49 protein-coding genes and 2 pseudogenes (1 of these 51 cut by a window edge) are annotated in these 57010 nt (G+C 70.8%); 33 read left to right on the top strand and 18 right to left on the bottom strand.

From position 1 onward, the window contains the following. On the top strand, positions 1-415 hold the 3' portion of the coding sequence (locus tag ABT114_RS25040; protein ID WP_351145084.1) for a sacsin N-terminal ATP-binding-like domain-containing protein. 2711 nt of this gene lie to the left of the window's left edge; 415 of the gene's 3126 nt are visible here — the last part of the coding sequence; its start codon lies beyond the left edge, outside the window; the stop codon is at positions 413-415. Between the two features lie 199 nt (positions 416-614). Further along, a complete protein-coding gene (locus tag ABT114_RS25035; RefSeq protein WP_351145083.1) occupies positions 615-1490 on the top strand; it encodes a DUF5707 domain-containing protein in 876 nt (291 codons plus the stop codon). 26 nt (positions 1491-1516) lie between these two features. Here the strand turns inward: ABT114_RS25035 and ABT114_RS25030 are convergent, their stop codons facing one another. After that, entirely contained in the window at positions 1517-3913 is a 2397-nt protein-coding gene (locus ABT114_RS25030; RefSeq protein WP_351145082.1) for an HAD-IC family P-type ATPase, read from the bottom strand. A gap of 119 nt (positions 3914-4032) precedes the next feature. After that, entirely contained in the window at positions 4033-4299 is a 267-nt protein-coding gene (locus tag ABT114_RS25025) for a DUF2530 domain-containing protein (protein WP_351145081.1), read from the bottom strand. Between the two features lie 240 nt (positions 4300-4539). Between ABT114_RS25025 and ABT114_RS25020 the strand changes: the two genes are divergently transcribed. Continuing rightward, complete coding sequence (locus tag ABT114_RS25020; RefSeq protein WP_351145080.1) at positions 4540-5991, top strand: NCS2 family permease; 1452 nt, start codon at positions 4540-4542, stop codon at positions 5989-5991. Between the two features lie 32 nt (positions 5992-6023). Here the strand turns inward: ABT114_RS25020 and ABT114_RS25015 are convergent, their stop codons facing one another. Then, the gene (locus ABT114_RS25015; RefSeq protein WP_351145079.1) at positions 6024-6212 is read right to left on the bottom strand and encodes a ribbon-helix-helix protein, CopG family; all 189 of its coding nucleotides are present in this window, start codon (positions 6210-6212) and stop codon (positions 6024-6026) included. 149 nt (positions 6213-6361) lie between these two features. Between ABT114_RS25015 and ABT114_RS25010 the strand changes: the two genes are divergently transcribed. Both ABT114_RS25010 and ABT114_RS25005 read left to right on the top strand, forming a co-directional pair. Then, positions 6362-6799 (top strand): MarR family winged helix-turn-helix transcriptional regulator, encoded by a 438-nt coding sequence (locus ABT114_RS25010; RefSeq protein WP_351145078.1) that lies wholly within the window; start codon positions 6362-6364, stop codon positions 6797-6799. Between the two features lie 27 nt (positions 6800-6826). Then, positions 6827-8176 carry an MFS transporter gene (locus tag ABT114_RS25005; protein WP_502988377.1) on the top strand — a complete coding sequence of 450 codons (1350 nt, stop codon included), beginning with the start codon at positions 6827-6829 and terminating at the stop codon, positions 8174-8176. Between the two features lie 28 nt (positions 8177-8204). On the opposite strand, the gene ABT114_RS25000 is transcribed toward ABT114_RS25005, so the two are convergent. Further along, entirely contained in the window at positions 8205-8759 is a 555-nt protein-coding gene (locus ABT114_RS25000) for a GNAT family N-acetyltransferase (protein ID WP_351145077.1), read from the bottom strand. Positions 8760-8880: 121 nt separating this feature from the next. Between ABT114_RS25000 and thpR the strand changes: the two genes are divergently transcribed. Further along, complete coding sequence (thpR, locus tag ABT114_RS24995; RefSeq protein WP_351145076.1) at positions 8881-9465, top strand: RNA 2',3'-cyclic phosphodiesterase; 585 nt, start codon at positions 8881-8883, stop codon at positions 9463-9465. Between the two features lie 289 nt (positions 9466-9754). On the opposite strand, the gene ABT114_RS24990 is transcribed toward thpR, so the two are convergent. The 3 genes from ABT114_RS24990 to ABT114_RS24980 all read right to left on the bottom strand — a co-directional run bounded on the left by ABT114_RS24990 (position 9755) and on the right by ABT114_RS24980 (position 12580). Beyond that, positions 9755-10747, bottom strand: coding sequence for an aldo/keto reductase (locus tag ABT114_RS24990; RefSeq protein ID WP_351145075.1), 993 nt, complete (start codon positions 10745-10747; stop codon positions 9755-9757). Between the two features lie 84 nt (positions 10748-10831). Beyond that, positions 10832-11491 (bottom strand): maltokinase N-terminal cap-like domain-containing protein, encoded by a 660-nt coding sequence (locus ABT114_RS24985; RefSeq protein ID WP_351145284.1) that lies wholly within the window; start codon positions 11489-11491, stop codon positions 10832-10834. Between the two features lie 144 nt (positions 11492-11635). Then, positions 11636-12580 (bottom strand): LysR family transcriptional regulator, encoded by a 945-nt coding sequence (locus tag ABT114_RS24980; RefSeq protein WP_351145074.1) that lies wholly within the window; start codon positions 12578-12580, stop codon positions 11636-11638. 80 nt (positions 12581-12660) lie between these two features. Between ABT114_RS24980 and ABT114_RS24975 the strand changes: the two genes are divergently transcribed. Continuing rightward, complete coding sequence (locus ABT114_RS24975; RefSeq protein ID WP_351145073.1) at positions 12661-13575, top strand: serine/threonine dehydratase; 915 nt, start codon at positions 12661-12663, stop codon at positions 13573-13575. A gap of 36 nt (positions 13576-13611) precedes the next feature. Here the strand turns inward: ABT114_RS24975 and ABT114_RS24970 are convergent, their stop codons facing one another. Both ABT114_RS24970 and ABT114_RS24965 read right to left on the bottom strand, forming a co-directional pair. Next, positions 13612-14202: a Uma2 family endonuclease gene (locus ABT114_RS24970; protein WP_351145072.1), complete on the bottom strand. Its 591-nt coding sequence runs from the start codon at positions 14200-14202 to the stop codon at positions 13612-13614. Positions 14203-14300: 98 nt separating this feature from the next. Continuing rightward, positions 14301-14975 (bottom strand): SGNH/GDSL hydrolase family protein, encoded by a 675-nt coding sequence (locus ABT114_RS24965; RefSeq protein WP_351145071.1) that lies wholly within the window; start codon positions 14973-14975, stop codon positions 14301-14303. Positions 14976-15076: 101 nt separating this feature from the next. Here ABT114_RS24965 and ABT114_RS24960 point away from each other — a divergent pair, with 101 nt between their 5' ends. Both ABT114_RS24960 and ABT114_RS24955 read left to right on the top strand, forming a co-directional pair. Further along, positions 15077-16066, top strand: a complete 990-nt coding sequence (locus ABT114_RS24960; protein WP_351145070.1) for a WD40 repeat domain-containing protein — start codon at positions 15077-15079, stop codon at positions 16064-16066. Positions 16067-16191: 125 nt separating this feature from the next. Further along, on the top strand, positions 16192-17697 hold the full coding sequence (locus tag ABT114_RS24955; protein ID WP_351145069.1) for a cellulase family glycosylhydrolase: 1506 nt from the start codon (positions 16192-16194) through the stop codon (positions 17695-17697). A gap of 53 nt (positions 17698-17750) precedes the next feature. Here the strand turns inward: ABT114_RS24955 and ABT114_RS24950 are convergent. Beyond that, positions 17751-17858, bottom strand: a pseudogene (locus tag ABT114_RS24950) (phosphoserine transaminase); the annotation flags it as partial. Positions 17859-18243: 385 nt separating this feature from the next. Between ABT114_RS24950 and ABT114_RS24945 the strand changes: the two are divergent. Beyond that, positions 18244-19542, top strand: a complete 1299-nt coding sequence (locus tag ABT114_RS24945) for an ABC transporter permease (RefSeq protein WP_351145068.1) — start codon at positions 18244-18246, stop codon at positions 19540-19542. Between the two features lie 107 nt (positions 19543-19649). Here the strand turns inward: ABT114_RS24945 and ABT114_RS24940 are convergent, their stop codons facing one another. Beyond that, entirely contained in the window at positions 19650-20315 is a 666-nt protein-coding gene (locus tag ABT114_RS24940) for a nitroreductase (protein ID WP_351145067.1), read from the bottom strand. A 513-nt stretch (positions 20316-20828) separates the two neighbouring features. Here ABT114_RS24940 and ABT114_RS24935 point away from each other — a divergent pair. Beyond that, positions 20829-21431 (top strand): TetR/AcrR family transcriptional regulator, encoded by a 603-nt coding sequence (locus ABT114_RS24935; RefSeq protein WP_351145066.1) that lies wholly within the window; start codon positions 20829-20831, stop codon positions 21429-21431. Positions 21432-21617: 186 nt separating this feature from the next. After that, positions 21618-21740, top strand: a pseudogene (locus tag ABT114_RS24930) (hypothetical protein); the annotation flags it as partial. Between the two features lie 59 nt (positions 21741-21799). On the opposite strand, the gene serC reads toward ABT114_RS24930, so the two are convergent. Next, positions 21800-22918, bottom strand: a complete 1119-nt coding sequence (gene serC / locus ABT114_RS24925; RefSeq protein WP_351145065.1) for a phosphoserine transaminase — start codon at positions 22916-22918, stop codon at positions 21800-21802. Between the two features lie 142 nt (positions 22919-23060). Here serC and ABT114_RS24920 point away from each other — a divergent pair, with 142 nt between their 5' ends. The 5 genes from ABT114_RS24920 (at position 23061) to ABT114_RS24900 (ending at position 30824) form a co-directional block, all read left to right on the top strand. Continuing rightward, positions 23061-26063 (top strand): FAD-binding and (Fe-S)-binding domain-containing protein, encoded by a 3003-nt coding sequence (locus ABT114_RS24920; protein ID WP_351145064.1) that lies wholly within the window; start codon positions 23061-23063, stop codon positions 26061-26063. A gap of 43 nt (positions 26064-26106) precedes the next feature. Beyond that, positions 26107-27240 carry a lipid II:glycine glycyltransferase FemX gene (locus ABT114_RS24915; protein ID WP_351145063.1) on the top strand — a complete coding sequence of 378 codons (1134 nt, stop codon included), beginning with the start codon at positions 26107-26109 and terminating at the stop codon, positions 27238-27240. 150 nt (positions 27241-27390) lie between these two features. After that, positions 27391-27522, top strand: coding sequence for a hypothetical protein (locus tag ABT114_RS24910; RefSeq protein ID WP_351145062.1), 132 nt, complete (start codon positions 27391-27393; stop codon positions 27520-27522). A 148-nt stretch (positions 27523-27670) separates the two neighbouring features. Continuing rightward, the gene (locus ABT114_RS24905) at positions 27671-29758 is read left to right on the top strand and encodes an ABC transporter ATP-binding protein (protein ID WP_351145061.1); all 2088 of its coding nucleotides are present in this window, start codon (positions 27671-27673) and stop codon (positions 29756-29758) included. Between the two features lie 142 nt (positions 29759-29900). Beyond that, positions 29901-30824 carry an EamA family transporter gene (locus ABT114_RS24900; protein ID WP_351145059.1) on the top strand — a complete coding sequence of 308 codons (924 nt, stop codon included), beginning with the start codon at positions 29901-29903 and terminating at the stop codon, positions 30822-30824. A gap of 120 nt (positions 30825-30944) precedes the next feature. Here the strand turns inward: ABT114_RS24900 and ABT114_RS24895 are convergent, their stop codons facing one another. After that, the gene (locus ABT114_RS24895; RefSeq protein ID WP_351145058.1) at positions 30945-31685 is read right to left on the bottom strand and encodes a class I SAM-dependent DNA methyltransferase; all 741 of its coding nucleotides are present in this window, start codon (positions 31683-31685) and stop codon (positions 30945-30947) included. 127 nt (positions 31686-31812) lie between these two features. Here ABT114_RS24895 and ABT114_RS24890 point away from each other — a divergent pair, with 127 nt between their 5' ends. The 8 genes from ABT114_RS24890 to ABT114_RS24855 are packed head-to-tail and all read left to right on the top strand — an operon-like array spanning position 31813 to position 41897. Next, a complete protein-coding gene (locus tag ABT114_RS24890; protein ID WP_351145057.1) occupies positions 31813-32607 on the top strand; it encodes a TIGR03084 family metal-binding protein in 795 nt (264 codons plus the stop codon). Continuing rightward, positions 32604-34271, top strand: coding sequence for an acyclic terpene utilization AtuA family protein (locus ABT114_RS24885; protein ID WP_351145056.1), 1668 nt, complete (start codon positions 32604-32606; stop codon positions 34269-34271). The genes ABT114_RS24890 and ABT114_RS24885 overlap by 4 nt, the downstream gene beginning before the upstream one ends. Then, the gene (locus ABT114_RS24880; RefSeq protein ID WP_351145055.1) at positions 34268-35866 is read left to right on the top strand and encodes an acyl-CoA carboxylase subunit beta; all 1599 of its coding nucleotides are present in this window, start codon (positions 34268-34270) and stop codon (positions 35864-35866) included. The genes ABT114_RS24885 and ABT114_RS24880 overlap by 4 nt, the downstream gene beginning before the upstream one ends. 10 nt (positions 35867-35876) lie before the next feature. Then, positions 35877-37718: an acetyl/propionyl/methylcrotonyl-CoA carboxylase subunit alpha gene (locus tag ABT114_RS24875; protein ID WP_351145054.1), complete on the top strand. Its 1842-nt coding sequence runs from the start codon at positions 35877-35879 to the stop codon at positions 37716-37718. Positions 37719-37772: 54 nt separating this feature from the next. Next, positions 37773-38954, top strand: a complete 1182-nt coding sequence (locus ABT114_RS24870; protein WP_351145053.1) for an acyl-CoA dehydrogenase family protein — start codon at positions 37773-37775, stop codon at positions 38952-38954. Between the two features lie 38 nt (positions 38955-38992). Further along, positions 38993-40561, top strand: coding sequence for a 4-coumarate--CoA ligase family protein (locus ABT114_RS24865; RefSeq protein ID WP_351145283.1), 1569 nt, complete (start codon positions 38993-38995; stop codon positions 40559-40561). Then, positions 40558-41292 (top strand): enoyl-CoA hydratase family protein, encoded by a 735-nt coding sequence (locus ABT114_RS24860; RefSeq protein WP_351145052.1) that lies wholly within the window; start codon positions 40558-40560, stop codon positions 41290-41292. The genes ABT114_RS24865 and ABT114_RS24860 overlap by 4 nt, the downstream gene beginning before the upstream one ends. Then, entirely contained in the window at positions 41280-41897 is a 618-nt protein-coding gene (locus ABT114_RS24855; protein WP_351145051.1) for a TetR/AcrR family transcriptional regulator, read from the top strand. Before ABT114_RS24860 ends, ABT114_RS24855 begins: the two co-directional genes overlap by 13 nt. A 17-nt stretch (positions 41898-41914) precedes the next feature. On the opposite strand, the gene pdxH is transcribed toward ABT114_RS24855, so the two are convergent. Next, positions 41915-42544: a pyridoxamine 5'-phosphate oxidase gene (pdxH, locus tag ABT114_RS24850; protein WP_351145282.1), complete on the bottom strand. Its 630-nt coding sequence runs from the start codon at positions 42542-42544 to the stop codon at positions 41915-41917. Between the two features lie 354 nt (positions 42545-42898). Between pdxH and ABT114_RS24845 the strand changes: the two genes are divergently transcribed. The 4 genes from ABT114_RS24845 to ABT114_RS24830 all read left to right on the top strand — a co-directional run bounded on the left by ABT114_RS24845 (position 42899) and on the right by ABT114_RS24830 (position 46837). Further along, entirely contained in the window at positions 42899-43999 is a 1101-nt protein-coding gene (locus tag ABT114_RS24845; RefSeq protein WP_351145050.1) for a citrate synthase 2, read from the top strand. A gap of 437 nt (positions 44000-44436) precedes the next feature. After that, on the top strand, positions 44437-44841 hold the full coding sequence (locus ABT114_RS24840) for a RidA family protein (protein ID WP_351145281.1): 405 nt from the start codon (positions 44437-44439) through the stop codon (positions 44839-44841). Positions 44842-44872: 31 nt separating this feature from the next. Beyond that, positions 44873-45325, top strand: a complete 453-nt coding sequence (locus ABT114_RS24835) for a GNAT family N-acetyltransferase (RefSeq protein WP_351145049.1) — start codon at positions 44873-44875, stop codon at positions 45323-45325. 105 nt (positions 45326-45430) lie between these two features. Continuing rightward, positions 45431-46837, top strand: coding sequence for a PAS domain-containing protein (locus tag ABT114_RS24830; protein WP_351145048.1), 1407 nt, complete (start codon positions 45431-45433; stop codon positions 46835-46837). 20 nt (positions 46838-46857) lie between these two features. Here the strand turns inward: ABT114_RS24830 and ABT114_RS24825 are convergent, their stop codons facing one another. Further along, a complete protein-coding gene (locus ABT114_RS24825; protein WP_351145047.1) occupies positions 46858-47613 on the bottom strand; it encodes an SIS domain-containing protein in 756 nt (251 codons plus the stop codon). A 284-nt stretch (positions 47614-47897) separates the two neighbouring features. On the opposite strand from ABT114_RS24825, the gene ABT114_RS24820 reads away from it, so the two are divergent. Next, positions 47898-48590: an iron-dependent transcriptional repressor DtxR gene (locus tag ABT114_RS24820; protein WP_351145046.1), complete on the top strand. Its 693-nt coding sequence runs from the start codon at positions 47898-47900 to the stop codon at positions 48588-48590. A gap of 541 nt (positions 48591-49131) precedes the next feature. Then, positions 49132-50043, top strand: a complete 912-nt coding sequence (locus ABT114_RS24815; RefSeq protein WP_351145045.1) for an alpha/beta fold hydrolase — start codon at positions 49132-49134, stop codon at positions 50041-50043. Between the two features lie 44 nt (positions 50044-50087). On the opposite strand, the gene ABT114_RS24810 is transcribed toward ABT114_RS24815, so the two are convergent. From ABT114_RS24810 to ABT114_RS24800, 3 genes are all read right to left on the bottom strand, one after another. Continuing rightward, positions 50088-51692: a transporter gene (locus tag ABT114_RS24810; protein ID WP_351145044.1), complete on the bottom strand. Its 1605-nt coding sequence runs from the start codon at positions 51690-51692 to the stop codon at positions 50088-50090. Continuing rightward, complete coding sequence (locus ABT114_RS24805) at positions 51689-52480, bottom strand: ABC transporter ATP-binding protein (protein WP_351145280.1); 792 nt, start codon at positions 52478-52480, stop codon at positions 51689-51691. Before ABT114_RS24805 ends, ABT114_RS24810 begins: the two co-directional genes overlap by 4 nt. Before the next feature lie 144 nt (positions 52481-52624). After that, positions 52625-53278, bottom strand: a complete 654-nt coding sequence (locus ABT114_RS24800) for a bifunctional DNA primase/polymerase (RefSeq protein ID WP_351145043.1) — start codon at positions 53276-53278, stop codon at positions 52625-52627. A gap of 343 nt (positions 53279-53621) precedes the next feature. Here ABT114_RS24800 and ABT114_RS24795 point away from each other — a divergent pair, with 343 nt between their 5' ends. Both ABT114_RS24795 and ABT114_RS24790 read left to right on the top strand, forming a co-directional pair. Beyond that, positions 53622-55007, top strand: coding sequence for an NsdA family TPR-like regulatory protein (locus ABT114_RS24795; protein WP_351145042.1), 1386 nt, complete (start codon positions 53622-53624; stop codon positions 55005-55007). A 201-nt stretch (positions 55008-55208) separates the two neighbouring features. After that, positions 55209-56873, top strand: a complete 1665-nt coding sequence (locus ABT114_RS24790) for a hypothetical protein (RefSeq protein ID WP_351145041.1) — start codon at positions 55209-55211, stop codon at positions 56871-56873. The last annotated feature ends 137 nt before the right edge of the window (positions 56874-57010 follow it).

Raw genomic sequence — 57010 nt, 5'->3', positions numbered from 1 at the left:
GGTCGTCGACTCGCCCGACCTGCTGCCCTTCACCGAGGGCGTCCCCCTGCTGCCGGTCCGCCCGGCGCGGGCCGCCCAGCTGGCCGAGCTGTTCCAGGTGCGACGGCTGAGCGAGTCCGTCACCGGTGGGGTGGACTCCGAGGGCGCCGAGCACGACGTACCGGATTCGGTGCGGGTGCTGCTCGGGCCGCGGACCCCTCAGGAGTACGTCGAGCACGAGGAGCTCGTCGTCGACGGCGTGGAGATCGACTGGCGGCTCACCGCCGACGGTGTCCTGCACGCCTCGACCCTGGAGGGCGTCGCCGCCGGACTCGCCTGGGCGGCCGGTCAGTGGCCGCGCCGGTTCGAGGTGGCGGCGCTGCTCGAAGACGCGTCGCGGACGGAGGAGCTGGCGCGCGACCGCTGGTTCGACTGATCCGGTCGGTCCGGTCGGTCCCGTCGATCTCTCCGAGATCGCTGATTCGCACGAAAGTTTCACTGGTCGTACAACCAATCGCTTGCGTCACGCATCTGATCACGTGAGTCAAAAGACTCCACGATCCATCGGGCCCCGTCGTCCTCACGAGCCGTGCGCGAAGACGGACGGTGGGGCCCATCTCCTACCGGGGGAGCGCATGCGCATCCGAGCCACCGTGGCCGCCGTCACCGGCGCCCTCGCCCTGTCCGCCCTCGCCGTGCCCGCCGCACAGGCCGGCACGCAGAGCGACACGGGCCTGTCCAAGCCGTCCGCCGCCGAGCGCTTCGGCGTCTCGTCGGCCAAGTCGGGACTCCGTGCGTCGGTCACCGCGGACGACGCCGAGCTGCCGACGGTCTCCAAGGTCACGGTCAACTCCAGCAAGTACATCGTCGTCGGCACGACCTACGCGAAGACCTTCTCCGTGTCGGTGACCGCGAGCCACTCCACCGGCATCGCCGACGCCTACATCGACCTGTGGCACGGCACGAACGTCGAAGACGGCCTCGACGGTCTGCTGATGCCCAACCAGGACGCGGCCACCTGCACCGCGGCCAACGCCACCACGTCGACCTGCAAGCTCACCATCACGGCCGCGCCCGGCTCCGACCTGTACAAGAACGCGCTGGCCGGCACCTGGCACGTGACGGTGGGTGTGCTCGCCGGTGACGGCACCAACGTCTACTGGAACGACTACCAGACGACCCAGCACGTCCAGCGCAACTCGACGCTGACGGTCAACGCCTCGCCGGAGCCGGTGACGAAGGGCAAGACCATCACGGTCACGGGCAAGCTGGCCCGCGCCAACTGGGAGACCTTCAAGTACGCGGGCTACACCGTCCAGCCGGTGAAGCTGCAGTTCCGTAAGAAGGGCTCCAACACCTACACCACCATCAAGACCATCAAGACCAACTCGACGGGCAACCTGAGCACCACGGTCAAGGCCTCCGTCGACGGCTACTTCCGCTACAGCTTCGCGGGCACCTCGACGACCCCGGCGATCACCACCGCCGGCGACTTCGTCGACGTGAAGTAAGCAGCCCAGCAGCACGCGCGGTACCGCTACGCGGGAAAGCGGCGGTCGACCCACTTCCACAGCAGTTCCAGGGTGACCGCCGCCACCGCCGCGATGCCCACCGCGCCCCACGGCATCTCCATCCCCACCAGCTTCAGTGCGAAGAAGTGCTGGAGCCACGGCACGACCAGCACCAGCAGGAAGGCCGCGCCCATCGAGGCGACCAGGGCGATCCGCCACCAGGTGTAGGGGCGGGCGATGATCACCAGTACCCACATCGAGATCAGGAACAGGGTCAGGGTGGCCGCGCTCGTCTCGGCGTCCAGCGCGCCCGTGCCGGTGTAGTGGTGCCGGGCGATCAGGTACATCGCGAAGGTCGCCACTCCTGCCACGACCCCGCCCGGGATCGAGTACCGCATGACCCGGCGGACGAAGTGGGGTCTGGCGCGTTCCTTGTTGGGGGCGAGGGCGAGGAAGAAGGCCGGGACGCCGATGGTCAGGGTGGACAGCAGGGTCAGGTGCCGGGGCAGGAAGGGGTACTCGACCCGCCAGCACACCACCAGCACGGCCAGCAGGACCGAGTAGACGGTCTTCACCAGGAAGAGCGTGGCCACGCGGGTGATGTTGCCGATGACCCGCCGCCCCTCGGCGACCACCGAGGGCAGCGTGGCGAAGCTGTTGTTCAGCAGCACGATCTGGGCGACGGCCCGGGTGGCCTCGGAGCCGGACCCCATCGCCACGCCGATGTCGGCGTCCTTCAGGGCGAGCACGTCGTTGACGCCGTCGCCGGTCATCGCGACCGTGTGGCCGCGGTGCTGGAGGGCGCCCACCATGTCCCGCTTCTGCTGCGGGGTGACCCGTCCGAACACCGTGCCCTCGTCGAGGGCACGCGCCATGTCCTCCTTGCCGGTGGGCAGCCGGCGTGCGTCGAGGGTGGTACCGGTGAGCCCGAGCTTGCCCGCGACCGCCCCGACGGACACCGCGTTGTCGCCGGAGATGACCTTGGCGTGGACGTCCTGCTCGGCGAAGTAGCGCAGCGTGTCGGCCGCGTCCGGGCGCAGCCGCTGTTCCAGTACGACGAGGGCGGCGGGCCTGGCGCCCTTGGCCACGTCGGGACCGTCGAGGTCGCGCTCGGCCCGGGCGAGCAGCAGCACCCGTAGCCCCTCCTCGTTGAGCCGCACGGTCTCGGCGAGGGCGGGGTCGCCGTCGGTCAGCAGGACGTCGGGCGCCCCCAGCAGCCACGTACTGGACTCCCCGTCCCCCTCGCTGAAGGAGGCGCCGCTGTACTTGCGGGTGGAGGAGAAGGGCAGGGACTCGGTGCAGCGCCACTCCTCGGCGTCGGGGTAGGCGTCGATGACGGCCTGGAGAGAGGCGTTGGGCCGCGGGTCGGACTCCCCGAGCGCGCCGAGCACTTTTCGTACGTATGCCTCGTCGTGGCCGTCGAGGGTCCGGAGCTCGGTGACGTCCATGCCGCCCTCGGTGAGGGTGCCGGTCTTGTCGAGGCAGACGGTGTCGACGCGGGCGAGGCCCTCGATGGCGGGCAGCTCCTGGACGAGGCACTGTTTTCGGCCAAGCCGGATCACGCCGATGGCGAAGGCGACGGAGGTGAGGAGCACGAGCCCCTCCGGGACCATCGGGACGATGCCGCCGGCCGTCCGCGCGACCGAGTCCTTGAACCCGTGCTGCTTGACGACGAGCTGGCTGATGATCAGGCCGATCGCGGTCGGGACCATCATCCACGTCACGTACTTGAGGATCGTGGAGATGCCGGAGCGCAGCTCGGAGTGGACGAGCGTGAAGCGGGAGGCCTCCTCGGCGAGCTGGGCGGCGTAGGCCTCGCGCCCCACCTTGGTGGCCTTGAAGGCCCCGCCGCCGGCCACGACGAAGCTGCCGGACATGACCTCGTCTCCCGGCCGCTTGACGACCGGGTCGGCCTCACCGGTGAGCAGCGACTCGTCGATCTCCAGCCCGTCGGCCTCGGCGCAGACGCCGTCGACGACCACCTTGTCGCCCGGCCCGATCTCGATCAGATCGTCGAGCACGATCTCCGAGGTGCCGATCTCGACGGCCGTGCCCTGCCGCCGTACGGTCGGCCGGGCCTCCCCGATGAGGGCGAGCGAGTCCAGGGTCTGCTTCGCCCGCCACTCCTGGATGATGCCGATCCCGGTGTTGGCGATGATCACGTACCCGAACAGGCTGTCCTGGAACGGCGCGACGAACAGCATGATCAGCCAGAGCACGCCGATGATCGCGTTGAACCGCGTGAAGACGTTCGCGCGGACGATCTCGCCCAGGGAGCGGCTGCTGCGCACCGGCACGTCGTTGACCTGCCCGCGCGCTATGCGCTCCGCGACCTGGGCCGCGCTCAGCCCGGTCGTCGGAGGCGACGGGAGGGGCACCGGGTGCACGGGATCGAGCTCGGCGCCGGCGTCGATGTGCGTCATACATCGACGGTACGTGCGGATTTGGGGGTTCACCCGCCGAGTGGGTGGAAGATCCGACCAGAGGACGACGGGGGCCCGGTGGATTGATGCGGTGGTTGTAGGCGGGGAGTCCGGCGGTATTACTCGGCCGCTGTCGTCGCTTCCGCCGCCGCCCTCTTGATCGCCGCGTCCCGCTTCCGTACGTACCAGATGCCGATGAGGCCCAGCCCCCCGCCGGCCAGGCAGGTCCACACCCACCACGCATGGCCGCGGTCGTCGAACCAGCCGTAGAACGGCAGCTGCACGAGGAACAGAACGAACCAGACGATCGTGCCGCCGGTGATGGTGGCGACCACGGGGCCCTCCAGGGGCTCGGGCGCCTCGTGCTTGGGGGTCCACTTGGCCATGTACACAGCTTACGAGGCGCTCCGGCGGTACCCGCCCACGCCCGCGGATCCCTTGTGTACCAGCGGTCTACGCGCGGAGATGGCCAATTCGCCTTCATATGTTCATACTGAAACGGTCCGAGTCTGGCTACTTCCATTCGTATGAAACACCAACAGCGGCTTTGGGGGAAACCCGTTGGTGGCCTGGAAGCGGCGAGACTCGATCATGTTCCCCACCCCTTTCACCCCCTGAGGTCCCGCATGTCCACCTCGGCTCCCGCCAAGGTCCCCGCGCCCGAGCAGCCGGGCGCCACGCCCGCGTACGGCGCCCTCGACCGCTACTTCAAGATCTCCGAGCGCGGCAGCACGCTGTCCCGCGAGATCCGCGGCGGTTTCGCCACCTTCTTCGCGATGGCCTACATCATCGTGCTGAACCCGATCATCCTGGGCAGCGCGAAGGACATGTACGGGCACCAGCTCGACAATGGCCAGCTGGTCACGGCGACGGCGCTCACGGCCGCGTTCACCACGCTCCTCATGGGCGTCATCGGCAACGTGCCCATCGCGCTCGCCGCCGGCCTCGGTGTGAACTCCGTCGTCGCGCTCCAGCTCGCCCCGCGGATGTCCTGGCCGGACGCCATGGGCATGGTCGTCCTGGCCGGCTTCGTCGTGATGCTGCTCGTCGCCACCGGTCTGCGCGAGCGCGTCATGAACGCCGTCCCCTACGGCCTGCGCAAGGCCATCGCCATCGGTATCGGCCTGTTCATCATGCTGATCGGCCTGGTCGACTCCGGTTTCATCTCCCGCATCCCGGACGTCGCCCAGACCACGGTCCCGCTCCAGCTGGGCGCCGACGGTCACCTCAACGGCTGGCCGGTGCTTGTCTTCATCGTGGGCGCTCTGCTGACCCTGGCCCTCATCATGCGCAAGGTCTCCGGCGCGATTCTGATCTCGATCGTCGCGATGACCGTCCTCGCGGTCATCATCGACGCGGTCGCGAAGGTGCCGAGCTGGGGCCTGACCACGCCCAAGTGGCCCGGCAACCCCGTCGCCACCCCTGACTTCGGCCTGCTCGGCAAGGTCAGCCTGTTCGGCGGCTTCGACAAGGTCGGCGTCCTGACCGGCATCCTCTTCGTCTTCACGGTCCTGCTGTCGACCTTCTTCGACGCCATGGGCACGATCATGGGCGTCAGCGACGAGGCCAAGCTGACCGACGCGCAGGGCCAGATGCCCGGCATCAACAAGGTCCTCTTCGTCGACGGCATCGCCGTCGCCGCGGGCGGCGCCAGCTCCTCCTCGGCCACCACCTGCTTCGTGGAGTCCACGGCCGGCGTCGGCGAGGGCGCGCGCACCGGCTTCGCGAACGTCATCACCGGCGCGCTGTTCGCCGTGGCCCTGTTCCTGACCCCGGTCGCCACGATGGTCCCCTCCCAGGCGGCCACCCCGGCCCTGCTCGCGGTGGGCTTCCTGATCCTGGCCGGCTCGGTCAAGGAGATCGACTGGGCCGACTTCACCATCGCCATCCCGGCCTTCATCACGATGGTGATGATGCCGTTCACCTACTCGATCACCAACGGCATCGGCATGGGCTTCATCACCTTCGTGGTGCTGCGCCTGGCGGCCGGGCGGGGTCGTGAGATCCCGGCCGCGATGTACGCGGTCGCGGCGGTGTTCGCCTTCTACTACCTCATGCCGGCGCTGGGTCTGACCTGACCGGTGGGGGCGGGTGACCCGACCGCTGTGGGTCACGTGACCCCGTAGAACTTCTCCGTCTCCTCGACGGCGGTCTGGAACCGCTCGTCGAAGTCATTTCGAATGAGCGTCCGGACGACATAGTCCTGGACGCTCATTCCTCTTTTCGCCGCGTGGTGCCGGAGCCTTTCGAGCAGCTCCCCGTCCATCCGCAGGCTGAGCACGCTGGTCCCCATGTCCATGAGAGTCGCGGCACGCTTCGGTGCGGGGCGTCACGTTCCACATGTGGATCACCCATATGAGTGATATTCCGACTGAGTGGCCAGGGTCACGGGCACTGTTGCGCACCCCCCGCTGGTCTTTAGGGAGAGTAATGAGTTACGCTAACGACATGCCGGACCTTAACCATGGCGACGACGCTGCCGCCGTGAACTCCCTGCGATCCGCCGTCATGCGGCTGTCCCGTCGGCTCAAGCACCAGCGAGTCGACGAGTCGCTCAGCCCGACCGAGATGTCGGTGCTGGGCACCCTGTCCCAGTGCGGGAGCGCGACCCCGGGCGAGCTCGCCCGCAAGGAGCACGTCCAGCCGCCGTCGATGACCCGCATCGTCGCGCTGCTCGAGGCCAAGGGACTGGTCCGGCTGGAGCCGCACCCCGAGGACCGGCGCCAGAAGGTCGTCACACAGACCGAACAGGCCACGGAGATGCTCGCGGAGAGCCGCCGCAAGCGGAACGCCTTCCTGGCCACCCTGGTCGAGGGCCTCGACGAGGACGAGTGGGCGAAACTGCGCGCAGCCGCCCCCGTGCTGGAGAAGCTCGCACATCTGTAAAGCACAGCCGCAAGGAGGCGAACCCTTTTGAGTACGGGATCCGGAGCACCTTCCGCCCCCGCACCGACCGCCCACGACACCTCCCCCGGGAGGACCGGCAAGTCCTCGATGTTCAGCTCCCTGAAGATCAGGAACTACCGTCTGTTCTTCGTCGGCCAGGTCGTCTCCAACACCGGCACCTGGATGCAGCGCATCGCACAGGACTGGCTGGTCCTCAGCCTCACCGGCTCCTCCACGGCCGTCGGCTTCACGACGGCCCTGCAGTTCCTGCCGATGCTGCTCTTCGGCCTCTACGGCGGCGTCCTCGTCGACCGCCTCCCCAAGCGCCGCACCCTCCTGTTCACGCAGTCCGCGATGGCCCTCACCGGCCTCGCCCTCGCCTTCCTCACCCTCTCCGGCCACGTCCAGGTCTGGCACGTCTACCTCGCCGCCTTCGTCGTCGGCCTCGCCACGGTCATCGACAACCCGGCCCGCCAGTCCTTCGTCAACGAGATGGTCGGCCGCGACCAGCTGCAGAACGCGGTCAGCCTGAACTCCGCGAACTTCCAGTCCGCCCGGCTGGTCGGCCCCGCCGTCGCGGGCCTCATGATCACCGGCGTGGGCACCGGCTGGGCGTTCCTCGCCAACGGCCTGTCCTTCGTCGCGCCCCTCACGAGCCTGCTGCTGATGCGCGCCCGCGAACTGCGCGTCGTCGAGCGCGCCCCGCGCGGCAAGGGTCAGCTGCGCGAGGGCCTGCACTACGTCGCCGGGCGCCCCGAGCTGATCTGGACGATCGTCCTGATCGGGTTCATCGGCACCTTCGGCTTCAACTTCCCCGTCTACCTCTCGGCCTTCGCCAACGACGTCTTCCACACGGGGGCGGGCTCGTACAGCCTCTTCAACACGCTGATGGCGGTCGGCTCCCTGGTCGGCGCGCTGCTCGCCGCCCGTCGGGGCACGGCCCGGATGCGCGTGCTGGTCGCGGCGGCGGTGCTCTTCGGCACGCTCGAGATCGTCGCGGCCATCGCCCCCTCCCTCTGGCTGTTCGCCCTGCTCATGGCCCCGATCGGCATGTTCGGCATGACGGTCAACGTCACCGCCAACACCAGCGTCCAGATGGCCACCGACCCGGCCATGCGGGGCCGGGTGATGGCCCTGTACATGATGGTGTTCATGGGCGGCTCGCCGGTGGGCGCGCCGATCGCCGGCTGGGTCACGGACACGTACGGCGTCCGCGCCGGCCTCGCGGCGGGCGGCGCCGTCGCGGCCGCCGCGGCCGTCACCATCGGCCTGATCGTGGCCCGCATCGGCGGCCTGCGCCTGTCGGTCGGCTGGAACCACGGCCACCCCCGGGTGGGTTTCGTCCCGCGGGAGCGCGAACTGGCCACGGCGGCCTGAGCGGTGCCCTGGCCCGGCGGGTGGCGGTCTACACCCTCCGGGCCAGCACCTGCCCCGGCCACTGGTTCGTGGCGACGTAGGTCTCCGTGCGGATGAAGCCGTTGCTCTCGTAGTAGCCGACGAGCTTGCCGTCGTCGCCGGCGTAGCAGTCCACCCGCAGCAGGGAGACGCCGGCGCGCCTGGTCTCCTCGGCGGCATGTGCGAGCAGGGCGCTGCCCACGCCCTGGCCCTTGAAGCGGCGGTCGGAGGCGAGCCAGTGGATGTACCGCTCGGGCTCGCCGGGCGGCGGAAGGTGGGCGAGGTAGGCGCCCGGCGCGTCGGTCAGGGTGAGGGTGGCCGCCGGCACGCCGCCGACCTCGGCGATGTACGTGTCGCCCTCGTCCATGTACCGGGCGACCGACTCCACCGTCTTCTGGTGCTCCGACAGGGGCTTCGTCCCCCACTGGCCGGTGCGGCCCTGCGCCACCAGCCACTCCACGCAGCTGTCGAGCATGCCGAGTATCGCGGGGATGTCGTCGGGTCGGCCGTCTCTGATGCTGATGCCCGTGTCCGGGCCTGTTCCCATGTCGCTCCTGATCGCCATGGACCGATGATTGCGTTACGGGCCGCTCAAGTCAGCTGCTTCATGCGTTCCAGGGCGGACAACGTACGTCCGTCGTGCGGGCCGCTCGCCGGGTGATCCGTTCCCTGGAAGGGTGACGCCCATGAGACTCTTCGCCGCCGTGCTGCCCCCGGAGGGCGTCATCCGTGAGCTGGCTGCCGAAGTCGCCGCGTTGAAGAAGCTGCCCGGCGCGGAGGGGCTGCGCTGGACGGGCCGTCCCGGCTGGCACTTCACGCTCGCGTTCTACGGCGAGGTCGACGACGACCTCGTACCGGACCTGTCGGCCCGCCTGGAGCGCGCGGCCCACCGAATGTCCCCCTTCCCGCTGGCCCTGCGCGGCGGCGGGCAGTTCGGGCACGGACGGGCGCTGTGGACGGGCGCGGAGGGGGACCTGGAGTCGCTGCGGCTGCTGGCCGAACGCAGCGAGGCGGCGGCGCGCAAGGCGGGCGTACGGATGGGCGAGCACCGCCGCTACAAGGCCCACCTGACGGTGGCCCGCGGCAGGGAGGCGGTGGCGGTGCCGGTACGCCCGTACGTCGAGGCTCTCGCCCCCTTCACCAGCAGCACCTGGACGGTGACGGACCTGTGCCTGGTACGCAGCACCCTGCCGAGGTCGGGCGTGCCGGGCGAGCAGCCCCGGTACGAGGCGATCGGCCGCTGGCCGCTGGGGCCCGCCCGGTCTGCCTGAGCGAAGAGCCCGGGGGAGGGACGATGCTGCCTGCGAACCCGCGCGCCCGGTTCGCAGGTCCGCGCAGTGTGACACTTTTCGGGAATGTGTCACACTCGCCGACGGCACACCCCGGGCCTGGCGTCTCGGTACGGTCCGCCGGACAGGCCCTCGGCGCGGCCGGTTACGCTCGTACGCGTGGACCCGAAAACCCGGAACCGGATCATGGCCGGTGCGCTTGTGCTGATGTTCGTCGTCGTCGCCCTGGCGGCCGCGCTCGGCAGGTGAGCGCGGCGCGGCCGCCCGGTGGCTACCAGGCGAAGGCCTCCGGCGACGGCCCCGGCCCCGGGAAGATCTCGTCGAGACCGGCCAGCAGATCCTCGCTCAGCTCCAGCTCGACGGCACGCAGCGCCGACGCGAGCTGCTCGGCGGTGCGCGGGCCGACGATCGGGCCGGTCACGCCGGGCCGGGTGAGCAGCCAGGCCAGCGCGGCCTCGCCGGGCTCCACGCCGTGCTTGTCGAGCAGATCCTCGTACGCCTGGAGCTGCGCGCGCTGAGCGCTGTTGGCGAGCGCGTCGGCCGCGCGGCCGGAGGCACGCCGGCCGCCCTCGACCTCCTTCTTGATGACCCCGCCGAGCAGCCCGCCGTGCAGCGGCGACCAGGGGATGACCCCGAGGCCGTAGTCCTGCGCGGCCGGGATGACCTCCATCTCGGCGCGGCGCTCGGCGAGGTTGTACAGGCATTGCTCGCTGACGAGCCCGATGGTGCCGTGGCGCTTCGCCGCGATCTCGTTGGCCTGGGCGATCTTGTAGCCGGGGAAGTTGGAGGACCCGACGTAGAGGATCTTGCCCTGCTGCACCAGCACGTCGATGGCCTGCCAGATCTCCTCGAAGGGAGTGTGGCGGTCGATGTGGTGGAACTGGTAGACGTCGATGTAGTCGGTCTGCAGCCGCTTCAGGCTGGCGTCGACCGCCCGTCGGATGTTGAGCGCGGAGAGCTTGTCGTGGTTGGGCCAGGCGTCGCCGTCGGCGGCCATGTTGCCGTACACCTTGGTGGCGAGGACAACCTTGTCGCGCCGCTCACCGCCCTTGGCGAACCAGTTCCCGATGATCTCCTCGGTATGGCCCTTGTTCTCGCCCCAGCCGTACACGTTGGCCGTGTCGAAGAAGTTGATCCCCGCGTCCAGCGCCGCGTCCATGATCGCGTGGCTGTCCGCCTCGTTCGTCTGCGGTCCGAAGTTCATCGTGCCGAGGACCAGTCGGCTGACCTTGAGGCCTGTGCGTCCGAGCTGCGTGTACTTCATGAGCATCTAGCCAACGGCTTGGAGTGCGCTCGAAGCAAGGGCGACTGAGCTGGAGCGCGAGCTTGAATCCTGGCTCACTCCCGCTCAGTCCCTGGGAACGGTGGTGTACAGCGCGGCGAACACCGCTCGGGCGCGGGTGCCGTCCGGGGATTGCCAGGCGCCGGCGACGTGGCCTGTGGCCCCCTGGGGAGGAGTGTCGGGGGCGGTGGGTTGCAGGACTCGGTTGAGGCGGAGGGCCGCGCCGTCCGGGGCGGGCAACTCGGTGCCGTCCTGGTCGTCGGTGACCGTGACGGGCCAGGCGGGGGAGGGGAAGCCGCTGCCGGTGCAGGAGCGGGCGACCTCGTGGTCGGGAGTGTCCGTGATGCTCTGGGCCATGGCTTGGGCGCGGCCCTCGATCAGGGCCAGGAGCTCGGCGTACAGCACCGGGTCGTGGCAGCCGTCGTAGGCCCAGCGCGGTCCCAGCACGCCGTGCTCCATGGTGCCGACGAGGGCGTGTTCCGCGCCGGCGAGCGGGGCGCCGCGGTAGGTGAGGGGGACCAGATAGGCGGTGGGCTCGGGGCCGGACGTGTCGACGGCCACCATGAACTCGATGCCGACCTCACCCTCCGGGTCGTCCAGCCGGAACCCGCCGGCCTTGGTCAACTCCGGTGCGCCGTCGCCGACGTACCACGGGCGGGTGGGCAGCCAGGTGGTGAGGAGTTCCAGCTTGGTGGGCTTGAGGGTGGTGTGGTGGATGATCGCCATGCGACGGGATTCTGCCAGTCGGTTGCGGGGGAACGCGCGCGTGCCGTCCACCTCGGCGAGCAGCAGGGGCACTGGGACGACCTGCGGCCGCAGTCCGCCCCTGCGCCGGCTTCCTCGTCGGCGCATCGAGGACGCGGGCAACAGTCAGCCCTCGTAGGGCTTCCCTCCCTGTCTCATGGCTTCCGCGGCAGCGTGCAGGATGGTCGTGAGCTCCCGGACGAGTGCGGTCGGCCGGCGACGGTGCACGGTGCTGATCTCGCGGGCCGGGGTGAGCCCCCGAGGCGAGTGCACCGAGACCTCGGGTCGGCCGGCGGCAGCGAGCATGCTCTCGGGGACGAGCGCGACGCCCAGACCTGCGCCGACCAGCGCCAGGATGACGTGGTAGTCGGCGGACTCATAGGCGACGTGAGGCTCGATGCCGACTTGGTGAGCGAGTGTCTCCAGGCAGGTCCTGTTCGGAATGCCCGGTGCGCCCGAGATCCACGTCTCGTTGCCGAGCCGACCGAGGTCGATACCGCGACGTGCCGCGCCCTTGGCGAGCCGGTGGTCGGCAGGCAGCACCAGTCGTAGGGGGTCGTCCAGCAGCGGCTGCCGGTCGAGCCCTGGATGCGGCTTCGGTGCCACGCCGGGGTAGCGATGGGTGATGAGCACGTCGAGATCGCCTGACGTCACCAGTCCGTAACCTTCGGGTGGTTCGATGTCGACGAGCGACAACTCGGCGTTCGGATGGCGGAGTTGCAGCTCCGCCAGTGCCGTCGGCACCAGCGCCTGCGCCGCGGTGGCGAACGAGCCCAGCGCGAGACGCTGCGGCTTGACCCCCATCGCGGCGTCGACTGCCGCTCGTGCCTGCCGCAGTTCGCCGATCACACGCTCCGCGTGTTCCACCAGGACGGTGCCTACCGGCGTCAGTGTGACGCCGGTAGGGCGTCGCTCCAGCAGTCGGGTGCCGAGTTCCTTCTCCAGCTTGGAGACCTGCTGAGACAGAGCCGATGGCGTGAAGGCCAGACTGCGAGCAGCCTCGGCGATGGATTTGGCGTGTGCCACCTCGACCAGGACCAGGAGGCGGTTGACATCCAGCTCTCGCACCATGGGCCCATCGTAAGCATCACTAATGGCTGCTTATTGATCGTTGCTTGTGCTGATGGCTGTCCTTACGAAGCATGGACTCCATGAAGAGCCCCACCCACGTGGTCTCCGGCACCGACGTTCAGACAGCCGCCGACAGAATCCGTCCTCACGTTCGTCGTACTCCGCTGCTCGACCTGGAGATCGACAACCGCCGTGTCCTGCTGAAACTGGAGTACCTCCAGCGAAGCGGCTCGTTCAAACTGCGCGGCGCGCTCAACGCGATACTCTCCGGGTCACTGGACGATCACCTCGTCGCCGCGTCCGGCGGCAACCACGGCCTGGCTGTCGCAACCGCCGCTTCGCTGCTCGGCGTGGCCGCCACGATCCATGTGCCGGAGACGGTTCCGGAGGCGAAGGCCCGCCGCATCGAGGCCGCCGGTGCGCGGCTCGTCCGGTACGGCGCCACGTTCGCCGAGGCCGCCTCGGCGGCAGCGCAGGTCGCCGCGCGACCGGGGCATCGATTCCTCCACCCCTATGACGATCCGGCCGTCATCGCGGGCCAGGGAACCGTGGCTGCCGAGATCGTCGCCGACGCGCCCGAGGTCGATGTGATCGCCGCGGCTGTCGGCGGTGGCGGGTTGGCGGCCGGTACGGCACTCACGAGCGGCGAGCGCCGTGTCGTCGCAGTCGAACCGGAGCACTGCCGTTGCCTGCACGACGCGCTCGCTGCGGGCAGGCCAGTGGACTCCGCAGTGATCTCCGTCGCCGCTTCCGCGACCGGTGCGAGCCGGGTAGGCGGAATCCCTTTCGCCGTCCTCACCGCACACGACGTGTCGTCCGTGCTGGTCAGCGATGAGGAGATCGTGCATGCCCGCGACCGGCTCTGGGAGGAGTGCCGGATCGCAGCCGAACCGGCGGCGGCCGTCCCGTTCGCCGCGTGGCTGGCCGGCCGGGTTCCCGGGGACCTGCCGTGCCTGATCGTCTGTGGTGCGAACGCCGACTGGACTGCTGAGTGAGGAGGCGCTGGGCGGGGGGCGAGCCTCGGGCGTCGTTCAGTCGCGGGGGAACATGTCGGTGGCGAGCGTGAAGTCGAGGGGGGTGGCGGTCATGTCGACCACACCGCCGTAGGTGATGGAGAGGTCGCAGACGTAGTCGCCGTCCTTGGGCTGCGTGAACAGGTGGCACTTGCCCACGTAGGGGTCGGCGATGACGTAGACCGGGACCCCGGCCAGGGCGTAGGCGGTCTTCTTGGGCCCGTAGTCGTTCTTGGCCGTGTCCTTGGAGATGACCTCGGCGACGAATTCGACGTCCTCGTAGGCCCACCTGCCCTCGTCGTCCTTCTCGGCGCCGTCGCGCAGCTTGGCCACGTCCGGGCAGTAGCCGTTAAGGCAGCCGGGGAAGTCCATGCGGACGTCCGACAGCACCTTCGAACGCCTGCCGAACCGGTCCCTGAGCGCTTCGATGATCAGGAGAATGGTCTCCCAGTGCGCGCCCCGCTGCGGCGACATGTAGATGGCCCCCTCGACGATCTCGACCTTGTATCCCTCGGGGACGGGCATCTTCTCGAGCCGCTGGAACATCTCGTCGAGCTGGCGCGTGTTGTCGCTCTCGGCCATCGCGATCCTGTCTTCAAGGACGGTCATCGTGGCGCTCCTCCCCGGCTGCCGCACGGACGAGAGCAGCCGCGTAGTACAACGATACGCACGGTGACCAGGACACGCGGGCCCGGCGTCACCAGGGTTCAGCCGTCGTACTCCCCGCCCAGCCCCCACCCCTGATGCATCGCCTCCGCGAACGCCTCTGCGATCTTGTGCTCGCCGCTCGCATTGGGATGGGTGCCGTCGTAGGTGTCGAGGTTGATGTCGTACGACGGCGGGGGCGAGGCCAGCAGGAAGGGCGAGCGGGGCTCGTCGAGGTCGGCGACGGCCTTGGCCAGGAGTTCGTTGAAGGCGGTGACCTCGGCGGCGAAGTCGGGGTCCTCCAGTGCGCGGGAGTTCGGGATCACCGGCAGTGCGACCATCCGCACGCGCGGGTTGGCCGCCCGCGCCTCCTCGACGAACCGGCGCACGTTCTCCGCCGTCTGCTCCGCGTTCGTGTAGAAGCCCAGATCGATCAGGCCGAGGGCGACGAGAAGGACATCGGCGCGACAGGTACGCACCGCCTCCCCGATCAGCGGCGCCATATGCAGCCAGCCCTCGCCCCAGCCGGCCAGGTGGGAGCGCGGGAAGTCGGGGTCGGCGTACTCGTACGAGGTGGGCGCGTCCGTCGCCTTGTCGTACAGCGTCTCGCGCGGGCCGACGACGGCGAACGGGCGGCCGTACGACGTGCGCAGGTGCTGCCACATCCGGTAACGCCATGTGTGTTCGCCGGCGCTTCCGATCGTCTGGGAGTCGCCGACGGGCATGAACCTGAGCATCCGCTCATGATGGAGGATCAACGGACGATCGGCGGAACGAGCGGGGTGTGAGGCCTGCCACGCGCGCGTGCCGCACAGTCCGGGATGGCAGTCTTGGGGGCATGCGTCGACCGTTCGCCCTCCTCGCCGGGGCCCTGCTCGTGGGTGCGTTCACCGTGCCCGCCTCCGCCGCCGACGGTGACCAGGGGTTCACCATCCAGGACTCGCGCATCACCGAGTCCAGCGGGCTCGCAGCCTCCCACCTGCACCCCGGCATCTACTGGACGCACAACGACAGCGACGACGGGCCGTACATCTACGCCGTCGACAGCAGCACCGGGAAGACCGTCGCCCGCATCACCCTCAGCGGCATCGGCTCGCCCCGCGACGTCGAGGCCATCTCCATCGGCCCCGACAACCAGATCTACGTCGGCGACATCGGCGACAACCTCGGCGGCAAGTGGCCGTATGTGTGGATCTATCAGCTGTCCGAGCCGAAGAAGCTGGTCGACCAGACGATCAGGGCCACGCAGTACGTGGTGAAGTACTCGGACGGCGCCCGCAACGCCGAGTCGCTCGTCGTCGACCCGAAGACCGGCCGCGCGTACATCATCGACAAGAACGAGGACGGCGGGCATCTGTACGAGGGCCCGGCCACCCTCTCCGCCTCCGGCACCAACATCTTCAAGCCCGTCGCCACCGTCGATCTCTGGGCCACCGACGCCGCCTTCTCCCCGGACGGCGAACAGCTCGCCGTACGCGGCTACTTCGGGGGGATCGCCTACGACTGGAACGACGGGAAGATCAAGCGGCTGGGCCGCCTCGACGTGCCGTTGCAGCAGCAGGGGGAGTCCGTCAGTTACTCCGCCGACGGCACCAAGCTGATGTACGGCAGTGAAGGGGCCGACAGTTCCGTGAAGGCGGAGGACGCGCCCGAGGGGGGATCGGGCGGGAGCGGGTCCGGCTCCAAGTCGCCCTCCAGCAGTGGCGGTTCAGGGGATTCGACGGCGAGCGGCGGGTCCGGCGACAGCGGCTTCAAGGTCGGCGCCGTCGCCGTCGCCGTCATCTGCGCCGCACTGTTCGGCGTGCGACGGCTGGTGCGGCGGGACTGAGGTGACGTCGAAGTGACGTCGAGTGTCTTGACGGGTTCGTGCGAACTGACTTCCATGGGGGGTGCGGTGTTGTGGGAGCGCTCCCACACGTTCCGGGCCCGCGCCTCCCGAGAGGAAGCAGCGACATGTTCCGCAGCTTGCGAAGAGCGCTGTGTGCTGCCGCCGCGGCGCTCCTGATACCGCTGGCCGGCGTCCACACGGCGCATGCGGCCGAGGCGCCCGGAGCCGGTTACTGGCACACCAGCGGCCGGCAGATCCTGGACGCGGCCGGACAGCCCGTCCGGATCGCCGGCATCAACTGGTTCGGCTTCGAGACCGGCAACTACGTCGTCCACGGCCTCTGGTCGCGCGACTACAAGAGCATGATCGACCAGATGAAGTCGCTGGGCTACAACACCATCCGGCTCCCGTACAGCGACGACATCTTCAAGAGCACGACCGTCCCGAACAGCATCGACTTCAGCAGTGGCAAGAACGCGGACCTCCAGGGGCTCAGCTCGCTGGGCGTCCTGGACAAGATCGTGTCGTACGCCGGCCAGGACGGTCTGAAGGTCATCCTCGACCGGCACCGGCCGGACTCGGGCGGGCAGTCGGCCCTCTGGTACACGTCGGCCGTCCCGGAGTCGACCTGGATCGCCAACCTGAAGTCCCTGGCGGCCCGCTACGACGGCCAGGACACCGTCATCGGCATCGACCTGCACAACGAGCCGCACGACCCGGCCTGCTGGGGCTGCGGCGACACGGCGACGGACTGGCGGCTGGCGGCGCAGCGGGCGGGGAACGCCGTCCTCTCCGTCAACCCCGATCTGCTGATCTTCGTCGAGGGCGTGCAGACGTACAACGGCGTGTCCGGCTGGTGGGGCGGCAACCTGATGGGCGTCGCCCAGTACCCGGTGCAACTGGATGTCGCCAACCGGGTCGTGTACTCCGCCCACGACTACGCGACCAGCGTGGCCCAGCAGAGCTGGTTCAGCGATCCGTCGTTCCCCGACAACATGCCGGGCGTCTGGGACAAGTACTGGGGCTACATCTTCAAGCAGAACATCGCCCCGGTGTGGGTGGGGGAGTTCGGTACGACGCTCCAGTCGACGGTGGACCAGAAGTGGCTGGCCGCGCTGGTGAGCTACCTGCGGCCGACGTCGACGTACGGGGCTGATTCCTTCCACTGGACGTTCTGGTCCTGGAACCCCAACTCCGGTGACACGGGCGGAATCCTGAAGGACGACTGGGCGACGGTGGACACGGTGAAGGACGGGTATCTGGCGAGCATCAAGGCGCCGGGATTCCCCTCGACCGGGGCCGGCGGTGGCGACGACGGTGGCGGCAGTACGGCTTCCTGTTCCGCCGTCTACACCGTCAGCAGCGACTGGGGCAGCGGCTTCAACGCCCAGGTGTCGGTCACCAACACCGGTACGACTGCCCTCAAGTCCTGGCAGGTGACCTGGACGTGGTCCGGCTCCCAACAGATCACGAACATGTGGAACGCCACGTACGCCCAGACCGGAGCGACCGTCACAGCCTCCAACGCCGACCACAACGGAGCGGTGGCCGTGGACGGTTCGGCGAGCTTCGGGTTCGGGGGCGCGCCCGGGGGCGGGGGTGTGCCTGTGGTGAGTTGCGCGGCTGCGTGAGAACAGCGGGTGACGGGCGCCGTGCATCTACGATGTACGGCGTCGGATCCTGACATGGCGACGCGGAGCTGGTTGCGGCCGAGTTTGCGGTAGGGCTCGGTGTCGACGATGTCGTCCACGAAGTCGATCGTGCCGATGACCTGGGAGCGCTTGGCCGGGTCGGGCAGCGAACACGATCTGGGCGCGGAGGCGGGTGCCCGGACAGAGCAGGGTCTCCAACGGCTCGACACCGGCCCCAGTGCCCGCGCCGTGTCGGCGACTCCATCCGCGACCGTGGGAACGAGCATGGTCGGCGGGAGGATGTAGCCGGGCAGGACCCGGATCAGTGCAGCGGCGATCGCCTTGGCGGCCATGTCGTGAGGCAGGCCGCCGCACTTCTGGTGCTCTCGGACGACCGCGGCGAGGACAGAGCGCAGGTGCGCCGGCAAGTCGTTGAACTTCCTGGCCGGCGAGGGGTATCGCCGGGCTTCGGCCCGGGCCACCACCGGTGACCTGCGGCATCGGGCGCCTAAAAAGAAAAACGAATGTTCGTATTGACCTTTCTTGATGGCCCTAGCAGACTGGGGGGCGCAACAGAATGATCATTCGTTTTCGAGAGGTGTGAGCGTGAAGAACCCGTTGGCGGAAGTCCTGTCGTGGCGTCGGGCCGTCATCGTGACAGTGGCGTTGCCACTGGTGATCTCGCTGGCCGTGATGGCGTACGCGTGGCCCGCATCGCGCATCGCACCGCGTGATCTGCCAGTAGGGATCGTGGGCACGAGCACGGCCAGCCAGACTGCGATCGAAGCCCTGGCGCACAGCGAGCCGGGGGGATTCGACTTCCACCTTTACCCCGACGAGGCGTCGGCGCGCTCCGCGATCAAGGACAGGGAGGTCTACGGCGCCTTCGTCGTCACCCCTGGGAGCCTCACCGTGCTGGAGGCCACCGCCGCCAGCGCGTCCGTGGCCCAGTTGCTCGGTACGTCCGGCCAGCAACTCGCCGCCCATGCAACTCAGTTGGCGGCCGAGAGTGCCGCGCAGTCGGCCCACGGCAGGTCCGCCAGGCCCAAAGCCGGGAAGCAGGTCTCCGATTCGTCCGTCAAGGTCAGTGTGAGGACGGTGGATGTCGTCCCGACCTCTGCAGACGATCCCCGGGGGGTGGTGTTCAGCTCGGCGCTTCTCCCGCTCACCATGTGCAGCATTCTGATCGCATCGTTCATCTCGATGTCGAGTGCCCGGATGCCGGGCTGGCGTCGGCTCGTCGGCCTGGTCGTTGCGTGCGCCGCTACTGGCTTCAGTGCCTATCTGGCTGCCCAGGGCATCCTCGGTGCACTGCCGCACCAGCATGTGGCCACCTGGGCGGCCCTGTCCCTCACCATGCTCGCCATCAGCGCGACCAGCGCCGGCCTGATCACGCTCATCGGCCCCGCGGGGCTCGGGGTCAGCGCCGCGCTCATGGTCTTCGTGGGGAACCCGTTCTCCGGCAGCACGTCCGCACCGGAACTGTTGCCCAAGGCGGTGGACGAAATCGGCCAGTGGCTGCCTCCGGGCGCCGGCGCGAATCTCCTGCGCGGCACGGCCTACTTCAACGGCAACGGCTCCGGAGGCCACATCGCCGTTCTCGTCCTGTGGAGCGTGCTCGGGCTGGCGGCCGTCACCCTCGGTCGCCGGACGCCTACCGTTGCGGACGGCTCGTCCGCGGAAGCCCCCTACAGGGCCGACGGTACGGGTGGGGAAAGCCCGGCCGCGAGCGAAACCGCGACGCTCTTCCGGCGGTCGACCCCTGACGGATACTCCGAGTCGCTTTCACCGGCACTGGAAAAGAACCACCCGCACTCGCACGCCCGGCACGCGGCCAGCCACTGAGGCAGACCGCGACGGGAACCTGTCGGCTTCAACCGAGGTTGCAGGGGGTTCGGGACTGTTGCCCGTTGACAGCGACTGAGCGCGTAGGAACGGTGTGTCGCGGCTGGCTAATCCTCGACGAACGTGACCGTCTCGTAGAGCGGCGCCCGGCCCGTACGGGGGTAACCGACCGCGACGTCCTCGTACCCGATCGACATGCCACAGAAGAGGATGAGGTCGTCCGGGGGTGACAGGACCTCCGCGACGGTCTTGCGATACACGGACCACGCCATCTGCGGGCAACTGTGCAGCCCTTCGGCGCGGAGCAGCAGCATCACGGTCTGCAGATACATGCCGACGTCGGACCATTGGGGCCGGCCCATGTCGCGGTCGATGTAGCAGAACAGGGCGGCAGGCGCGCCGAAACAGTCCCAGTTCGCGGAAGCGGCCCTCTGGCGCGCCTCCCAATCCTCGCGCGCAATACCGAGTGCGCTGTAGCGCTCCCGGCCGAAGGCGGATCGGCGCTCGCCGTAGGGGGACTTCAGCGCAGGCGGGTACATCTCGTACTCCCGCTCGTCCCAGGGGTCGGCTGCGGCCACGCGCTCGCCGGCGCGCCTCTTGAGCTCGGCCAGTGGCCGGCCGGTCAACACGTACGCATGCCACGGCTGGAGGTTCGATCCGGACGGCGCCCAAGCCGCGGCGGACAGTACGCGCTCCAGCACCTCCTTCGGGACATGCTGGTCGGTGAATCCGCGCACCGCCCGTCGGCTCGTGACCGCCTCGTAGACGTCCAAGATCGTCCACCTCCCTATCAATTGGACTTTCAGCCCAATTGATAGTAATAGCCCGGAAAGTGTCGCAGGGCGTCACCGCCCTGTGGCCAACAGTCGCACCTGGACGGGCCCCGCCTGGGTGACTACGCGGTGGGCACCTTACTCGGAAAGCCCTGTCAGCCCCGTCAGTCCAGCGGCAGCGGCAGCGGCGCGGGCAGCGCCATGCGCCAGTGGTCGACCGTTGCGACCTCCGCGGCCAGGTCCGCCGCCGCGTCGCAGGCCAGGAAGCCGGGGACGAGCTGGTCCGTCCCCTCGACTCGCCCCGTAGCACGCCGGTCGCGGCCGCATACCTGCGGCGAAAGCCATCCACGCTCTCAGCGCCGGTGTCAGGCATCTCGGCAGCCGAGACGCATACGGATGGGCTCCGGCGGCGGCCGCCGATCCAGCGCACACCACAAGCCGAAAACGACCAGCGTACACCGTCAGCGTGCTAAATTAACACGAAGATTCGTTTTTTAATGCAGGGGTGGATCGATGCCGAAGGTCACGCAAGAGTACATGGAGGCCCGCCGTAAGCAGATCTTGGACGCAGCTCGCCGCTGCTTCCTGCGGGACGGATTCCATTCGACGTCCATGCAGGACCTGTTCGCAGAGGCCGACCTCTCGGCGGGGGCGGTGTACCGGCACTTCGCCAGCAAAGACGAGATGATCACGGCGATCGCCGAGGAGAACATGCGCGAGGTCCTGACGATGGTCCATAGCGTCGCCGAGCACCGGCCCAACAGTTCCGTCGGGGAAATGATGGCCGATGTCCTCGATCTCGTGAAGGCTAAAACTCTCGAGCAGGACATCGCCGGGCTGGCCGTGCTGGCCTGGTCCGAGTCCCTGCGAAACCCTTCCCTGGCCGCACAGTTCAACATCTTGTTTGCCCAGATGCGCTCCGACCTCGCCGAGGTCGTCCGAGAGCACCAGAAGAGCGGCACCCTCCCGCGCGAGGCATCTCCCGAGGCGATCGCCGGCGCTCTCATCTGTACCCTGCCCGGCTACATTCTCCAGTTGGCCATGGGCGACTTCGACGGCCTGGAGGGAGTTCCCGACGCCGTGCGAGCGCTCTGGCCCGAGTCGGCCGCGTCCTGAAACTGGATGTGCGCCGCTGCTGGGCCGGCAGAGCGGTGTTCCCCGTGGGATTCGTGCCCACCGCATCCATCACGGCTACAAGGCACAGAACGCACGTCGCGGCGCCCGCAGCGTACTCCTGTGGTCTTCCCTGGGTCTGACGGAGTCGGGTCGCTGGAGAATTGACCGTTCCAGCAGAGCTGGGGGACCGTGACCGCCGTCAACGCCGCTCACAACGGCGCGATCGCGGCGGGCGGTTCGGCGAGCTTCGGGTTCGGGGGCGCGCCCGGGGGCGGGGGTGTGCCGAGTGTGAGCTGCACGGCGACGTGAGACGCGACGAAGGGCGCCCGGTTCGTCGCCGGGCGCCCCTCGTCGTCGTACGGGAACTGCTACAGCTTCTCGATCACGTAGTCGATGCACTTCGTCAGCGCGTCGACGTCCGCCGGGTCGATCGCGGGGAACATGGCGACGCGGAGCTGGTTGCGGCCGAGCTTGCGGTAGGGCTCGGTGTCGACGATGCCGTTGGCGCGCAGGACCTTGGCGATGGCGGCGGCGTCGATGTCGTCCACGAAGTCGATCGTGCCGATGACCTGGGAGCGCTTGGCCGGGTCGGCGACGAAGGGGTTCGCGTACTTGATGTCCTCGGCCCAGCCGTACAGCGTGCGCGCGGAGGTGGCCGTACGGCGGACCGACCAGTCCAGGCCGCCCTGGCCGTTGATCCACTCCAGCTGCTGGTTGAGCAGGAAGAGGGTGGCGAGGGCCGGGGTGTTGTACGTCTGGTTCTTGCGGGAGTTGTCGATCGCCGTGGGGAGGCTGAAGAACTCCGGGATGTGGCGGCCGGACGCGTGGATGCGCTCGGCGCGCTCGATGGCGGCCGGGGAGAAGACGCCGATCCACAGTCCGCCGTCGGAGGCGAAGGACTTCTGCGGGGCGAAGTAGTAGACGTCGGTCTCGGCGATGTCGACCGGGAGGCCGCCGGCGCCGGAGGTGGCGTCCACGAGGACGAGGGAGCCCTCGTCGGCGCCCTGCACGCGCTTGATGGGGGCGGCGACACCGGTGGAGGTCTCGTTGTGCGTGAACGCGTAGACGTCGACGCCGGCCTCCGCCTCGGGCTCGGGGTGCGTGCCCGGGTCGGAGGAGAGCAGGGTCGGCTCGGCCAGCCAGGGGGCCAGCTTGGCGGCCTTGGCGAACTTGGAGCTGAACTCACCGAAGGTGAGGTGCTGCGACTTGTTCTCGATCAGGCCGTGGGTCGCGATGTCCCAGAAGGCGGTGGAGCCGCCGTTGCCGAGGACGACCTCGTAGCCCTCGGGGAGCTGGAACAGCTCGGAGATGCCCTCGCGGACCTGGCCGACCAGGTTCTTGACCGGGGCCTGGCGGTGGGAGGTGCCGAGCAGGGACGTACCGGTGGCGGCCAGGGCGTCCAGCGCCTCCACCCGCACCTTGGAGGGACCCGCGCCGAATCGACCGTCCGCGGGTTTGATGTCAGCAGGAATCTGGATCTCAGCCACGAGGCGGAGGGTATCCCTTCGGTGAAACCGGACGGAAACGTGTCCGTTCGATGAGACGACTTCTCCGGCTTTTGGACCTGTGGGGATCTACGAAGCTGGGCCCTTGACCGTCACTGTCAGTGGTCGCGTGCATCCTGGATGCATGACGGATGTCGCTGCTCACGAAGTGCAGGTGGCTCATGCGGCTCGCGAAGCCCACGAAGCCCGCGAAGCTCTCGCGGCGGAGCTGCGCGGGGTCGTCCGGGGGGAGGTCGGGTTCGATGTCACCTCCCGGGCGCTGGTGACCATGGACGCGTCCAACTACCGGCGTGTCCCGCTCGGGGTGGTGGCTCCGCGGGACGCCGACGACGTGGCGGCGGTGCTGGCGGTGTGCCGGGCGCGCGGGGTGCCGGTGGTGGCGCGGGGCGGGGGGACGTCGATCGCGGGGCAGGCGACGGGGACGGGGGTGGTGCTGGACTTCACCCGGCACATGAACCGGCTCGTCTCGCTGGACCCGGACGCGCGCACGGCCGTCGTGCAGCCGGGGCTCGTCCTCGACCGTCTCCAGGAGGCTGCCGCGCCGCACGGGCTGCGTTTCGGCCCCGACCCGTCCACCCACAGCCGGTGCACGCTCGGCGGGATGATCGGCAACAACTCCTGCGGCTCGCACTCGGTGGCCTGGGGGACGACTGCGGACAGCGTGCGCGAGCTGGACGTGGTCACCGCGCGCGGGGAGCGGTTGCGGCTGGGGCAGGGGTGGGCGGGGGCGCCGGAGGGCCTGCGGGCGCTGGTGGAGGGCGAGTTGGCGCGGCTGCGCACCGGCTTCCCCGAGCTGCCCCGCCGTATCTCCGGGTACGCCCTGGACGCGCTGCTGCCGGAGAAGGGCGCCGATGTCGCCCGCTCCTTCTGCGGTTCGGAGGGCACGCTGGGCGTGCTGACGGAGGCGGTCGTACGGCTCGTCGAGGCGCCACGCGCGCGTGCGCTCGCCGTGCTGGGGTACGTCGACGAGGGCGCCGCCGCCGAGGCCGCCGCCGGGCTGCTGCCGCTCCGGCCGCTGACGGTGGAGGGAATGGCGGCCGACCTGGTGTCGACCGCGGCCGACCTGCCCCGGGGCGGTGCCTGGCTGTTCGTGGAGACGGGCGGGGAGACGGCGGCGGAGGCACGCGCGCGTGCGGAGGCGGTCGTGCGGGCGGCCGACGTCCTCGACTCGCTGGTGGTGACGGACCCGGCGGGACAGCGTGCGCTGTGGCGCGTCCGGGAGGACGCGAGCGGTACGGCGACCCGGATGCCGGACGGCTCCGAGGCCTGGCCCGGCTGGGAGGACTGCGCGGTGCCGCCCGCCCGGCTCGGCGCGTATCTGCGGGACTTCCGGGGGCTGCTGTCCGCCCACGGCCTGCGCGGCACGCCGTATGGGCACTTCGGGGACGGCTGCATCCACGTCCGCATCGACTTCGACCTGCTGACGGAGCAGGGCGTGGGCCGCTTCCGCCGCTTCTCCGAAGAACTCGCCGAGCTGGTCGTGGCGCACGGCGGCTCGCTGTCGGGCGAGCACGGGGACGGGCAGGCGCGCGCGGAACTGCTGCCGAAGATGTACGGCGCGGAGATGGTGGCGCTCTTCGAGCGAGCCAAGGCGGTGTGGGACCCGGACGACCTGCTCAACCCTGGGATGCTGGTCCGGCCCGCGCCCCTGGACGCGAACCTCCGATTCTCCGTCCTGCCGCGCACGCCTGTGGACGTGGCCTTCGGCTATCCGGCGGACGGCGGCGACTTCTCGGCGGCGGTGCGCCGCTGCGTCGGGGTCGCGAAATGCCGTACGACCCAGACGTCCGGCTCCGCCGTGATGTGCCCGTCCTTCCGGGCGACGGGCGAAGAGGCGCACTCCACGCGCGGACGCGCCCGCCTGCTGCACGAGATGCTGGCCGGCGAGCTGGTGACGGACGGCTGGCGGTCACCGGAGGTCAGGGACGCGCTGGACCTGTGCCTGTCCTGCAAGGGGTGCCGCTCCGACTGCCCGGTCGAGGTCGACATGGCCACGTACAAGGCGGAGTTCCTGCACCACCACTACGCCGGGCGCCGCCGCCCCGCCGCCCACTACACGATGGGCTGGCTGCCGGTGTGGCTGCGCTGGGCGTCCCGTACGCGCGCGGTGAGGGTGGTGAACGCCCTCGCCTCCGTACGGCCGCTGGCGTGGACGGCGAAGCGGCTGGGCGGGATCGCGCCGGAGCGGGAGATCCCGCGGCTGGCACCGCAGACGTTCAGCCGGTGGTGGCGTTCGATGACGGGGGCGGTGGAGGAGGCGAAGGGGGCGACGGAGCGTACCGGCGACCTGGTCGTCCTGTGGCCGGACACGTTCACCGAGTACCTCTCGCCCGCCGTGGGGCAGGCGGCCGTCCGGGTGCTGGAGGCGGCCGGGCTGCGGGTGGCGCTGCCGCCGACGCTGCGGATGCGCGGGCGGCCGGTCGGGGACGGCCGGTCGAAGTCCGCGGCCGCGCTGCTGACCGCCCGCCGCGGCCGCGTCTGCTGCGGCCTGACGTACCTCTCCACGGGCCAGCTCGACCGCGCCCGCACCGTGCTCCGCCGCACCCTCGACCTCATGGCCCCGGTCCTGGAGACCGCCGCACCGGTCGTCGTCCTGGAACCGAGCTGTGCGGCGGCCCTCCGCACCGACCTGCCCGAGCTGCTGCACGACGACCCGCGCGCGGCCCGCCTCGCCGCCCGCGTCCTGACCTTCGCGGAGGCCCTCGAACGCCACGCCCCCGACTGGACTCCACCCCGCGTGGACCGCCCGGCCGTCGGCCAGACCCACTGCCACCAGCACGCGATCCTCGGCGACGCCCCGGACCGCCGCCTGCGCACGGCGGCCGGACTGACCGGCGACCTCAGCGGCGGCTGCTGCGGCCTCGCCGGGAACTTCGGCTTCGAGAGAGGGCATTACGAGGTGTCGACGGCCTGCGCGGAGGACCAGCTCCTGCCGTCGGTGCGCGATGCGGAGCCCGGGACGGTGGTCCTGGCGGACGGGTTCTCCTGCCGGACACAGCTGGAGCAGCTGGCGGGGGTGCGGGGGAGGCATCTGGCAGAGGTGTTGGCAGAGGCCTTGGCGGAGGTGTCGGCGGAGGGGCCGGCCGACCGCGTGGTGCGGGACGGAGGGAGCCAGGAGCCCTCCTAGGGTGGCTGATCGGCCATCAGAACCGCACAAGGGAGCCCCGCGCATGACCTTCCGCGTCCAGCCCATCACCCGCGCCGAGCACCTGGCGTTCGTCGCGGCCCGCCCGTCCGTCAGCCACATGCAGCTTCCCTCCTGGGGCGACGTGAAGCCGGACTGGCGGGCGGAGAGTCTGGGCTGGTTCGACGAGAGCGAGGGCGAGGGCGGGCGGCTCGTCGGGGCGGGGCTCGTGCTGCTGCGGCCGCTGCCGAAGCTGAAGCGGTACCTCGCGTATCTGCCGGAGGGGCCGGTGATCGACTGGCACGCGCCCGACCTGGAGCGATGGCTGGAGCCGATGCTCGCCCAGCTGAAGGCGCGGGGCGCGTTCTCGGTCAAGATGGGCCCGCCCGTCGTCGTACGCCGCTGGAGCGCGGACGCGGTGAAGGCGGCGATCGCGGATCCGGGTGCGCGGCGGCTGCGGGACGCGGAGCCGACGTCGGACGAACCGCGCGCCTTCGACGTCGCGGACCGGCTGCGCCGCATGGGCTGGCGGCAGACCGAACCCGGCGGCGAGGACGGCTTCGCCGCCGGCCAGCCCCGGTACGTCTTCCAGGTGCCGTTCGCCGGACGGTCGCTGGACGACATCCACGGCGGCCTCAACCAGCAGTGGCGGCGCAACATCAAGAAGGCGGAGAAAGCCGGCGTGAAGGTCGTACGCGGCGGACACGAGGACCTGCCGGCGTTCTACGAGCTGTACACCGAGACCGCCGAGCGCGACCGCTTCATCCCGCGCCCGCTGTCCTACTTCCAGCGCATGTGGACCGCGCTCACCGCCGAGGACCCCGACCGCATGCGGCTCTACCTCGCCCATCGCGACGGCGAGGTGCTCGCCGCGGCCACCATGCTGACCGTCGGCGACCACGTCTGGTACTCCTACGGCGCCTCCACCGGCCGCAGACGCGAGGTCCAGCCCAACAACGCCATGCAGTGGCGCATGATGACCGACGCCCACCAACTGGGTGCCGCGGTCTACGACTTTCGGGGTATCACCGACACGCTGGAGGACTCCAACCACCTGCTCGGCCTGCTCCGCTTCAAGGTGGGCACCGGCGGGCAGGCCGTCGAGTACCTCGGCGAGTGGGACTTCCCGCTCAACAAGCTCCTGCACAGGGCGCTGGGCGTTTACATGGCCCGTCGATAGCTGGCCCACCCAACTCCCAGGTTCTCCAAGGGAATTCACAGCGCCCCTTTGCCTTTTCATGCGCTCCGTCGGATGAGAACCGTGTAAGTTTCTCGACGTCGGGAATTCCTCGCACGACCACTGGTACAGCGCAAAACCCAAGGAGTTGGAATGAGCTTCAAGAAGCTTGCCCCGCTGCCCCCCAAGCCCAAGTCGAAGCAGCTCCCGCCCCCGCCGAAGCCGAAGGCGAAGAAGAAGCACGAGCCCAAGCCGCTGCCGAAGCCGCTCGGCCAGGACAGCTGATCCAGCGCTGAAAGAGGGCCGATGGTGCACCGTCGGCCCTCTTCCCGTCCGCGTAATCGTATGCGCAATTCCTGAATTCCGGGCGCACGTTCTGACGGCGGAAGCGAAGGGAAAGGGAATGGGGATGGGAATGGGGATGGGTGAGGAAATGGATGATGATGAGGAACTCGAATACGAAACCCCCACCATTCCCGCCCGCACCGCCTTCCGTCGCTTCTGGCCCCTGACCAGAGGGCTGCGCCGCTGGCTGGTGATCGTCTGGGTGTGCACGGTGCTGGCCGCGCTCGCCGAGACCGAGGCGATCCTGCTGTTCGGCGAACTGACCGACCACGCCCTGCAGGACGGCTCGCTGAGCGCGTTCTGGGACCCGGCCGCCAAGTGGCTGGGTGTCGCCGTGGTCGGCGCGGTCGTCGCGTACGCCGGCAACTCCCTGGCCGCCTGGGCCACCGAGCGCTTCGTGATGAGACTGCGCGAGCACGTCTTCGACCACGTACAGCAGTTGCCGCCCCACTTCTTCCAACGCCACCGCCAGGGCGACCTGTTGTCCCGGCTGACGAGTGACGTCGAGGCCATCGAGACGCTGGTCGTCTCGGGGCTCGTCGGCGCCGCGTCCGCCGCCTTCTCCGCGCTCTTCTACGCGGCCGCCGCTTTCTGGCTGCGCTGGGACCTGGCCGCCGCCACCTTCGTCCTGGCCCCGCTGTTCTGGCTGGCCGCCCGCCGCTTCTCCGGCTCCATCAAGTCGGTCGCGCGCGAGGGCCGGGTCGCCGACGGCGCGATCACGTCGGTGGTCGAGGAGTCCCTCGGCAACATCGTCCTGACCCAGGCGTACGACCGCCGAGACGCGGAACGCCGACGTCTGCACGAGGAGGCGACCGCCTGGTTCCGCGCCTCCGTCCGCTCCACCCGCCTGAACGAGGCGTACGAGCAGCTGGTGCAGGTCATCGAGACGGTGTGCGTGCTCGCGGTGATCGGCATCGGCGCCTGGGAGATCTCCACCGGCCGGATGACCCTCGGCCAGCTCCTCGCCTTCGCCGCCTTCCTCGGCTACCTCTACCCGCCCGTACGCGGCCTGGCCCAGCTCGGCCTCACCATCACCGCGGCCACCGCGGGCGCCGAGCGGCTCATCGAGATCCTGGACGTACGCCCGTCGGTCACCGACCCCCGGCATGCCTCCGACACCGGCCGCCCCGACGGCACGGTGGAGGCCCGCGACGTCTCCTTCAGCTATCCCGGCGCCGACCGCATCGCCCTGGAAGGCCTGTCGTTCACCGTCAGTCCGGGCGAGCTGGTGATCATCACCGGCCCGAGCGGCGCGGGCAAGTCCACGGTCTCCAAGCTCCTGCTCCGCTTCTACGACCCCGACGCGGGCGACCTCCTGCTGGACGGCGTACCCCTGCGCGACCTCCCGCTGGCCCGCCTGCGCGAGTACGTCACCCTCCTGCCGCAGGAGACCCTCGTCCTGCACGACACCGTCCGCGCGAACATCGCCTGCGGCCGTCCCGGGGCGAGCGAGCAGGCGATCGTGGAGGCGGCCAAGGCGGCCGACGCGCACGACTTCATCGCGAAACTGCCCGACGGCTACGACACCCGGGTCGACCCCAACTCCGCCCGCCTGTCCGGCGGCCAGCTCCAGCGCCTCGCCATCGCCCGCGCGATCCTGCGCGACGCGCCCGTCCTCGTCCTCGACGAGCCCACGACCGGCCTGGACGCGATGGCCGCCCGCCGGGTCGTCAAGCCCCTGCGCCGCCTGATGACCGGCCGTACCACCATCATGATCACCCACGACCTCAACCTCGCCCCCGACGCCGACCGCATCCTGGTCGTCGACCGCGGCCGCATCGTCGAGACGGGCCGCCACGACGAACTGCTGGCCCGTGGCGGTGCATACTCCCGGCTGCACCGCTCGCAGAACAACGCGGTGATGGACACCGGGGAGCTGCGGCTGCCGCTGTTCACGGAGGGGTTCGCGGGGAGCGGGGGGCCGGTGGCGTACGAGGACGGTGGCCAGGGGGCGTACGGGTATGGGCATGGATACGGGCAGGGGTACGACGTGTATGCCGCCGCAGCTCCCGAGGCCTGGGCGCAGCCGCCCGTGCACGAGTCCTATGAGCCGTACGTCGCCCATCAGCCGGTGTTCACCGGCCATGCCGCCGCAAGCGCCTACGAAACCATCCCCACCACGTTCCCCGACGGCCGCCCGCTCTTCCGCGACGAGGAGCCCTGGCCCGGCATCTGACCCATCTCCCTCCAGTCCTTCCAGTTCCTCCAGTGCTCCAGGACAGCTGCATAAAGGGTTCACACGCCTGACTGAGTCCATTACCCTGGACTCGGCAGTACATCGCGATGAACAAACCCCCGAGCCAAGCCCTGGAACGCCCGTGACTCCGACCTCGACTTCCACCCCGACCTCGTCTTCGACCGAGGTCGCCTCCCCCGCGGGCCGCCGGGGTTCCCTCGGTCCCATCGGCCTGGTGTTCGCCGGCGGGGTCTCGGTGCAGTTCGGCGGAGCCCTGGCCGTGACCCTGATGCCGCGGGCCGGTGCGCTCGGCGTGGTGAGCCTGCGGCTGCTGGTGGCGGCGGTGGTCCTGCTGCTGGTCTGCCGGCCGCGGCTGCGCGGGCACTCCCGCGCCGACTGGGGCACGGTCGTGGTCTTCGGTATCGCGATGGCCGCGATGAACGGCCTCTTCTACCAGGCGGTCGACCGCATCCCGCTGGGCCCCGCCGTCACCCTCGAGGTCCTCGGCCCCCTCGCCCTCTCGGTCCTCGCCTCCCGCCGCGCGGTCAACGTCGTCTGGGCGGGACTGGCCCTCGTCGGCGTCTTCCTCCTCGGCGGCGGAGACTTCGGCGACCTCGACCCCGCGGGCGTCGCCTTCGCCCTGGGCGCGGGCGCGATGTGGGCGGCGTACATCGTCTTCAGCGCACGTACGGGCCGCCGCTTCCCGCAGGCCGACGGGCTCGCCCTCGCGATGGCGGTCGGGGCGGTGCTGTTCCTGCCGCTGGGCATCGCCGAGTCGGGCACGAAGCTCCTCGACCCGGTGACGTTCGCGCTCGGCGCCGGGGTGGCCCTCCTCTCCTCCGTCCTCCCCTACACCCTCGAACTCCTCGCCCTGCGCCGCCTGCCCGCGTCCACCTTCGCGATCCTGATGAGCCTGGAACCGGCGATCGCGGCAACAGCCGGCTTCCTCATCCTGGACCAGGCGCTCTCCGCCCTCCAGGCGGCGGCCATCGCCCTGGTCATCGCGGCGAGCATGGGGGCGGTACGGACGCAGGTGGGGCGGGGGAGGGCGAAGGATGTGAGCTGAGCGCTCCGCTGGAAGCGCGGTGACGATCCCGCGGGCCGGTGGGGGCTGGTCGCGCCTTCAGGGCAGTGGGGGAGGGCGTGGCGGGCCCCGCGAAACGGGGTGGCTGAAAGGGGCGCGGTGTCAGCCGGCCGGCTTCTCCCAGACCGACACATGGCTGCGGCTCTCGCCGGTGAACGGCCGTCGCGTCCAGTCCTCCCACCGGTTCCGCAGCCGCATCCCCGCCAGCCGGGCCATCAGATCCAGCTCGGCCGGCCACACATACCGGAACGGAATCGACCGGTACGATCCGTGCCCGTCCTCGACCCTGACGTGGTGCGAGCTCATCGACTGGGTCGCGACGTCGTAGAGGTCGAACCCCAGCCGGTCGCCGCCGACATGGAACGGCACCGCGGTCTGCCCGGGTGGAAGCCGGCGCAGGTCCGGCACCATCAGCTCGACGACGAAGCAGCCGCCCGGCGCCAGATGCTCGGCGGCGTTCTCGAAGCAGGCGACCTGGGCGTCCTGCGAGGTCAGATTCATGATGGTGTTGAAGACCAGGTACGCCACCGAGAAGCTGCCCGCCACCTTCGTGGTCGCGAAGTCCCCCATCGTCACCCTGATCGCCGCGCCGCCGGGCTTGTCCCGGAGCCGGGCCACCATCGCCCGCGACAGGTCGACGCCGTGCACCTCCACTCCGCGCCGCGACAACGGCAGGGCGATGCGTCCGGTGCCGATGCCCAGCTCGAACGCCCGGCCGTCACCGGCCAGCTCCGCCAGGAGCTCTACGGCCGGCTCCACCATGCTCGGCGCGAACATCTCCGCCGACGACTCGTCGTACCGCGCCGCCACGGACTCCCCGAAGTAACCGTCCTCATCGATCACCGGAGGACCGTACTGCCGGGAGCGTCCGGGGCGCGCGCGATTTTGCCGCCGCCTCGCCGGAGCTGTGGAAAACAAATTAATGCAAGCATGCTTGCTTGTTTCTTGCTCCACTGCCATCCTCGCCCCCATGGCCGACCCGACGCCCGTGTTCGACGACCTGCGTGCCGATAGTGACGAACTCGACCTGCTCGTCGCCGAGTTGGGGCCGGAGCGCTGGACGCTCCCCACCCCCGCTCCCGGCTGGACCATCGCCCACCAGATCGCCCATCTCGCCTGGACCGACCGCTCGGCCCTGCTCGCCGTCACGGACGGGGACGGTTTCCGCGTCCTGGTGGAGAAGGCCCTCGCCGCCCCCGACTCGTTCGTCGACCAGGGCGCGGAAGAGGGGGCCGCGCTCCCGCCGGACGAGCTGCTGGCGCGGTGGCGGGAGGGGCGTACGGCGTTGGACGCGGCCCTGCGCGCCGCACCGCCCGGCGCCCGCTTCCCTTGGTACGGCCCGCCCATGTCGGCCGCCTCCATGGCCACCGGCCGGATCATGGAGACCTGGGCCCACGGCCAGGACGTGGCCGACACGCTGGGTGTGATCCGCCCACCCACGGACCGGCTGAGGCATGTGGCGCGCATTGGTGTGCGGGCCCGTGACTTCGCCTTCGGGGTACGGGGCCTGACCCCACCCGAGGAGGAGTTCCGCGTCGAACTCGTCGGCCCGAACGGTGACGTGTGGAGGTACGGCCCCGAGGACGCCGCCCAGCGCGTCACCGGCCCGGCGCTCGACTTCTGCCTCCTGGTCACCCAGCGCGCCCACCGCGCCGACCTCGCGCTCCAGGTCACCGGCCACGACGCCGACCGCTGGCTGGACATCGCCCAGGCCTTCGCGGGCCCGCCCGGCGGCGGGCGCCCGCCCAAGGAGACGGCTGAATGACCCTCCGCATCGGCAACGCCTCGGGTTTCTACGGCGACCGTTTCGACGCGATGCGCGAGATGCTCACCGGCGGCGAACTGGACGTCCTCACCGGCGACTACCTCGCCGAGCTGACGATGCTCATCCTGGGCCGCGACCGGCTGAAGGATCCCGGCGGCGGGTACGCCCGTACGTTCCTGAGGCAGCTGGAGGAGTGCCTGGGGCTGGCGCACGAGCGGGGCGTGAAAATCGTCAGCAACGCGGGGGGCCTCAATCCCGCCGGACTCGCCTCTCGAATAGGCGAGTTGGCGGACGGCCTCGGCCTCCCCGTCCACGTCGCCCACGTCGAGGGCGACGACCTCACCGCCCGCCACCCCGGCAGCCTCGCCGCCCACGCCTACCTCGGCGGCTTCGGCATCGCGGCCTGTCTGCGGGAGGGCGCCGACGTCGTGGTCACGGGAAGAGTGACGGACGCGGCGCTCGTCACCGGGCCCGCCGCCGCCCGCTTCGGCTGGGGACCGGGGGACTACGACCGGCTCGCGGGGGCCGTCGTCGCCGGGCACGTGCTCGAGTGCGGGACGCAGGCGACCGGCGGCAACTACGCCTTTTTCCAGGACGGCGATGTCCGACGCCCCGGCTTCCCGCTCGCCGAACTCCACGAGGACGGCACCGCCGTCATCACCAAACACCCTGGTACCGGCGGCTTCGTCGACGTCGGCACGGTCACCGCGCAGCTGTTGTACGAGACGGCGGGCGCCCGGTACGCCGGCCCCGACGTCACCGCCCGCCTCGACACGATCAGGCTCACCCAGGACGGCCCCGACCGCGTCCGCATCGACGGCGTCAGCGGCGAGGCCCCGCCTCCGACCCTCAAGGTCGGCCTCAACCGGCTCGGCGGCTTCCGCAACGAGGTCACCTTCGTGCTGACCGGCCTCGACATCGAGGCCAAGGCCGCCCTCGTACGGGAGCAGATGGCGCCCGCGCTCACCAAAGTCGCCGATGTGCGATGGGAGTTGGCCCGAACCGACCGCCCCGACGCCGACACCGAGGAGGCGGCGAGCGCGTTGCTGCGGCTCGTCGTGCGGGATGCGGAGCAGGAGGCCGTCGGGCGGGCCCTCAGTGGGGCCGCCGTCGAGCTGGCCCTCGCGAGCTACCCCGGCTTCCATGTGCTCGCTCCACCTGGAAAAGGCTCGCCCTATGGGGTCTTCGAGGATGTCTACGTCCCCCATGGCGCCGTCGGCCATGTGGCCGTCCTCCACGGCGGGCGACGAATCCCAGTGCCGTCGGCCCACGACACCGCCGTACTCGAAGACGTACCTCAGCCGCCCCTGCCTGAGCCCCTGCCGCCGGGACCGGTCCGCCGCGCCCCTCTGGGCCTCGTCGCCGGTGCCCGCAGCGGCGACAAGGGCGGCAACGCCAACGTGGGTGTCTGGGCCCCCACGGACGAGGCCTGGCGGTGGCTCGCGCACACCCTCACCGTCGACCGATTCCACGAACTCCTCCCGGAGACCGCCGACTTGACAGTCGTACGCCACCCCCTGCCCAACCTCCGCGCCCTCAACTTCGTCGTCGAGGGAATCCTCGGCGCCGGCGTCGCCGCCCAGCACCGCTTCGACCCGCAGGCCAAGGCCCTCGGCGAATGGCTGCGCACCCGTCACCTGGACATACCGGAGGCTCTGCTGTGACGGTCCTTCCGTCCGCGCTGGACGTCAACAGCCCGGATTACCGGGCCCACCGCGAGGCCATGCTCGCCAAGCTCGCCGACCTCGACGCCGAGCACGCGAAGGCGCTCGCCGGGGGCGGCCCGAAGTACGTCGAGCGGCACCGCGGGCGCGGCAAGCTGCTCGCCCGGGAGCGCATCGAGCTGCTCCTCGACCCCGACACGCCCTTTCTGGAACTGTCCCCGCTGGCCGCCTGGGGCAGCGACTACACGGTCGGCGCCTCGCTCGTCACCGGGATCGGTGTCGTCGAGGGCGTGGAGTGCCTGATCACCGCCAACGACCCCACCGTGCGCGGCGGCGCCAGCAACCCGTGGAGCCTGAAGAAGGCCCTGCGCGCGAACGACATCGCGCTCGCCAACCGGCTGCCCTGCATCAGCCTGGTGGAATCGGGCGGAGCCGACCTGCCGTCCCAGAAGGAGATCTTCATCCCCGGGGGCGCGATCTTCCGCGATCTGACGCGGCTGTCGGCCGCCGGAATCCCCACCCTCGCCGTCGTCTTCGGGAACTCCACCGCCGGGGGCGCCTACATCCCCGGCATGTCCGACCACGTGATCATGGTCAAGGAGCGGGCGAAGGTGTTCCTCGGCGGGCCGCCGCTGGTGAAGATGGCCACCGGTGAGGAGAGCGACGACGAGTCGCTGGGTGGTGCCGAGATGCACGCGCGCGTGTCGGGTCTCGCCGACTACTTCGCCGTCGACGAGCAGGACGCGCTGCGGCAGGCGCGGCGGGTCGTGGCCCGGCTCAACCATCGCAAGGCGTACGGTGATCCGGGGCCGGCCGTCCCTCCCAAGTATGACGAGGAGGAACTCCTGGGGATCGTCCCGGGCGACCTCAAGATCCCCTTCGACCCGCGCGAGGTCATCGCCCGGATCGTCGACGCCTCCGACTTCGACGAGTTCAAGCCGCTGTACGGGACGAGCCTCGCCACCGGCTGGGCCACCTTGCACGGCTACCCGGTCGGCATCCTGGCGAACGCCCAGGGTGTGCTGTTCAGCGAGGAGTCCCAGAAGGCCGCCCAGTTCATCCAGCTGGCCAACCAGCGCGACATCCCGCTGCTGTTCCTGCACAACACCACCGGCTACATGGTCGGCCGGGAGTACGAGCAGGGCGGCATCATCAAGCACGGCGCGATGATGATCAACGCGGTCAGCAACTCGAAGGTGCCCCACCTGTCCGTTCTCATGGGCGCCTCGTACGGTGCCGGGCACTACGGCATGTGCGGGCGGGCGTACGACCCGCGTTTCCTGTTCGCCTGGCCCAGCGCGAAGTCGGCGGTGATGGGGCCGCAGCAGCTGGCCGGCGTGCTGTCCATCGTCGCCCGGCAGTCGGCCGCCGCGAAGGGGCAGCCGTACGACGACGACGCCGACGCGGCCCTGCGCGCCATGGTCGAGCAGCAGATCGAGTCCGAGTCCCTGCCGAAGTTCCTGTCCGGGCGGCTGTACGACGACGGCGTCATCGACCCGCGCGACACCCGCACCGTCCTCGGCCTGTGCCTGTCGGCCGTCCACACCGCGCCCTACGAGGGCGCGCGCGGCGGCTTCGGCGTCTTCCGGATGTGAGGTCCCGAACGTGATTTCTTCCGTCCTCGTCGCCAACCGCGGCGAGATCGCCTGCCGTGTCTTCCGCACCTGCCGTGAGTCGGGAATCCGGACGGTCGCCGTGCACTCGGACGCCGACGAAAACGCCCTCCACGCGCGTGTGGCGGACGCGGCGGTACGGCTGCCGGGGGCGACCCCCGCCGAGACGTACCTGCGCGGCGACCTGATCGTGAAGGCCGCGGTGGCGGCCGGCGCGGACGCGGTGCACCCCGGCTACGGCTTCCTCTCCGAGAACGCCGACTTCGCGCGCGCCGTCCTGGACGCGGGCCTCGTCTGGATCGGGCCGCCCCCGGAGGCGATCGAGGCCATGGCGTCCAAGACCCGCGCGAAGGAGCTGATGGGGCTCGCGCCCCTGCGCGAGGTCACCGAGGCCGACCTGCCGGTGCTGGTGAAGGCGGCCGCGGGCGGCGGAGGCCGCGGGATGCGGATCGTGCGCCGCCTCGAGGAGTTCGACGCCGCGCTGGAGGGCGCCCGCGCGGAGGCCACGAGCGCCTTCGGGGACGGCGAGGTCTTCGTCGAGCCCTACGTCGAGAACGGGCGCCACGTAGAGGTGCAGATCCTCGCCGACACCCACGGCACGGTGTGGGCGCTCGGCACCCGCGACTGCTCCCTCCAGCGCCGCCACCAAAAGGTGATCGAGGAGGCACCGGCGCCAGGGCTCTCCGAGGGGCTCGCGGAGGAGTTGCGCGCGCTGGCCGTGCGCGCCGCCCGCGCGGTCGACTACGTGGGCGCCGGCACCGCCGAGTTCCTCGTCGCCGACGACAAGGCGCACTTCCTGGAGATGAACACCCGCCTCCAGGTGGAACACCCCGTCACGGAAGCGGTGTTCGGCGTCGACCTGGTTGCCGAGCAGATCAGGATCGCCGAGGGCCACGCCCTCGAAAACGACCCTCCACGCGCGCGTGGCCACGCCGTCGAGGCCCGCCTCTACGCCGAGGACCCGGCCCGCGACTGGGCCCCGCAGACCGGCACCCTGCACCGCCTCGCCGTACCGGACGGCGTCCGCCTCGACACCGGCTACACCGACGGCGACGAGATCGGCGTTCACTACGACCCCATGCTCGCCAAGGTCGTCGCCCACGCCCCCACGCGCGCGGAGGCCCTCCGCAGCCTCGCCGGCGCCCTGGAACGGGCGACGGTCCACGGCCCCACCACCAACCGCGACCTCCTCGTACGCTCCCTGCGTCACCAAGAGTTCACCGCCGCCCGCATGGACACCGGCTTCTACGACCGCCACCTCACCACCCTCACCGAGCCTGCCCCCGACCCCTACGCCCCCCTGGCCGCCGCCCTCGCCGACGCCCACGCCCGCTCCCGCTTCGGCGGCTGGCGCAACCTGCCCTCCCAGCCGCAGACCAAGCGATACGCGATGGCGGGCGAGGAACACGAGGTCCACTACCGGCACACCCGGGCGGGCCTGACGGCCGACGGAGTGCGCGTCGTCCACGCCGACGCGGGTCTCGTCGTACTCGAAGCGGACGGAGTACGGCGGAAGTTCGAGGTGTCCCGCTACGGCGACCAGGTCCACGTCAACGCCACCACCCTGACCGCCCTGCCCCGCTTCCCCGACCCGACCGCGCAGCACACCCCCGGCTCCCTCCTCGCCCCGATGCCGGGGACGGTCGTGCGGGTTGCCGAGGGGTTGGAGGTCGGAGCCGCCGTAGAGGCCGGTCAGCCGATTCTCTGGCTCGAAGCGATGAAGATGCAGCACCACATCTCGGCACCTGTTGACGGGACGCTCACCGACCTCCCCGTGACTCTGGGGCAGCAGGTCCAGGTCGGCACGCTGCTGGCGGTAGTACAGCAGGCCTAGGGGCGCGGGGAACTGCGCGACCAGCCACGACGAGCCCGCACCCGAAGGAGCCACATGACCACCCTCCTCGAATCCGAAGAACACAAGGACCTCCGCGCCGCGGTAGCGGCATTCGGCAAGCGCTACGGCCGCGAATACCTCACCAAGGTCGTCGCCGAGGGCGGCTACCCGACCGAGCTCTGGCAGGAAGCCGCCAAGCTCGGCTACCTCGCCGTCAACCTGCCGGAGGCATACGGTGGAGGCGGCCGCGGCATCGCCGAACTCTCCATCGTCCTGGAAGAGCTCGGCGCAGCCGGCGCCCCCCTCCTCATGATGATCGTCTCGCCCGCCATCTGCGGCACGGTCATCGCCCGCTTCGGCACCGAGGAGCAGAAGCGCGAGTGGCTGCCCGCCCTCGCCGACGGCACCCGCACGATGGCCTTCGGCATCACCGAACCCGACGCCGGTTCCAACAGCCACCGCATCACCACCACCGCCCGCCGCGACGGCGACAGCGGGGACTGGCTGCTGACCGGCCGCAAGGTCTTCGTCTCCGGCGTCGACATCGCCGACGCCACCCTCATCGTCGGCCGCACCGAGACCGTGTCTTCCCAAAGCGGTCGCACCGGCAGCCTCAAGCCCTGCCTGTTCATCGTCCCGCGCGACGCCGAGGGCTTCTCCTGGCGGCCGATCGACATGGAACTGCACGGCGCGGAGAAGCAGTTCGAGCTGGTCCTGGACGAGGTACGGCTGCCCGCCGAGGCTCTCGTCGGCGACGAGGACGCCGGGCTGCTCCAGCTGTTCGCCGGGCTCAACCCCGAGCGGATCATGACGGCCGCCTTCGCGATCGGCATGGGACGCTACGCCCTGTCCCGGGCGATCGGGTACGCGCGCGACCGTACCGTCTGGAAGACCCCGATCGGCGCCCACCAGGCCATCGCGCACCCCCTCGCCCAGGCGCACATCGACCTCGAACTGGCCCGCCTGATGATGCAGAAGGCCGCGTATCTGTACGACGCGGGTGACGACGTCGGCGCGGGCGAGGCCGCCAACATGGCGAAGTACGCGGCCGGGGAGGCCTGCGTGAAGGCCGTCGACCAGGCCGTGCACACCCTCGGCGGCAACGGCCTCACGCGCGAGTTCGGCCTCGCGTCATTGATAACCGCCGCGCGTGTGGCTCGTATTGCTCCGGTGAGCCGGGAGATGATTCTCAACTACGTCTCCCACCAGACCCTGGGTCTGCCCAAGTCGTACTGATCCAGCACGCCGTTGTGCGAGGAGGAACCGTGTCACGAGTGTTCCGCAGCGAGTACGCAGACGTCACTCCCGTCGAACTCCCCATCCACGAGGCGGTGCTGGGCCGGGCCGCCGGGTTCGGGGACACGCCCGCGCTCGTCGACGGCACCGACGGCACCACGCTCACGTACGAACAGGTCGATCGCTTCCACCGGCGGGTCGCCGCCGCGCTGGCCGAGGCGGGTGTACGCAAGGGCGACGTCCTCGCCCTGCACAGTCCCAACACGGTCGCCTTCCCGATCGCCTTCTACGCCGCCACGCGCGCGGGGGCCTCCGTCACCACCGTGCATCCGCTCGCGACGCCCGAGGAGTTCGCCAAGCAGCTGCGCGACTCGGCGGCCCGCTGGATCGTCACCGTGTCCCCGCTGCTGGAGAGCGCGCGCAGGGCCGCCGAACTCGCGGGCGGCGTCCAGGAGATCTTCGTCTGTGACAGCGCGCCGGGACACCGCTCCCTGATCGACATGCTCGCCTCGGCCGCGCCGGACCCGGTGGTCGACATCGACCCCACCAAGGACGTGGCAGCCCTCCCGTACTCGTCGGGGACCACGGGCATCCCCAAGGGCGTGATGCTCACCCACCGCCAGATCGCCACCAACCTCGCCCAGCTGGAACCCGCCATCAAGGCCGGCCCCGGCGACCGCATCCTCGCCGTGCTGCCCTTCTTCCACATCTACGGTCTGACGGCCCTGATGAACGCCCCGCTGCGCAAGGGCGCCACCGTCGTCGTACTCCAGCGCTTCGAGCTGGAGACCTTCCTCGCGGCCATCCAGAACCACCGCATCACGGGCCTGTACGTGGCCCCGCCGATCGTGCTCGCCCTGGCCAAGCACCCGGCCGTCGCGCAGTACGACCTGTCGTCGCTGAAGTACATCATCAGCGCCGCCGCCCCCCTGGCCGCCGAACTCGCCGCCGCCTGCTCCAGGCGCCTCGGCCTGCCGCCCGTCGGCCAGGCCTACGGCATGACGGAACTGTCGCCCGGCACCCACGTAGTCCCCCTCGACGCCATGCGCGACGCGCCTGCCGGGACCGTCGGCAGGCTCATCGCCGGCACCGAGATGCGCGTCGTCTCCCTCGACGACCCCGACAACGACCTCGGCATCGGCGAGCCCGGCGAGATCCTCATCCGCGGACCCCAGGTCATGAAGGGCTACCTGGGCCGCCCCGACGCCACCGCCGACATGATCGACAAGGCCGGCTGGCTGCACACCGGCGACGTCGGCCATGTCGACGCCGACGGCTGGCTGTTCGTCGTCGACCGCGTCAAGGAGCTCATCAAGTACAAGGGCTTCCAGGTCGCCCCCGCCGAACTAGAGGCCCTCCTGCTCACCCACCCCGGCATTGCCGACGCCGCCGTCATCGGCGTCTACAACGACGAGGGCAACGAGGTCCCGCACGCGTACGTGGTCCCCCAGCCCACCGCCACCGACCTCTCCGAAGGAGAGGTCATGATGTACGTCGCCGAACGCGTCGCCCCCTACAAACGCGTCCGGCAGGTCACCTTCATCGACGGGGTGCCGCGCGCCGCCTCCGGGAAGATACTGCGCCGACAGCTGAGGGAGCGGACGTGACCCTGATCGGACGGACCCGCGCGCGTGGCATCGACACGCTCAGCCTCGACTCCCCGGACAACCGCAACGCGCTCTCCGCGGCGCTCGTCGGCGAGCTCGCGGACGCGCTGACCGGCTGCGCCAAGGACACCGACGTGCGCGCGGTCGTCCTGACCCACACCGGCAACACGTTCTGCGCGGGCGCCGACCTGCGCGACCCTCCGCACCCGGACGCGCTGGTCGGCCTGCTGCGGCAGATCGTCGAGCTGCGCAAGCCGGTCGTCGCCCGGGTCACCGGGCACGTACGGGCGGGCGGCCTGGGACTGCTCGGCGCCTGCGACATCGCGGCCGCGTCGCGCCAGGCCACGTTCGCGTTCACGGAGGTGCGGATCGGGGTCGCCCCCGCTGTCATCTCGCTCACCCTGTTGCCCCGTACGGACCCGCGCGCCCTCGCCCGCTACTACCTCACCGGCGAACGCTTCGACGCCGTCGAGGCGGCCCGTATCGGCCTGCTGACCGCGACCGGCGACGACGTGGACGACGTACTGGCCCCCGTCCTGGACGGCCTGCGCAAGGCCGCCCCGCAGGCCCTGGCCGAGACGAAACAGCTGCTCACGGCTAGGGTGCTGGAGGCATTCGACCAGGACGCGGCCGACCTCACCGCGCTCTCGGCCCGGCTGTTCTCCTCCCCGCAGGCCCGCGAGGGGATGACGGCCTTCCTCGAACGACGGGATCCCGCATGGGTGGTGTGAGCACGGTCGGCGACCGTCTGGAACGTACTCCCAAGCAGGACCGCAGCCGAGCCACCCGACAGCGCCTCCTGGAAGCCGCCGTGTCCTGCCTCGCCGAACACGGCTGGACGGGCTCCACGGTCGCGGTCGTCGCCGAACGCGCCGGAGTCTCCCGGGGCGCTGCCCAGCACCACTTCCCGACCCGCGAGGACCTGTTCACGGCGGCGGTCGAGTACGTCGCCGAGGAACGCTCCACCGCCCTGCGCGCCCTGTTCCCGCAGGGCGCGGCAGGCGACCGGCGAGCGGTGGTGGCGGCCCTCGTCGACCTCTACACGGGCCCGCTCTTCCGCGCCGCCCTGCACCTGTGGGTGGCCGCGTCGAACGAGGAACAGCTGCGCCCGCGCGTGACCGAACTGGAGGCCCGCGTCGGCCGGGAAACCCATCGGATAGCCGTCGACCTGCTGGGCGCGGACGAGTCCCGGCCCGGGGCACGGGAAACGGTCCAGGGCCTGCTGGACATGGCCCGCGGTCTGGGCCTGGCCAACCTGCTCACCGACGACCGTCCGCGCCGCGAGCGGGTGGTGGCGCAGTGGACGGCCGTCCTCGACCAGGCGCTCAGGGACTGAGCCGCGAGAAGTGAGCGTCAGGGACTGAGCCGCTCCGCCCGCCAGCTCCCGTCCGGCTCCGCCACGTACCGGAGCCGGTCGTGCAGCCGGTTCTCCCGGCCCTGCCAGAACTCCACCGTCTGCGGAGCCACCCGGAAGCCGCCCCAGCGCGGCGGCACCGGGACCTGCTCACCCTCCGGGTAGCGCGCGGCCAGCTCGGCGTACGCGGCGTCGAGCTCGGCGCGGGAGGGGATGACGCTGGACTGGGCGCTGGCCCAGGCACCCAGCTGGGAGCCGTGCGGCCGGGTACGGAAGTAGGCGGCCGTCTCGTCCCGCCCGGTGCGCCGCGCCACGCCCTGGACGATGACCTGCCGGGCCATCGGATGCCAGGGGAACAGCAGCGAGACGTACGGGTTCTCCGCCAGGTCACGGGCCTTGCGGGAGTCGTAGTTGGTGTAGAAGACGAAGCCCTGCTCGTCGAAGTGCTTCAGCAGCACCGTACGGGCGCTGGGCCGGCCTTCCGCGTCCGCCGTCGAGACGATCATGGCGTTCGGCTCGAACAGGTGCGCCTCCGCCGCGGCCTGCTTGAACCAGCGTGCGAACTGATCCACGGGCGTGGTGGCCAGATCGGACTCGGCGAGGCCCTCGGCCCGGTACTGCTTGCGCATCGAGGCGGGATCCGGGGAGGTGGCGTCGTGGGCGGCGTTCACGCGGTCATCTTGCCGTATGCGCGGGCGCCGCCGGGCGGTGTCCCGCATCATGGAGGTGGCACTGAAGGTGGCACTCAGTGCCGCAGGCTCTCCCCAAAGGTGACACCCAGGGATATGGTGCTGATGCCGTTCCGGTCGGGGTGACCGCCGACCGCACGGGGCATCACCAGGGTGACCGCTCAGGACCGCGAGTCTTCGGAGACGACCGTGGATCCGCAGGGCGTACGCCGCTTCCCACCGTTTGACCCGAGTTCCTGGTCCCCACAACGTCACACAACATCATCTGTCGCACACATCATGAGGAGCCGCCTGATGTCCGACTTCGTACCTGGACTCGAAGGAGTCGTAGCGTTCGAGACGGAGATCGCCGAACCGGACAAGGAGGGCGGCGCGCTGCGGTACCGGGGCGTCGACATCGAGGATCTGGTCGGCCACGTCTCGTTCGGCAACGTCTGGGGCCTCCTCGTCGACGGCGCCTTCAACCCCGGCCTGCCGCCCGCCGAGCCGTTCCCGATCCCCGTGCACTCCGGCGACATCCGGGTGGACGTCCAGTCCGCGCTCGCCATGCTCGCCCCCGTCTGGGGCCTCAAACCCCTCCTCGACATCGACGCCGAGCAGGCCCGCGACGACCTCGCCCGCGCCGCCGTCATGGCTTTGTCCTACGTCGCCCAGTCCGCCCGCGGCCAGGGCCGGCCCATGGTCCCGCAGAGCGAGATCGACAAGGCGCAGTCCGTCGTCGAACGCTTCATGATCCGCTGGCGGGGCGAGCCCGACCCCAAGCACGTGGCGGCCGTCGACGCCTACTGGACGTCGGCAGCCGAGCACGGCATGAACGCCTCCACCTTCACCGCCCGCGTCATCGCCTCCACCGGCGCGGACGTGGCGGCCGCCCTCTCCGGCGCCGTAGGAGCCATGTCCGGCCCGCTGCACGGCGGCGCCCCCTCCCGTGTCCTCGGCATGATCGAGGAGATCGAACGCACGGGCGACGCCGATGCGTACGTCAAGCAGGCCCTGGACCGGGGCGAGCGCCTCATGGGCTTCGGCCACCGCGTCTACCGCGCCGAGGACCCGCGCGCGCGAGTCCTGCGCCGTACGGCCCGCGAACTCGGCGCCCCCCGCTACGAGATCGCCGAAGCCCTGGAGAAGGCCGCCCTGGAGGAACTCCACAACCGCCGCCCGGACCGCGTCCTGGCGACCAACGTCGAGTTCTGGGCGGCCATCATCCTGGACTTCGCCGAGGTCCCGGCCCACATGTTCACGTCGATGTTCACCTGCGCCCGCACGGCCGGCTGGTCGGCGCACATCCTGGAACAGAAGCGCACCGGCCGCCTGGTGCGCCCCTCCGCCCGCTACATCGGCCCGGGATCACGCGACCCGCGCGAGATCGAGGGCTACGGGGACATCGGCCGCTGAGGTCTGTGAGGCGGGGCATCACGCGGGGCTGAGCAGCTCCGCGGGGTGCCGCTCGGCCACCAGCGGAAACGCAGACGACCCGCGAGCCTGGTCCTCCAGAGGAGGGGCCGGCCGGACATACCGGCGACTCGCGGGTCGGGTGACTGCTTGGGATTGGGCCGGCTGCACGCATCTCACGCGCTGGTCCGGCACCGCACTCGGTGTGGTGACGGGCCGCTAGCCCGCAGCCACCTCACGCGTCCGGGTTTCACTCATGTACCCGATCACCTCCCTTCGGTGTAAGCCACACACTAAGAACGCTCCGGCCACCAATCAACCCTTTTTTTGGCGTTCACGATGAGCCGAGGCAGCCTCCGCCGCATCGCGCCCCCACGGGGGTGACGTATCTCCGCGGCCCCCCTACCGTTCCGCGCATGGAGAACACGGAGACGGTGGGGATGCCCGAGCGGCGCGCGATTCTCGGTGGGTCGGTTTTCGAGGAGCAGATCGGGTATGCGCGGGCCGTGGTCGACGGGGACTGGGTGCATGTGTCGGGGACGACCGGGTTCGACTACGGCAGCATGACGATCTCCGATGACGTGGTGGAGCAGGCCGAGCAGTGTCTGCGGAACATCGGGGCGGCGCTGGCGGAGGCGGGGTGTGGGTTCGCGGACGTGGTGCGGGTGCGGTATCTGCTGCCCGAGCGGGAGGACTTCGAGCCGTGTTGGCCCGTGCTGCGGCGGTGTTTCGGGGAGGTGCGGCCGGCGGCGACGATGATGGTGTGCGGGCTGGCGGATCCCCGTATGAAGATCGAGATCGAGGTGTACGCGCGGCGGAGGGCGGCATCCGGGCAATCCCGTTGACGGGCGTGCTCGCGCACGCTTCGCTGCCGGCATGACTGATCTTCGTATGGAGCCCGTGGCCGGCGACGCGATGGTGGAGCAGTGGCGGCACGTCCACAACGTGATCGTGCCGCCCGCCGCGATGTCCCTCGACGAGGCGCGGGAGCGGCTCGGGCGGAACCGGCTGGAGAACGCGTACCTAGGTGACGTGCTCGTCGGCTGCTCGACCGTACGGCCGCCCGAGGGCGAGGAGGCGGTGGCGACGGTCATCGCGCGCGTGCTGCCCGAGTACCGGGGGCAGGGGATCGGTGCGGCGCTGTACGAGAAGGGGCTCGCGCACGCGCGCGTGCAGGGTGCCCGGGTGATCGAGACCGTTGTCCTGGCCGTCAACGAGGACGGCGTTCGGTTCGCCGAGGCGCGTGGGTTTGCCGAGGTCGAGCGGTATGTGCTGGACGGTGAGACCGATCTGTGGCTGACGTTGCGGCTGGAGTCCTCTGCCGAGTAGGTCCTCCTCCGTACAACGATTCCTTCAATCTTGTGAGAACTTGGTGTGTGCTGCATCACGTTCGAGTTGAATGATGGCAAGTGACGCAGCCTGCAGGGGGTCCAGGTGAGTGCTTCCCGGCGTAGTGGGACCACCGACGAGCTGGGGCCGGACGAGCCCGAACAGCCCGAGCGGGAGGCTTCGGACGGCTCGGACCTGCTCGCCGCGCTGCTGGACGGCATGGACGCGGCCCTGTGCGCCTTCGACGTGGACGGGGTCGTCACCCACTGGAACCGGGAGGCGGAGCGGATCCTGGGCTGGACGGCGGCCGAGGCCGTGGGGCGGCACGGGTTCGCCGGGTGGGCCGTGCGCAGTGCGGACGCCGTGGAGGTCGAGGGGCGGCTGATGGCCGCCATGCAGGCCCCCGGCCGGCAGGTGCACGAGTTCGCGCTGCTGACCAAGGGTGGCGGGCGGGTACTCGTACGGACCCAGTCGGCCGCCGTGCACGGGCCCGACGGGAAGCCCGCCGGCCTGTACTGCGCCTTCAGCGAGGTGCACGCGCAGATCGACCTCGAGCGGTCCATCGCGCTGAGCGAGGCACTGTTCGAGGACGCGAGCTGGGGTGTCGTCCTCGTCGACGCCGATCTGCGGCCCGCCGTGGTGAACGCGCACGCGGCCCGGGCGCTGGGCAGCGGGCGCACGGCCGCGCTGGGGCGGCCGCTCGGCGAGCTGCTCGCCCAGGGTGTCGAGGAGCTGGAGAGCGCGCTCACGCACGTCCTGGCCGAGGGCGCGCCGCCCGCGCCCGCGGAGATCTGGGTGAGCGTACGCACCCCGGAGGGCGAGAAGCGGCGCTGCTGGCGCAGCGGCTTCCTGCGGCTGGCCTCGCCGCTCGCGGAGGAGCCGGTCCCGCTGGGCGTCGGCTGGCTGTTCCAGGACGTCACCGAGTCCAAGCAGGGCGAGCAGGAGGCGGCGCTGCTGCGGTTCCGCAGCAATCAGCTGCACCGGGCGGGTCGCGCGGCAGCCGAGTGCGAGGATCCGGCCGAGGCCGCCACCGTCCACCTCGACTTCGCGCTCGCCGGGTTCGCCGATCATGGTCTGATCGACCGCGCGGCAGGCGGTGCGGTGGCCGACAGCGAGGTGGCCGCGGGCGCCGTACGGCTGGTACGGATCGCCCAGACGCCCTCCGGCGCGCCGGGGCCGAGCACACTCACCGGGCAGGCCGGGCTGCCGGCCCGCTATGCCCAGGGGCATCCGGCGTTGCAGTGCGTGGAGCGGACCGGGTCCGTGCGGGCCAGTGTCGGTTCCGTCCCCGCCGAACAGGCGCGCGAGTGGGCCCTGGCCCGGCAGTGGCCGGCGGACACGGTGCACGCGCTGTGCGCGGTGCTGCGCAGCCGGGGGCGGACGCTGGGCGTCGTGACGTTCCTGCGGGCGGGCGGCCGTAGTGCCTTCGAGCGGTCCGACACGGCGTACGCGGAGGACGTGGCGGTACGGATCGCGGGCGCCCTGGATCTGGCGGGGCTGACCGGCGAGTAGCCGCCGGCTGTGTCCCTGGGTCAGCGCTGGTAGAAGATCCGGTCCCGGTACTCGTCCAGGATCCGGCCGTTCCAGTCGTGGCCACCGTCGACGTTGCCGGAGCGCAGGAGCGGGGGCTCGATGCCGCGGTCGGCGAGGGCGCCGGCCGTGGTGGCCATGACCGCCTGGAGCAGGGCCGTGGTGACGACGGTGGAGGCCGGGGCGAACGGGGCCGGGATGGTGTCGAGGCTGAGCTCCGCGTCGCCGACCGCGATCTTCGAGTCGAGGACGAGGTCGCAGTGGTCCTTCAGGAACGTCCCCGAGGCGTGCCGGGACTTCGTCTCCGAGGCGTACGCCACCGACGTCACGCCGATGACCTTCACGCCGAGAGCGCGGGCGGTCATGGCCATCTCGACGGGGAGGGCGTTGCGGCCCGAGAGGGAGACGATCACGAGGGCGTCGCCCGCGCGGACGGGGGAGGAGTCCAGGACGGCGCTCGCCAGACCGTCGACGCGTTCCAGGGCGGAGCCGAGGGTGGCGGGCATCACGTCGACGCCGACGACGCCCGGGACGGCGAGCAGGTTCATCAGGGCGAGGCCGCCGGCGCGGTACACGATGTCCTGGGCGGCGAGCGAGGAATGTCCGGCGCCGAAGGCGAAGAGGCGGCCGCCGGCGGCGACGGTGTCGGCGAGGAGCGTGCCGGCGGCCTCGATGGTCGCGGCCTCCTCGTCGCGGACCCGTCGCAGCAGGGTGATCGCGGCGTCGAAGAACTGGCCGGCCGGTGTGCTGTCGCCCATGCGATGCCCCTTCGCAGCGTCTGGCGGCGTCTGTGCCGCGGATCACGGTGCGGTCTGGACCAGCGCCGTGTCAATACGGCGGTGAGGCGGGCGGGGGTGCGGGGTTCCCCTGCGTGCCCCTCACCCGGCCCCTCGTGAAGGCGACACCCATGCACGCGCGCGTAACCGCCTCGTTTCAACGGCGCGGCACGGTTGTCAGTGGTATGCGTCAGAATTGGAGCCAGGGCCAGCGCACGCGCCGCGGAGCCAGCCGCGCTTCCGGCAGATCTCATTTAGGGGCATGTATGTCCGGACTGATCGACACCACGGAGATGTATCTCCGCACCATCCTCGAGCTGGAAGAGGAAGGCGTGGTCCCCATGCGCGCCCGGATCGCCGAGCGGCTCGACCAGAGCGGACCGACCGTCAGCCAGACGGTGGCGCGGATGGAGCGCGACGGACTGGTGTCCGTGGCCAGCGACCGGCACCTGGAGCTGACGGACGAGGGCCGCAGACTGGCCACGCGCGTGATGCGCAAGCACCGGCTCGCCGAGTGTCTCCTCGTCGACGTGATCGGCCTGGAGTGGGAGCAGGTGCACGCCGAGGCGTGCCGCTGGGAGCACGTGATGAGCGAGGCCGTGGAGCGGCGCGTGCTCGAACTGCTGCGCCACCCGACCGAGTCGCCCTACGGCAACCCGATCCCCGGCCTGGAGGAACTCGGCGAGAAGGACGGCGCCGACCCGTTCCTGGACGCGGGCATGGTGTCCCTGGCCGAGCTCGACCCGGGACTGGAGGGCAAGACGGTCGTGGTGCGTCGTATCGGCGAGCCCATCCAGACGGACGCGCAGCTGATGTACACGCTGCGCCGGGCGGGGGTACAGCCCGGTTCGGTGGTGAGCGTGACGGAGTCCGCGGGCGGCGTGCTGGTGGGCAGTGGCGGCGAGGCCGCCGAGCTGGAGGCGGACGTCGCCTCCCACGTGTTCGTCGCCAAGCGCTGAGTACGCCGAGCGCTGAGTACGCCGAGCGCTGAGTGTGCCAAGGGCTGAGTGCGCCGAATCGCAGCGGTTCGGCGCTTCGCGTGCCAGGCTGTCGCATGAGGCATACGGCCTGAGGGGGCGGGGAGGATGTGCCGCAGAAACGTGGATGGCCCCGGCGCCCAAAGGCGCCGGGGCCTGTCCTCCCCTGTGCTGACCCGGAGCCCCGAGCTCTCAGGGTCAGTCCCCTCGGACCGTTTTCCCCGAGCGGTCCGCCCCCCGCTGAAGATCTCCCCTTGTCAGCGGCGATCATTCCTCGAGGGCGGTCACTCGAACGAGGGGTGTTGCCCGCAGAGAAGGCATCTTTCGAATGCGTATTCGATACTCTCCGGATGAGTCCGCGGAGATTCCGTAGAGGGGCCCGTGGATGAGCCGGCGGATGAGCCGTAGACGAGCCCGTAGATGACGGACCAGCGGTACCACGGCAACGACGGCAGGCAGCAAGCGGTTCACAGGACCGGCCGGCTCGAGCGGTCCGAGCGGAGCTAGGGGGGTGCCAGGACCTATGGCGCGACGCATCGACGTGACCGGGGCAGGTGGCGTACGCCTCGCCGCCTGGGAGTTCGGTGACCCTCCCAAGAGCGACCCGGTGAAACTGGTACCGGAACAGGCCGGATCGCCCGAGGAGAGCCCGGCGGAGACCGAGCCCACCCCCGGCGTGCTGTTACTGCACGGACTGATGGGCCGGGCCTCGCACTGGGCCTCCACCGCCCGCTGGCTCTCCGAGCGGCACCGCGCGGTCGCCCTCGACCAGCGTGGCCACGGACAGAGCGAGAAGCCCCCGCAGGCGTCTTTCACCCGCGAGGCGTACATCGAGGACGCCGAGGCCGCCCTGGAACAGACCGGCCTCGCCCACGCGGTCCTCATCGGCCATGCCATGGGCGCACTGACCGCCTGGCAGCTCGCCGCCAAACGCCCCGACCTGGTCCACGGCCTGATCATCTGTGACATGCGGGCCTCCGCGCTCGGCGCCGCCTCGCAGCGTGAGTGGGCCGACTGGTTCAAGTCCTGGCCCGTCCCCTTCGCCACCCTCGCCGACGTACGCAAGTGGTTCGGCGAGGACGACCCCTGGGTGGAGCGGCCCAACCCGGCCCGCGGCGAGTTCTACGCCGAGGTCATGCAGGAGTCCCCCGACGGCTGGCGCCCCGTCTTCGAGCCCGAGCAGATGCTGAAGTCCCGCGAGACCTGGGTGTACGACGCGCACTGGGAGGAACTCGCCCAGGTCCAGTGCCCCGCCCTGGTCGTCCGCGGCCTGGACGGCGAGCTGGGCCGCGCCGAGGCGCAGGAGATGGTACGTGTGCTGCCCCGCGGGGAGTACGCGGAGGTGGCCGACGCCGGCCACCTCGTCCACTACGACCAGCCGGAGGCGTGGCGGACGGCGATCGAGCCGTTCCTGGACGGCGTACGCACCTCCTGAGGTCGCCCCCGGGCCCCGCTGCCCCCTTGCTGCCCGGCCCCCCGCTACCCCTTGCTGACCGCCGCGAGTATCTCCGGCAGCCGCGCGGCCGTGCGCGGCGCGGCCAGCCGCAGCCCCAGCACGGTGATCGCCGCCCCGTACACCGCGCCCACCGGCAGCAGCAGCCAGGTCCACGCGTCGCCGTCCGCGCTGACGTTCAGCCAGATCGTCAGCGCGATGACCGGGGCGCACAGCAGGGCGGCGGCGACCATGCCGCCGAAGATGGCGATCCAGGCGAGTCCCGCCTGTCCGGGGGCCACGTTCTTGTAGCCCTCCTGCGGAATGGAGTACGGGAAGCGGGCCGACGTCCAGGCGCCGGTCGCCAGCATCGCCCCGAGCAGCGCGAACGACAGTCCCAGGGCCTCGGGCAGCCGGGGCCAGTCGCCGAGCATGGCGGTCGTCAGGACGGTGACGAGGGTGGCGTACGGGAGAGTGATCAGCAGGAGCGCGAGCGCCCGTGCCCGCAGTTCGGCGTAGGCGTCGCGCGACGACGAGATCGTCATCGCGACCATCCAGAAGGCGGAGGTGTCCTGCCCGAACTGGTTGTACATCTGGATGCCGAGCATCCCCGCGGCGAAGCAGGCGAAGTAGATCGACCCGGTGCCCTGCAACGCGTTGAACACCGGCACGATCAGGCCGATGGCCAGGGACGTCACCCAGGCCGCCTTCGTCTTGGGGTCGCGCCAGATGTAGCGCAGGCTGCGCTCCATGACGGTGCCGGTCCGGCCGGCCGGCAGCAGCCGGGCCGGCCCCGACGACGTACCGCGCTCGCGCACACCCGACTCGGCGGCCTGCGACGTCGACCCGTCGGGTGCGGTCATCAGCCGGGTCAGACTGCGCGCCCACGCCGCCACGAGCAGCACCAACGCGGCGATGGACAGCGCGACCTGGGCGGTGGCAACGCCGTACGACCCTTCGCTCGCCGAGTCCACCGCCCCGATCGCCGTCCCGGGCGGCACCCACCGCAGCACCTCGTACACCGGGTCGAGTTGCGCGAGGCCCGACGAACCGAGCCGTTGCGCGCCGAAGTTGACGACCTGTGCGCCGACCGCGATGACCAGACCGCTCAGCACCGCGAGATCGCGCCCCTTGCGGCTGGTCAGCAGCCGGATGTTGGCGGCGGCGACGGCCCGCGCGAGGGCCACGCAGACCAGCAGCGCGAGGACGACGGCGACGACCGAGACGACGTAGGCGGCCGTCCCGTGCGCCACGGAGATCACGGAGCCCAGGAGCAGCAGGAGGGTGAACAGCGGGCCGATGCCGACCAGCGACGCCGCCAGCAGCGCCCGTACCAGCGGGCGGGGCCGCAGCGGCAGCATCACCAGCCGGGTCGGGTCCAGGGTCTCGTCGCCGCTGGGGAAGAACAGCGGCATCACCGCCCAGCCCAGGCCCAGGACCGCCGTCAGCAGGACGACCAGGGACGCGGCGTGCGCGTGGCCGCGCAGCGCGATCAGGCCGAGCAGTTGCAGCGCGGCGAACAGCAGGGTGATGACGGCGGAGGCGATGTAGGCGGCCCGCCGCCCGCCGGACTGCCGCAGGCCGTTGCGCAGCAGGGACAGCTTCAGCCGGACGACGGTGGAGGTGAGACCGGGGGCGGTGGGGCTCGTCATCGGGCTCCGCCGCCCAGCCAGTCGAGGTTCGAGCCGGTGTCGCGGCTGTTCGCGCCGACGAGTTCGAGGAACGCCTGCTGGAGTGTGGGCGCCTCGCCGCGCACCTCGGCGAGGGTGCCGTGGGCGCGGATGCGGCCGGCAGCCATCACGGCCACCCAGTCGCACAGCGACTCGACCAGCTCCATGACGTGGGAGGAGAAGACGACCGTGGCGCCCGAGGCGGTGTACCGCTCCAGGACGCCCCGGATGGTCTGCGCGGACACGGGGTCCACGCCCTCGAACGGCTCGTCGAGGAAGAGGACTTCGGGATTGTGGAGGAGAGCGGCGGCGAGCCCGATCTTCTTGCGCATGCCGGTCGAGTAGTCGACGACGAGCTTGTGCTGCGAGCCCGCCAGGTCGAGGACGTCGAGGAGTTGGGCGGCCCGCTTGTCGACCTCGGCGCCGGGCAGCCCGCGCAATCTGCCGGAGTAGCCGAGCAGTTCCCGCCCCGACAGCCGCTCGAAGAGCCTGAGCCCCTCCGGGAGTACCCCGATCCGCGCCTTCACCTCGACCGGGTCCCGCCAGACGTCGTGCCCGACGACCTCGACGCTCCCCTGATCGGGCCGCAGCAGCCCGGTCACCATCGACAGGGTGGTGGTCTTCCCGGCGCCGTTCGGCCCCACGAGCCCGATGAACTTGCCCGCCGGCAACTCCAGATCGATTCCGGCGACAGCGACCTGCTGCCCGAACCGCTTCCAGAGCCCTCGTACGCGTACGGCACTAGCACCCACCGGTTCTCCCTCCGTCAGGAAGAACCCTACGGCGGAACAGCGTGCCTCAAGGGGCGCGGGACCGTGCCGACATGCGGCTCCGCCGCGTGGGCGCGACAAGCCACGACGAATCCGCACCCGCCGAACCACACGAACCGCACGAACCACGCAGGACGGCAGGCGCTACCGATCCCGCCCGCACGCATAAGCGAGCGGCGAGATCAATTCCTCCGCATCCGGCAGCCACCGATTCGCCGGCGTGGGCCGGCAGGCCCACTGCACAGCCCCCCGCGACCCGAACCGCGTGGGCGGCGCAGCCACATACGCCCCTTCCCCGAGCGCGACCAGGTCCAGGGAAGTCAGCGACCACCCCAGCTTGCGCACCAGGTCAGGCACCTTCACCGACGCCCCGGGAAGAACGAAGAACTGCATCCGCCGGTGCGGCGTCAACGTCACCGGCCCGAGCGTCAGCTCCATCCGCTCCATCCGGGCCAGCGCCAGGAACCCGGCCGTCTCCGACACGGAGATCGCGTCGAACGTACGCCCGGTCGGCAGCAGGATCGACGCCGTCGGCTGCTTCTGCCACATCCGGCGCGCGCCGGTCGCACTGCCGGTCGCCTGTGTCGCCCAGTCCTCGCGCGCGGGATGCGCGCCGGGCGCGTCGCACACGGCGTCGCCGCAGGAGCAGCGCTGCACCCCCTCGGCGGCTTCGAGCCAGGTGCCGGGGAACACGTCCCAGTGGCGCTCCTCGGCGTAGCGAACGGCGGTCTCCAGCAGTGATTCCCCACGCTGCTTCGGAATCTGTGCGGCTTCGGTGGCCGGGATCGTCTCTTCCACGCTCACTCAACTCCCGCGCCCACCTCGGGTTACGGCCAGGCCCTGGCGTTCGCGCGCGGGGGAGGAGCATCGATTCCGCCTCTGGGGCGCATGGATGCATGTGTGGGGGCGCGCGGGAGGATCCACGGCGGGAAGTGGGTAGCCACGAGTGGGGTCGGCTTCCGCCTTTACCCCGGCAATCCTCGCAAGCTTCGCATTTTCGGTATGTCCGCGGGGCATTGATCTTCGAGGCCGGATCTTTTCGCTGGACTGACTGGACCTGACTGGAACCTGACGGGTCCGGCCGTGGAAGACACGTCAACTCGGTGCGTGGGCAGGCACCGCAGCCACAGGGGGTTAAGCCATGGCCGCAAGGCCTCTCGTAGCGCGGCAGCCGAACGAACGGCTGCAGGCGCTCATCCAGGAAGCGGGTTGCTCGAACGCCGGGCTGGCCCGCCGGGTCAACATGTGCGGCGCCGAGCACGGCCTCGACCTGCGTTACGACAAGACGTCCGTGGCCCGCTGGCTGCGCGGACAGCAGCCGCGGGGACGTGCCCCGGCGATCATCGCCGAAGCGCTCGGCCGCAAGCTGGGCCGTACGGTCACGATCGACGAGATCGGCATGGCCAACGGCAAGAACCTCGCGTCGGGTGTCGGTCTCCAGTTCTCGCCGACGGTACTGGGGGCCATCGAGCAGGTCTGCGAGCTGTGGCGCAGCGACGTCGGGCGGCGGGACTTCCTGTCCGGCTCGTCCGTCGCCGCGTCCGCGCTGGTCGAACCGAGCCGCGACTGGCTGATCTCCGCGCCGGACTCGCAGGTGGCTCGGGCGGCGGGGCCGCGCGTGGGCCAGTCCGACGTGACGGCCGTACGCGCGATGACCCAGGCGCTGGTCGACCTGGACCACCAGTACGGCAGCGGGCATGTGCGCCCGGTCGTCGTGCACTACCTCAACAGCGTCGTCTCCGGGCTGCTCGCAGGCTCCTACCGGGAAGCGGTGGGCCGCGACCTGTTCGCCGCGGTGGCCCGGCTGACCGAACTCGCCGGATACATGGCCGTGGACACCGGACAGCCGGGTCTCGCCCAGCGCTACTACATCCAGTCGTTGCGGCTGGCACAGGCGGCGGGCGACCGGGGGTACGGCGGCTACGTACTCGCCGCGTCCATGAGTCACCTTGCCGCGCAGCTCGGAAACCCGCGGGAGATCGCGCAGTTGGCGCGGGCGGCGCAGGAGGGGGCGCGTGGGCGCGTGACACCGCGCGCGGAGGCGATGTTCTGCGCGGCGGAGGCACGCGGGCACGCGCTGATGGGTGACGCGCGGGCGGCCCAGGCGGCGTCGGGGCGCGCGGTGTCGGCACTGGAGCAGGCGGATCCGGCCGCCGGGGACGACCCGGCGTGGATCACGCACTTCGACGAGGCGTATCTCGCCGACGAGTTGGCGCACTGCCACCGCGACCTGGGACAGGCCGAGGCGGCGGCGCGGTGTGCGCAGGAGTCCCTGGCCGGGCACCTCGAGTCGCGGGCGCGCAGGCGGGCCATCGGCTATGTGCTGCTCGCCACGGCGCAGGTGCAGCAGCGCGAGATCGAACAGGCCTGCAACACGGGCCTGAAGGCGGTCGAGTTGCTGGAGACCCTGCGGTCCAACCGCGGCGCCGAGTACCTGGAGGACTTCCAGCAGCGGCTGGAGCCGTACCGGGACGAGCCGGTGGTAAGGGAGTTCGGGGCGCGGCTGGAGTTGCAGGTAGCTGCGTGAATACTCGGGGCGCCGGTGCGTGAACGCGCGGGAAACGGCCCGTCGGCGCGCAGGAGGTGACATCAACAGCGCACGGCGCTCCGGATCTGTTACTGACGTCACATGGAGGGAGATCACGCCCTGAGCTGCGTAGCACCCGGTTCCGGGGACCCGGTAGCGTGAGCCGACGATTCCGAAGGTCCCCCATTCGTAGGAGTCCCGGTGACGCAGAGTGGACAGGGCGAGGAGCCCTCGGCGCGGCCCGCGCGCGAAGGCATCGTGCTGCCCTCCGACGGAGGTGAGCCGCTGCTGCCGGGTATGACGGCGGGACCCGCCGGTCAGCAGCAGCACGGTTACTCGAGCAACGGCTACCAGAGCAGCGGTCAGCAGTACGGCCCGGCATACGGCCAGGACGGCGCCGGCGCGGCGCCGGCCGGTGGTCAGGCCTGGGGCCGGCCATGGGGCCCCGAACAGCAGCAGGGCGCGCCCCAGCCGCCCGCGGCGGAGTGGCCGTCCGCCGCGCCCGCTGAGACGACCTGGGGCACGCCGGAGGCGGCGCCTCCCGGGCCGCCCTGGCAGCCGGGCCCCGGCGCGGGCCCGCTGCCGCCGGAGGGCGCACAGCCCACGGCGTACGGCGCACCGGGCGCACCGGGTGCCCCTCTGCCGCCCGCCGCCCACGAGGGCGCCACCCAGTACCTCCCGCCCGTCCCGGCCATGCCAGGCGGCGCCGACAGGGCCCCCCAGTACCTGCCGCCTGCCGCTGTGCCTCCCGCGGACGAGGGGGCGACCCAGTACATACCGCCGGTGGGCCCCGGGGCCCTGCCCCCCGAGATGCCGGCCGCCGGTGCACCGTCCGAGTCGACCCAGTTCCTGGGCCGCGCTCCGCTCGCGGGCCCGCCGCCGAACGCCGCCGCTCATCCCGACGCCCAGGCCACGCAGTACATCGCCCCGGTGCCCGCGCAGCCGGCCGCCGGACCGTACGGCGGCGGCCTGCCGGGCGGGGGCGGCGACCGGCAGCCGCCCGCCGAGTTCGACAACCTCTTCCGCAGCGACGCGGGCGGGGCGGGCGGCGAGAGCCCGGCGGGGGCCACGCAGCAGCTGCCGCGCATCCCGGAGCACGACTCCGGATATGGCGGACATGGCGGACATGACGGCTACTCCGCTCAGCCGAACCCCTCGTACGCCCCGCCGGCCGGTCCCGGCGGCGGGCGGCGTGGGGCCCGGGACGGCGACGGCGGAGGTCGAGGGGGCCGTACCGGTTCGCGTGTGCCGCTGATCGCCGCCGTCGGCATCGCCATCGCCGTGGTCGGCATCGGCGCGGGCGCGCTGCTCGGCGGCGGTGGGGGTGGCGACGACGAGGGCGACGACAGTACGACCGTCTCCGCCACGGCGCCCGCGACCGACGGTTCCGCCTCCGCGGCCGCCGATCCGGCCAAGGAGCAGGCCGTCGCGCTGGACAAGTTGCTGGCCGACAGCGGTACCAGCCGGACCACGGTGATCAACGCGGTCGCCGCCGTGAAGTCCTGCGACAACCTCGGCCAGTCGGCCTCCGACCTGCGCGCCGCGGCCAAGCAGCGCACCGACCTGGTCACGAGGCTGGCCGCGCTCTCCGTCGACAAGCTGCCCGACCACGCCGCGCTGACCACGGCCCTCACCGAAGCGTGGAAGGCGTCCGCGTCGGCCGACAACCACTACGCGGCCTGGGCCGACCAGACCGCGGCCAACAAGAAGAGCTGCAAGAAGGGCCAGGCCCGCACCACCCCCCAGGCCCAGGCGGGCGGCAAGGCGAGCGCCACCGCCAGCGCGCAGAAGAAGAAGGCCGCGCAGCTGTGGAACGCGATCGCGCAGAAGTACGGCCTCACCCAGCGCCAGTCGACCCAGCTGTGACTCAGCGGTGAGAGGGGCGGGGGGGGGGGGGCCCCCCCCCCCCCCCCGGGGGGGGGGCCCCCGCCGCCACCCAGCCGGGCGCAAGGCAGAGACCAGCGAGGGCCCGCCCGGCCGCCCCAAACCAAACCCCCGAAAGG

The organism is Streptomyces sp. NPDC002088, from assembly GCF_040296605.1.
GTDB lineage: Bacteria > Actinomycetota > Actinomycetes > Streptomycetales > Streptomycetaceae > Streptomyces.
Note: the sequence above shows the minus strand (reverse complement) of the source record. Positions and strands in the feature narration are given on the sequence as shown.

Excerpts from the sequence above, each read along its gene's own strand:
- ABT114_RS24795 (WP_351145042.1), top strand. The coding sequence starts at position 53,622 with ATGGCCGCAAGGCCTCTCGTAGCGCGGCAGCCGAACGAACGGCTGCAG.
- ABT114_RS24835 (WP_351145049.1), top strand. The coding sequence starts at position 44,873 with ATGACTGATCTTCGTATGGAGCCCGTGGCCGGCGACGCGATGGTGGAG.
- ABT114_RS24885 (WP_351145056.1), top strand. The coding sequence starts at position 32,604 with ATGACCCTCCGCATCGGCAACGCCTCGGGTTTCTACGGCGACCGTTTC.
- ABT114_RS24935 (WP_351145066.1), top strand. The coding sequence starts at position 20,829 with ATGCCGAAGGTCACGCAAGAGTACATGGAGGCCCGCCGTAAGCAGATC.
- ABT114_RS24960 (WP_351145070.1), top strand. The coding sequence starts at position 15,077 with ATGCGTCGACCGTTCGCCCTCCTCGCCGGGGCCCTGCTCGTGGGTGCG.
- ABT114_RS25000 (WP_351145077.1), bottom strand. The coding sequence starts at position 8,759 with ATGGCGATCAGGAGCGACATGGGAACAGGCCCGGACACGGGCATCAGC.
- ABT114_RS24815 (WP_351145045.1), top strand. The coding sequence starts at position 49,132 with ATGGCGCGACGCATCGACGTGACCGGGGCAGGTGGCGTACGCCTCGCC.
- ABT114_RS24945 (WP_351145068.1), top strand. The coding sequence starts at position 18,244 with ATGGCCCTAGCAGACTGGGGGGCGCAACAGAATGATCATTCGTTTTCG.
- ABT114_RS24845 (WP_351145050.1), top strand. The coding sequence starts at position 42,899 with ATGTCCGACTTCGTACCTGGACTCGAAGGAGTCGTAGCGTTCGAGACG.
- thpR (WP_351145076.1), top strand. The coding sequence starts at position 8,881 with ATGAGACTCTTCGCCGCCGTGCTGCCCCCGGAGGGCGTCATCCGTGAG.
- ABT114_RS24990 (WP_351145075.1), bottom strand. The coding sequence starts at position 10,747 with ATGAAGTACACGCAGCTCGGACGCACAGGCCTCAAGGTCAGCCGACTG.
- ABT114_RS25030 (WP_351145082.1), bottom strand. The coding sequence starts at position 3,913 with ATGACGCACATCGACGCCGGCGCCGAGCTCGATCCCGTGCACCCGGTG.
- ABT114_RS25035 (WP_351145083.1), top strand. The coding sequence starts at position 615 with ATGCGCATCCGAGCCACCGTGGCCGCCGTCACCGGCGCCCTCGCCCTG.
- pdxH (WP_351145282.1), bottom strand. The coding sequence starts at position 42,544 with ATGCGCAAGCAGTACCGGGCCGAGGGCCTCGCCGAGTCCGATCTGGCC.
- ABT114_RS24855 (WP_351145051.1), top strand. The coding sequence starts at position 41,280 with ATGGGTGGTGTGAGCACGGTCGGCGACCGTCTGGAACGTACTCCCAAG.
- ABT114_RS24955 (WP_351145069.1), top strand. The coding sequence starts at position 16,192 with ATGTTCCGCAGCTTGCGAAGAGCGCTGTGTGCTGCCGCCGCGGCGCTC.
- ABT114_RS25015 (WP_351145079.1), bottom strand. The coding sequence starts at position 6,212 with ATGGACATGGGGACCAGCGTGCTCAGCCTGCGGATGGACGGGGAGCTG.
- ABT114_RS24970 (WP_351145072.1), bottom strand. The coding sequence starts at position 14,202 with ATGACCGTCCTTGAAGACAGGATCGCGATGGCCGAGAGCGACAACACG.
- ABT114_RS24820 (WP_351145046.1), top strand. The coding sequence starts at position 47,898 with ATGTCCGGACTGATCGACACCACGGAGATGTATCTCCGCACCATCCTC.
- ABT114_RS24825 (WP_351145047.1), bottom strand. The coding sequence starts at position 47,613 with ATGGGCGACAGCACACCGGCCGGCCAGTTCTTCGACGCCGCGATCACC.
- ABT114_RS24920 (WP_351145064.1), top strand. The coding sequence starts at position 23,061 with ATGACGGATGTCGCTGCTCACGAAGTGCAGGTGGCTCATGCGGCTCGC.
- ABT114_RS25010 (WP_351145078.1), top strand. The coding sequence starts at position 6,362 with ATGCCGGACCTTAACCATGGCGACGACGCTGCCGCCGTGAACTCCCTG.
- ABT114_RS24985 (WP_351145284.1), bottom strand. The coding sequence starts at position 11,491 with ATGGCGATCATCCACCACACCACCCTCAAGCCCACCAAGCTGGAACTC.
- ABT114_RS25020 (WP_351145080.1), top strand. The coding sequence starts at position 4,540 with ATGTCCACCTCGGCTCCCGCCAAGGTCCCCGCGCCCGAGCAGCCGGGC.
- ABT114_RS25025 (WP_351145081.1), bottom strand. The coding sequence starts at position 4,299 with ATGGCCAAGTGGACCCCCAAGCACGAGGCGCCCGAGCCCCTGGAGGGC.
- ABT114_RS24910 (WP_351145062.1), top strand. The coding sequence starts at position 27,391 with ATGAGCTTCAAGAAGCTTGCCCCGCTGCCCCCCAAGCCCAAGTCGAAG.
- ABT114_RS24890 (WP_351145057.1), top strand. The coding sequence starts at position 31,813 with ATGGCCGACCCGACGCCCGTGTTCGACGACCTGCGTGCCGATAGTGAC.
- ABT114_RS24810 (WP_351145044.1), bottom strand. The coding sequence starts at position 51,692 with ATGACGAGCCCCACCGCCCCCGGTCTCACCTCCACCGTCGTCCGGCTG.
- ABT114_RS24980 (WP_351145074.1), bottom strand. The coding sequence starts at position 12,580 with ATGGTGCGAGAGCTGGATGTCAACCGCCTCCTGGTCCTGGTCGAGGTG.
- ABT114_RS24975 (WP_351145073.1), top strand. The coding sequence starts at position 12,661 with ATGAAGAGCCCCACCCACGTGGTCTCCGGCACCGACGTTCAGACAGCC.
- ABT114_RS24915 (WP_351145063.1), top strand. The coding sequence starts at position 26,107 with ATGACCTTCCGCGTCCAGCCCATCACCCGCGCCGAGCACCTGGCGTTC.
- ABT114_RS24965 (WP_351145071.1), bottom strand. The coding sequence starts at position 14,975 with ATGCTCAGGTTCATGCCCGTCGGCGACTCCCAGACGATCGGAAGCGCC.
- ABT114_RS24870 (WP_351145053.1), top strand. The coding sequence starts at position 37,773 with ATGACCACCCTCCTCGAATCCGAAGAACACAAGGACCTCCGCGCCGCG.
- ABT114_RS24905 (WP_351145061.1), top strand. The coding sequence starts at position 27,671 with ATGGATGATGATGAGGAACTCGAATACGAAACCCCCACCATTCCCGCC.
- ABT114_RS24840 (WP_351145281.1), top strand. The coding sequence starts at position 44,437 with ATGCCCGAGCGGCGCGCGATTCTCGGTGGGTCGGTTTTCGAGGAGCAG.